The following is a 57235-nucleotide window of genomic DNA, read 5'->3' on the forward strand; positions in this document are numbered from 1 at the left end:
GGACGGCACCACGGCGAACCGCCAGGGCACCTACGTCGAGGCGGACTACCAGCGCGACACGGCATACATCGAGGACCGGATCACCCGCGACAGCGAGACGTGGCCGGTGGAGGCGGGGCGCTACCGCCTCGTCGTCGCGCGGGCCTGCCCGTGGGCCAACCGCGCCATCATCGTGCGACGCCTCCTCGGTCTCGAGGACGCGATCTCGATGGGGATCTGCGGGCCGACGCACGACGCCGACTCGTGGACCTTTGATCTCGACCCCGGCGGCGTGGACCCGGTGCTGCGTATCCCGCGCATCAAGGACGCCTACCTGCGCCGGTTCCCGGACTACCCCAAGGGCATCACCGTGCCGGCGATGGTCGACGTGCCCAGCGGGGGAGTCGTGACCAACAACTTCCCGCAGATCACGATCGACTTCTCGACGGAGTGGTCGGAGTTCCACCGCGACGGGGCGCCACAGCTCTATCCGGAGCACCTGCGCGCCGACATCGACGAGGTCAACAAGCGCGTCTACACCGAGGTCAACAACGGCGTCTACCGCTGCGGGTTCGCCGGGACGCAGAAGGCGTACGACGCGGCATACGAACGGCTCTTCACCGCACTCGACTGGCTCGAGGAGCGGCTGGCGACCCAGCGCTACCTCGTCGGCGACACGATCACCGAGGCCGACGTCCGGCTCTTCACGACCCTGGCGCGGTTCGACGCGGTCTACCACGGCCACTTCAAGTGCAACCGCACCAAGCTCACGGAGATGCCGGTGCTGTGGGCCTACGCGCGCGATCTCTTCCAGACGCCCGGGTTCGGCGACACGACCGACTTCACCCACATCAAGAGCCACTACTACGAAGTGCACCGGGACGTGAACCCGACGGGCGTCGTGCCGCAGGGCCCGGACCTGTCGGGTTGGGCGACGGCGCACGGGCGCGAGTCCCTGGGTGGACGCCCGTTCGGCGACGGCACGCCTCCCGGCCCGCCACCCGAGGGTGAGCGCGTGCCGACGGCGCACAACCCGCACGTCGGCGCGGACGGACTCATCCAGGTCTGAGCCTCAGGGCCCACCAACAACTGCGCCGGTCGCGCGACCGGCGCACCGATTGGTGACCGGCGTCCGCATGCGAGCGCCGGTCACGAACTTCTGCGCCGGTCGCGCGACCGGCGCAGACGTGGTCAGTCCTTCGACGTCTCGCCCGGGAGCGCGAGCATCTGGTCGAGCGCCCGGCGCGCGTCGGCCGCCACCTGCTCGTCCACACGGATCGGGTTGACGACGCGACCCTCGACGAGCGACTCGAGCGCCCACACGAGATGCGGGAGGTCGATGCGGTTCATCGTCGAGCAGTAGCAGACGTTCTTCTCGAGGAACGCGATCCGCTGCTTCGGGAACTCCTGGGCGAGGCGCTGCACGAGGTTGAGCTCGGTGCCGACGGCCCACGCGGTCCCGTCCGGTGCAGCAGCGATCGTCTTGATGATCTTCTCGGTCGAGCCGACCTCGTCGGCGAGCTCGACGACCTCGTGCCGGCACTCGGGGTGGACGATGACCTTGACGTCGGGGATCTCGGCCCGCGCCGCCTCGACGGCCTCGACCGAGAAGCGACCGTGGACCGAGCAGTGGCCGCGCCACAGGATCATGCGGGCTGCCTGCAGCTCCTCGACCGTCAGGCCGCCCATGGGACGGTGCGGATCCCACACGACGCAGTCCTCGAGCGACCCGCCGAGGTCGCGGGCCCACGTGTTGCGACCGAGGTGCTGGTCGGGCAGGAAGAGCACCTTGCCCTTGCCGTCGACGCCGCCCTTCTCGTCCAGGGCCCACGTGAGCGCGGTCTTCGCGTTGGAGGACGTGCAGACCGTCCCGCCGTGACGACCGGTGAAGGCCTTGATCGCTGCCGACGAGTTCATGTAGGTCACGGGGACGACCTGGTCAGCCACGCCGGCCTCGACGAGCTGCTCCCAGCAGTCCTCGACCTGGGCGATCGCGGCCATGTCGGCCATCGAGCAGCCGGCGGCGAGGTCGGGCAGGATCACGGTCTGCTCGTCGCTCGTGAGGATGTCGGCGGACTCGGCCATGAAGTGCACGCCGCAGAAGACGATCCACGGGGCGTCGGGTCGAGCAGCCGCCTCCTTGGCGAGCTTGAACGAGTCACCCGTGACGTCGGCGAACTCGATGACCTCGTTGCGCTGGTAGTGGTGACCCAGAACGAAGACCTTGTCACCGAGAGCCGCCTTGGCCGCGCGGGCACGCGCCACCAGGTCAGGGTCCGACGGTGCGGGAAGGTCGCCGGGGCACTCGACGCCGCGCTCGGTGCGCAGGTCGCGGCCCTGACCGAGGACGAGGAGGGGGAGTGGGGCAGCAGGCGTGGTCGTCACGAACCGATCGTATGCCGGTGGGTCCCGCTCGTGGTCCGCGCCCCGAAGCCGGCGGGCGGGTGGTTTCGGGGATCAGCTTTGCTCCCAAACCTGTTGCGGGGTCGTTCTGCCCTCTACGGTGGCCGTGGTTCGTCTCGCACGAACCGAGAGACCACCTGCAATGGGGCAGGTGGCCATCCCCGAAAGGCACAACCGTGAAGAAACAGGACCTTACCCGCGCCCTGTGGCTCCGTCTCGGAGCAGCGGCTGGTGGAACTGCCCTCGTGCTGGCGGCCTCGGCGCCGGCTGGAGCAGATCCCGCCAACAACACCTCCGCCAAGCTGCGCAAGGCCGTCACCACGGCCGGCGTCATGGAACATCTGGAAAACCTTCAGGGCATCGCCGACGCCCACGACGGCACCCGGGCATCGGGCACGCCGGGCTACGCCGCATCACGCGACTACGTCGTGGACCGCCTCGAGGCGGCGGGCTACTCGCCGACCGTCCAAGCGTTCGAGTTCCCCTTCTACCGCGAGCTGTCCGAAGCGACGATGGCCCAGGTCTCGCCCACCGCGAAGACCTACGCCAACGGCACCGAGTTCGCGTCGATGACGTACTCGGGCTCGGGTCAGGTGACGGCCGCGGTCACGAACGTCAGCCTCACCATCCCGCAGACCAACCCTGCCGGGGCCACGGTCTCCGGCTGCTCCGCGGCGGAGTTCGCCGGCTTCCCGGCCGGCAACATCGCCCTCATCCAGCGCGGCACGTGCACCTTCGGCGAGAAGGCCGTCAATGCCCAGGCCGCCGGCGCCTCGGCCGTCGTGATCATGAACGAGGGCCAGCCCGGTCGGACCGATGTCATCGCGGGCACGCTCGGCGCTCCGGACGTCACGATCCCCGTCCTCGGTACGAGCTACGAGGTCGGCGCCGAGATCGCCTCGACGCCCGGGATCGTCCTTCGGATCGGCACCGAGACCGAGTCGGCCATCCGCACGACGTGGAACGTCTTCGCCGAGACGGCCAAGGGCAACCCGGACAACGTCGTCATGGCCGGCGCGCACCTCGACAGCGTCGTCGAGGGCCCGGGCATCAACGACAACGGCAGCGGCAGCGCAGCCATCCTCGAGGTCGCCGAGCAGTTCGCCAAGGTCGCGCCCAAGAACAAGGTGCGCTTCGCGTGGTGGGGCGCCGAGGAGCTCGGCCTCCTGGGCTCCGAGCACTACGTCGCCGACCTCGTCGCCAACGACCCGGAGGGTCTGGCCGACATCGGCCTGTACCTGAACTTCGACATGGTCGGTTCTCCGAACTACGTCCGGTTCGTCTACGACGGCGACAACTCGCGCTTCCCCGTCGGCCCGAGCGCCGCCGAGGGACCCGCCGGTTCCGGCGCGATCGAGGACCTCTTCCACGACTACTTCGCCTCGGCGAACCTCACGTCGGAGGAGACGCCGTTCTCGGGACGCAGTGACTACGGGCCGTTCATCGAGCAGGGCATCCCTGCCGGTGGCCTCTTCACCGGTGCCGAGGGCGTCAAGACGGCCCAGCAGGCAGCAGTCTTCGGCGGTCAGGCCGGCGTCGCGTACGACGTCTGCTATCACCAGGCCTGCGACACGCTCGCCAACGTCAACGAGTCCGCGATCGACGAGAACTCCGACGCCATCGCACACGCCGTGGTGACCTACGCGATGAGCACGGCGGACGTCAACGGTGGCAAGGGTCGTCCGGCCTCACCTCCCGGGCAGCACGTCGACGGCACGCCGGTCGGCGCCGGCACCGAGGGCGGTGGCGGTCTGCACGACCACGACCACGGTCACGGCGACCTGTCCTGACGATGGTCCACCCGTCCTGATCGCCAGGACCGGTTCCGGTCACAGATCCGGTTCTGATCACAGGTCCGGGACCGTGGATCGACACAATTGAACAGCACGGCAGAGGGCCGGCCACCACGTGTGGCCGGCCCTTCGCCGTGCCAACGGACGCGCTAGCGTTCCTGCGTGCACGTCGTCCTCGCCCCAGACTGTTTCACCGGAACCCTCACGGCCACCCAGGCCGCGGAGGCGATGGCAGCCGGCTGGCACGACACGGCGCCGCACGACACCCTGACCCTCCTGCCGCTGTCGGACGGCGGGCCCGGCTTCCTCGACGTGCTCGCCGGAGCACTGAGCGGCGAGACGGTGGCCCTCACCGTGAGCGACCCCCTGGGGCGGGAGGTGCCCGCAGCGATCCTCGTCGTCGACGTGGAGGGCGAGCGGACGGCATACGTCGAATCGGCTCAGGCCGCAGGCCTGCACCTCCTCGCGCCCGAGGAGCGGAACCCGGCGGTCACGAGCACGTGGGGCGTCGGGCAACTGCTCGCGGCCGCGCTGGAGCACTCGCCGCAGCGCATCGTCGTCGGGCTCGGTGGGAGTGGGACCAACGACGGCGGCGCAGGACTGCTGGCGGCGCTCGGGGCGGGCCCGGCAGAGCACCTCGCGCGGGGAGGGAGCGCCCTGGCCAAGGCCCCCGACGACGCGCTCAGCGGCCTGCTTGCGGCCCGCGAACAGTTCGCAGGGGTCGACCTGGTCGTGGCCACGGACGTCGAGAATCCGCTCCTCGGCTTCAAGGGGGCCAGCGCCGTCTTCGGACCGCAGAAGGGCGCCACCCCGGAACTCGCGCAGGAGCTCGAGGGGGCGCTCGGCCGCTTCACCGAGATCGTCGCCCGCACCCTCCCGGTGCCGTTGGACCTCCTGAGTGGCGGTCCGCGGCGGCTCGATCGTGAGCCCGGAGCCGGGGCGGCCGGTGGACTCGGCTACGCCCTCTTCCTCCTCGGTGGGCGACGCGTCAGCGGGGTCGAGCTGGTGCTCGACGCGGTCGGGTTCCACGACGTCGTGCGCCGATCGGACCTCGTCGTGACGGGGGAGGGCACCTTCGACTGGCAGAGCCTCGACGGCAAGGTCGCCGCCGGTGTCGCGATGGCTGCCCTCGAGGCGGGTCTGCCGAGCATCGTCCTCGCCGGGCAGGTCATGGTGGGCCGGCGCGAAACGATGGGGCTCGGGATCAGCGGCACCTACGCCGTCGCCGAGGCACCCGCCGAGGTCGACGCCGCCCTGCTCGATCCCGTAGGGACCCTGCGAGCGCGGGCGGCCCGCGTCGCCCGCACGTGGTCCCCTGCTCGGTGAATCCGACGAGGGGACGTATCCTGAAGAGGTCTCGGGAACAGAACGCGGCTGCCAGCAGTTGCGCCTGATGCACCACCACAGACCATCCCGAGCCCCGACGCAGCACAGGAGTCACCTCATGACCGAGCTCGACACGACCCCGCAGACGAGCCCCGCGGCCACCGTTGAAGATGCGCCCGCGCACGGCGTTCTCCTCACGGACCTCGCCGCTGGCAAGGTCCGCTCGCTCCTCGAGCAGGAGGGCCGCGACGACCTCCGCCTCCGCGTGGGCGTCCAGCCCGGCGGCTGCTCCGGCCTGATCTACCAGCTCTACTTCGACGAGCGCAGCCTCGACGGTGACCTCGTCCGCGACTTCGACGGTGTCGAAGTTGTCGTCGACCGCATGAGCAGCCCCTACCTCGAGGGCGCCACGATCGACTTCTCCGACACCATCGAGAAGCAGGGCTTCACCATCGACAACCCCAACGCGGGCAGCTCCTGCGCCTGCGGCGACTCGTTCAGCTGACCGAGCCACGCGGCATACGAAAGGGCCCCTCACCACGGCGGTGAGGGGCCCTTTCGCATGTGGCTCTCGGTATGCCGTCCGATCGCGCAGGCGGGTCGCTTGCCTCAGCGGTACTCGGGGTTGGGGTGGTCGAAGTTCGCACCCTGGTCCCACTTGGTGCGTTCGTTGCCACCGGCGGGGAACCCGCCTGCCTTGCGCAGCATCCAGGCCAGGTGCATGAGGTTCCACGTCATGAAGGTCGTGTTGCGCTGGGTGAACTCGTTCTGCGGCCCGCCGCTGTTCGGGTCGAGGTAGGACGGGCCCGGACCCGCCTCACCGATCCACCCGGCGTCGGCGTTGGGCGGAATGGAGCAGCCGAGGTGCTGGAGGCTGTAGAGGATGTTGGAGGCGCAGTGCTTGATGCCGTCCTCGTTGCCGGTGATGATCGTGCCGCCGACCTTGCCGTAGTAGATGTACTGCCCGCGGCCGTTCTTCATAGCGCTCATGGCGTACAGCCGCTCGATGACCTGTTTGGTGACGCTGGAGTTGTCGCCGAGCCAGATGGGGCCGGCGATGACGAGGATGTCGCTGGCCCGGACCCGCTCGAAGATCTCGGGCCAGGCGTCGCTCTCCCAGCCGTGCTCGGTCATGTCCGGATAGACGCCGGTGGCGATGTCGTGGTCGATCGGTCGGAGGACCTCGACCTCCACGCCGTGCTTCTCCATGATCGCGGTGCTCACGTCGATGAGGCCCTGCGTGTGGCTCGTCTCGGGTGAGCGTTTGAGCGTGCAGTTGAAGAACATGGCCCGCAGGCCGGTGTAGTCCGCGTCCTGCCACTGAGGTGTGTCCATGTCAGGCACTCTGCTCCGTCAGTCGGCGACCGACAAGGGCTGACGGCTGCGCAGGCGACGCCAGGGCTGGGCGACCAGCAGGAACGTCAGGAGCGGCCCGACGATGAGCTGCCACGGCGCCGTCACGCCGGCCTCGAGGGTGCCCGGGGATGACTGCGCCGTGAAGGTCGTGCCCCACCACGGGAACGGGTGCACCGACACGGGGGAGGCGACCCCGGCGGCCTCGGCGGTCTGGATGACCGTGAGGGAGGTGAGCGCCATCCACAGGGCGAGGATGAGGAAGACGGCTCCGGCCCAGATGCTGCCCTGGGACCAGCGGGGGCGGGACGGGTCCGTCTCGGTCGCGGCATACGCGAGCTCCTTGGGGGAGCCGATGCCGAAAAGCGCTCGGGTGGCGCCGATGTCGGCCGTGGCCTCGCTGAGGTTGGCGCGCAGTTCCCGGCGCAGGTCGCGCCGTCGTGGGCCGTTGACGCCGCGCATCTCGAGCCAGAAGTCGTAGCGGAGGATGGCGGTTTCGGTGCGGATTCGGTCGATGAGGCTCATGCGGTTTCCCCTGCCTGCTGAGGTGTGGTGGCGACGGAGACCGACCGGACGAGGTCGCTCCACGCCTGCCGACGGTGAGTGAGCTCGGCGTGGCCGGCCGAGGTGATGCCGTAGTACTTCCGGGCCGGGCCGGAGTCGCTGCGGACGAGGTGGGATGCGAGGAGCCCGGCGCCCTCGAGGCGGGTGAGGGCGGGATAGACGGTCCCCTCGGCGAGGTCGTCGAACCCCGCGGCGCGCAGCTCGGTGACGAGTCCGTAGCCGTAGTTCTCGGTGGTCGACAGCATGCTCAGGAGGAGGAGGCCGAGGACTCCCTTGAGCATTTGCGGGTCGTGGGTGGGCATGAGGCCACCTTCCTCGCCACTACTCAACAATGTCAAGTACCTGACGAAAGATAGTCGGGTATGCCGTCCGCTTGCCGGGTGTTGTGTCCTCCCGTCGGGAGCCGAGCGGGTAGGTTGCCGACCGTGCGTATCGCTGTGACGGGATCCATCGCCTCTGACCACCTCATGACCTTCCGGGGTCGCTTCGCGGACTCGCTCGTCGTCGAGCAGCTCGACAAGATCTCGGTGAGCTTCCTCGCCGACACCCTGGAGATTCGCCGAGGGGGAGTGGCGGGCAACATCTGCTTCGGCATGGCGGCACTGGGCCAGCGACCCCTGCTCGTCGGCGCGGCCGGTGAGGACTTCGCCGACTACCGCAGTTGGCTGACGCGGCACGGCGTGGACTGCGACCACGTCCTCATCTCGACGACCAAGCACACCGCGCGGTTCGTGTGCACGACCGACGACGACATGGCTCAGATGGCGACGTTCTATGCGGGCGCCATGAGCGAGGCGCGCCTCATCGAGCTCGGCCCGATCGACTCGCAGGAGCACCTCGACCTCGTCCTCATCGGTGCCAACGACCCGGCCGCCATGCTGCGGCACACCGAGGAGTGCCGCAGCCGTGGGCTGACCTTCGTGGCCGACCCGTCGCAGCAGCTCGCCTTCGCCGACGGGCCGTTCATCCGCCAGCTCATCGAGGGGGCGGACTACCTCTTCACCAACGAGTACGAAGCGCACCTCACCGAGCAGAAGACCGGCTGGAGCGCCAGGGACATCGAGGCCCAGGTGACCACCCGCGTCATCACCAAGGGCAAGGACGGCGCCGTGATCTTCACGCGGGGCGAGGACCCCATCGAGGTCCCCATCGCCGGTGAGGCGCACCGGGCCGACCCGACCGGCGTCGGTGACGCGTTCCGTGCCGGCTTCCTCACGGGCCTGTCCGCCGGGCTGTCCCACCGCCGGTCCGCCGAGATCGGCTCCCTCCTCGCGACCTACGTCCTCGAGACCGTCGGCACGCAGGAATACACGCTCGGCAAGGCCGCCTTCCTCGACCGCCTCGCGCAGTCGTACGGCGATGAGTCCGCCGCCGACGTCGAGCCGCACATCACCTGCGCGAAGCCCTGACCCCTCGCACGGACCGGCCGTGAGCGTCCCGTTCCCTCCCGTCGAACCGCCGCCCACCGATTGGGCCCTGGGTCATCTGCGACCGAGCGATGACGAGGACCTCGTGGCAGCCGGGGCCGACCTCGAACCGGGCACCGTGCTCGCGGCCTACCGCGCCGGGCTCTTCCCCATGGGGCTCGGGGACCACGGGGCTCGCCCGATCGGGTGGTGGTCTCCCGAGCCGCGTGGCGTGCTCGTGCCTGCCGACTTCCGCGAGCGTCGATCGCTCAAGAAGGCGCGGGCCCGCTTCGAGATCCGCGTCGACACGGCGTTCGTCGACGTCATGAGGCGCTGCGCGGATCCCGAGCGCGAGGGGCGCTGGATCACCGCCGAAGTCATCGCGGCCTACACCGAACTGCACCGCCTCGGCTGGGCGCACTCCGTGGAGACCTGGCTCGACGACGAACTCGTCGGTGGCCTCTACGGCATCGCGGTGGGTGGACTCTTCGCCGGCGAGTCGATGTTCCACTCGGCCCGGGATGCCTCCAAGGTCGCCCTCGCGGCGCTCGTCGACATCGTCTCGGCCGACGGCGACGGTCGCCGGCTCATCGACGTCCAGTGGGCGACCGAGCACCTGGGGCGGCTCGGGGTCGTGGAGTGGCCGCGGGAGCGCTACCTCGCTGCGCTCGGCGAGGCGTTGCAGGCGCCGCAGGTGCGTTTCGGAGACTGATCGTCAGCCGAGAACGACGGTGTATGCCGTGTGCTCGCCGTCCCGCTCCAGCGTCACCGAGTGCCCGCGCATCCGGGCCCAGGCCGGAATGTCGGACTCGGCCGCAGGATCATCTGCCAGGACGAGCAGCGTTGTGCCAGAGGGAAGTTCGCGGGCCAGACGAGCGAGACGGATCACCGGCAGGGGGCACTTGAGGCCGCGCGCGTCGAGGTCGGGGCTCACAGGTCATCGGCTCCGAGACGGGCTCGGATCTCACGCACCACGGTGCCGAGCTCGCGGCACAGTGTCTCGACGTCACGCTCGCGCTCCGGGGAGACGCTGGCCAAGGGGAGGGTCACCCGCACATTGCCGTGGGTGAGGGCGCCCATGGCGGCCAGGACGTGACTCGGCTCGAGGCGGCTGGAGGTGCAGGCTGATCCGGACGCGACGAGCACACCGCGCCGATCGAGGGCGTCGACCAGGCTCTCACCGTCGACATAGAGCGCGCTGAAGGTCACGACGTGGGGGAGTCGGTCCGTCGGATCGCCGACCACGTCGACGTCCGGCACCGCCGACGCGGCCGCCCGGATGCGGTCGACCAACTCGCGTGCCGCGGCGGCCTCGACCTCGCGGGCATGCTCGGCCTGTTGCCAGGCCTCCGCCGCCGCCAGGGCGAGCGGAACCCACGGATCTGCCGGCTCCCGGCCGTGCTCGGGCTCCCAGCGCGGCCCCGGCGGATCGAACCGCGTGCCCGTGCGCACGACGAGGACGCCCAGTGGCGGCCCCGCGACCGTGGCGGCGTCGCCGACGAGGACGTCATGGGCCGAAGGTGTGTCCACCCGCCCCAGGGACGACGTGCCGTCGACCAGCAGCGGAAGGCGCGCTGACCGGCATACGTCAAGGATCTGCTCGAGGGGCTGGGTGGTGCCGACCTCTCCATTGGCCTGCTGGATCGCGACGGCGGCCGTAGGGCCGCCCGACTGCAGGGCGGATCGAAGGGCAGCCAGATCGACCCGGCCGAGCCCGTCCACGGGCAGCGGCGTGCGCCCGGGATCCGCCTCATGGGCCTCGTGGAGCAGCACGGCCCGGTCGACGGCGGACGTGAGGAGGCCACGGCCCGCGCGGCGCCGCCCGTGGAGCAGACCGGCGACCCCGATCCGGAGCGCGTGTTCGGCACTCGGGTGGAAGCTCACCTCGTCCGGACGAGCCCCCAGCGAGGCGGCCAGACTCTCGCGCGCGCGATCGAGGAGGTGCCGGGCCCGCCGACCCTCCCGATGGAGCCGGCGAGGGTCGGCCCACCCCGCATCGAGCGCCGCGAGAAGCGTCTCGCGCGCGGCGGGATGAAGCGGGCTGCGGGTGGCGTCCAGCACGCCATGACCGTAACGCCCCCCGTCCCTTCGAAGTTCCACACCATGCACTAGTGTTTGACCGTGTTCGAGCAGACGACGCAGGAGGGTGCCACGGTGCCTCAGACCGGCCACTTCAACAGCCGCTCGCGCGGCCGCAGACTGGCCACATGGGCCATCGTCGCGGTCGGGGCGATGCTGGCGCTCAGCGGGTGCGAACTCGGTGAGTTCAAGGACGGGTTCCTGCCGCACGGCGTGACCGAGAACTCCGAGCGCGTGCGCGTCCTGTGGATCGGCGGGTGGATCTCCCTCCTCGCCGTCGGTGCCCTCGTGTGGGGCCTCATGGCGTGGTGTGTCGTCGCCTACCGCCGCCGTCGTGACGACAACGAGCTGCCGGTTCAGTTGCGCTACAACGTGCCGCTCGAGATCCTCTACACGATCATCCCGATCTTCATGATCGCGGTCTTCTTCTACTACACGGCGCGTGACCAGTCGGCGCTCATGGACACGAGCAAGGAGCCGGACGTCACCGTCAACGTCGTCGGCAAGCAGTGGAGCTGGGACTTCAACTACGTCGAGGACAACGCCCACGAGGTCGGCACCCAGGCGATCATGACCGGGAAGCCCGGCGCCGAGGAGACCATCCCGACGATGTACCTCCCCGTCAACGAGCGGGTCGAGTTCGTCCTCACGTCGCGTGACGTCATCCACTCGTTCTGGGTGCCGCAGTTCCTCCAGAAGCTCGACATGCTCCCGGGCAAGGTCAACAAGTTCCAGGTCGTGCCGACCCAGGAAGGCACCTTCAAGGGCAAGTGCGCCGAGTTGTGCGGGGCCTACCACTCCCAGATGCTGTTCAACGTCAAGGTCGTCTCGCGTGCGGACTACGACGCGCACATCGCCGACCTGAAGTCGCGTGGCCAGAGCGGTCTCCTCGGAACCGACCTGAACCGCGAAAACCTTGTGCCGGGCGAGCAGGCGAAGCTGCCCGAGGAACTGAGGAACTGAATTCATGAGCGCGGCAACCGAATCCCAGACCATGCTCCGCGAGCGGCACGCCGCTCGCCCGCACCCGCGGCTCGCCCCGGGCTCGACGGTGATCAAGTGGATCACCACCACTGACCACAAGGTCATCGGCAACCTCTACTTCATCACCTCGTTCGCCTGGTTCCTCATGGGCGGCATCATGGCGCTGATCATCCGCGCCGAGCTGCTCCAGCCGGGCATGCAGGTCGTCGACAATCCCGAGCAGTTCAACCAGCTGTTCACCATGCACGGCACGATCATGCTGTTGCTCTTCGCGACACCGCTGTTCGCCGGCTTCGCCAACGCGCTCATGCCACTGCAGATCGGCGCGCCCGACGTGTCCTTCCCGCGGCTCAACATGTTCGCGTACTGGCTCTACCTCTTCGGCGGCCTCATCGCAGCGGGTGGCTTCCTGACGCCCGGTGGCGCGGCAGCCTTCGGTTGGTTCGCCTACACGCCGCTGTCGGACGCCTCCTACAGCCCCGGCATGGGCGGCAACCTGTGGGTCTTCGGCCTCGCGCTGAGCGGCTTCGGCACCATCCTCGGGTCGGTCAACTTCATCACGACCATCCTGACGATGCGTGCGCCCGGCATGACGATGTTCCGGATGCCGATCTTCGTCTGGACCGTCCTCGTCACCTCGATCCTCGTGCTGCTCATCTTCCCGGCCCTGGCCGCGGCGCTCTTCGCGCTCGGTGCCGACCGACGGTTCGGCGCGCACATCTTCGACCCGGACAGCGGCGGCGTGATGCTCTGGCAACACGTGTTCTGGTTCTTCGGACACCCAGAGGTCTACGTCATCGCCCTGCCCTTCTTCGGCATCATCTCCGAGATCGTGCCGGTGTTCTCGCGCAAGCCGATCTTCGGCTACAAGACCCTCGTCTACGCCACGATCGCCATCGCTGCCCTGTCCGTCTCGGTCTGGGCCCACCACATGTACGGCACGGGCCAGGTGCTGCTGCCGTTCTTCGCGATCATGACAATGCTCATCGCGGTCCCGACGGGCGTGAAGTTCTTCAACTGGATCGGCACGATGTGGGGCGGCAAGCTCTCCTTCGAGACGCCGATGCTCTGGTCGATCGGCTTCCTCGTGACCTTCCTCTTCGGCGGTCTCACCGGCGTCATCCTCGCCAGCCCGGCCCTCGACTTCCACCTGACCGACAGCTACTTCGTGGTCGCGCACTTCCACTACGTCGTGTTCGGCACCGTGGTCTTCGCCATGTTCGGTGGCTTCTACTTCTGGTGGCCCAAGCTCACCGGTCGGATGCTCGACGAGACTCTCGGCAAGGTCCACTTCTGGATGCTGTTCATCGGCTTCCACACGACCTTCCTCGTGCAGCACCTCCTCGGCATCTGGGGTATGCCGCGTCGTTACGCGGACTACCTGCCCGAGGACGGCTTCACCCTCGGCAACCAGATCTCGTCCGTCGGCGCGTTCATCCTCGGTGCGTCGATGCTGCCGTTCTTCTACAACGTGTGGAAGACGTGGCGCTACGCACCCCTCGTGGAGACCGACGACCCGTGGGGCTACGGCGCCTCGCTGGAGTGGGCGACGTCCTGCCCGCCGCCGCGCCACAACTTCAACTCCATCCCGCGGATCCGTTCGGAGCGCCCGGCGTTCGACCTCAACCACCCCGAGGCGGCACCGGCTGGCTACCAGCGCACCGGTTTGCTCAAGGTCATGGGTCCGGCCGACCTCGGAGACCAGGCGATGTCCTCGACCACCACGACGCAGCACAAGGAGTCCTGACCCATGCTGGCAATGGAACGGATCAGTTGGCTCTTCGGTGGCTTCGCTGCCCTCATGGCGGTCATCTACGGCCTGTGGACCGACCCCACCGAGCCGGTCGGTGTCACCGGCCTGACCCTCGGTGCCCTGCTCGGCTTCATGATCGCGGGCTACCTCAACCTCACCCGTCGCAAGCTCGAGGGCGTGCCGCCCGAGGATGACCCGTTGGGCGAGATCAGCGACATCGCCGGCGACTACGGCTTCTTCAGCCCGCACAGCTGGTGGCCCTTCTGGCTGGCCCTCACCTCGGCCATCATCTTCCTCGGCCTCGCCGTGGGTTGGTGGCTCGTGGCCCTGGGCGCGTTCTTCGTGATCCCCGCGCTCATCGGCTGGGTCTTCGAATACTGGAAGGGCCCCCACGCCCTCTGATTCGGACACGTTCGCAGGCAGACGGCCGCGTCGGACCCTCTGGGGTCGACGCGGCCGTCGCCGTGTGGTGAGACTGTTCCATGAGCACCGGCCCGATCGAGGAGACCACGAACCAGTCGACCGAGGTCGCGGACGGCGTGACCGTCTGCGCACTGTCGCTCGTCGAAGGGCTGGGGACTGCTGAGCGGGCCGCGTGCCTCACCGACTTCTCCGACCCGGCGTGGACGGAGTGGAGCTACCTTCCCGGCGATCGGCCCGGGCTCGCCCTGGAGCATGCCGACCGGATGCAGGTCGACGCGGTGATCGCGCTCGTCGATGCCTCGCTCTCGAAACTTGGTGCGAAACTGGTCCGGGGTGCGATCGACGTGGAGCGGGCCCGGCGCTTGTCGGTGACCGGGGTACTCCCCACCAGCGACCGCTACTGGGTCCGTGTGCTCGAAGATCCGGGGAAGAGCGTCTGGGCGTGGCGGCTCAACGGGCACCACGTCGGTCTGCACGTCACGGTGGACGGGTCAGACCTCACTTTCACCCCGCTCTTCATCGGCTCCGAACCCGCTCGCATCTCCAGCGGGCCGTTGGCCGGGACACGACTCCTCGGTCCGGAGGAGGACCTGGCACGTGACCTGCTCGCGGGCCTCGATGACGCCCAGCGGCAGCAGGCGGTGGCCACCGGGATCGCGCCGGCCGACATCCTGACCGGGATGGACCCGGTCGTCGACCCGTCGGTACTGCCCAGAGGGATTCGCCGGGGCGACCTGGAGTCGCACCAGCGGCCACTTCTCGACGCGCTCGTCCAGCGATACCTCGATCGTCTCCCGGCGGCATACGCCAGAAGGTGGTGGACCGAGGCGGTGGGGAAGGATTCAGCGGATCTGGAGTTCAGCTGGGCCGGCAGCCTCGAGGTCGGGAGCCCGCACTACTACTGCGTCCGGAGTTCGACACTCCTCATCGAGTACGACAACACCCAGGACGATGCCAACCACGCGCACTCGGTGCTCCGCCACCTGCGCGACGACTTTGGGGGAGATGTCCTGCGGGCGCACAGCCGGGCCCACCACCGGACGGCGGGCGACTAGCCCCAACCGAGTTCGTGCAGGGCGGCGTCATCGATGCCGAAGTGGTGGGCGATCTCGTGGACGACGGTGATGGCGATCTCGTCGCGAAGGTCGTCCAGGTCGTCGCACATGCGGGTGAGGGGGCCGCGGAAGAGGGTGATCCGATCAGGAAGGTTGCCCAGGCCCCAACCGGCGTCACGCTCGGTGAGGGGAACGCCGTCATAGACCCCGAGCAGGTCCGGGTCATCCGCCGGCGGCTCGTCCTCGACGAGGAAGACGACGTTGTCTAGCATGGCCATGAGGTCCTCGGGCACCTCGTCCAGGGACTCCTCGACGATGGTCTCGAAGAGGGCGGGGTCAATGGCGTCCACGGGGACACCCTGTCATGTCGGGTGGACACGCGCAGGAGGCGCTCCGTGAGGGCGCTCCGGGCGGGAGAATGGCCGCATGCGTGTGACTGTCAGGGTGCGCCCGGGGGCGTCCAGGATCGCCGTGGGCGGTCGGTACGGTGACGCAGAGCCTCCGACCCTCATCGTGGCCGTGACGGCACGGGCCGTGGACGGAGCAGCCACGGAGGCGGTGCTGCGGGCCGTCGCAGACGCCTTCGGTGTGCACCGGCGGCATGTGGCCCTCATCAACGGAGCGACCTCGAGGACGAAAGTCCTCGAGGTCGCTCTCGATGAGTCGGCAGGCCAGGAGCGGCTCGCCGAACTGCTCAGTCCCTGACCGGGCTCCCACTGCTGAGGCCGGTGGAGTCGGTGTCGGCTCCCTGCTCGATGGCGTCATGGTCCGATGCCTCGAGCGCCTCTGCGTGGTGACCGTCGTGGTGCGCCGCCGCCAGCTCGGCCGGGGTGACCGGGTTGACCGCGTCCTTGAAGAACCAGTGCGACAGCTTCGCGCGCAGACGGTCCTTGCGTGCCGCGGGACGTGCGACACCGTTCTCGTCGTACTCGGGCGTGAGCTGCAGGGGTGCGACAGGCTCGTGCTGGACGAGGATCCAGCGCTCCCGGTCGGTCAGGGCGTCGTGGCGCTCGTGGAACGAGCCGTCGGCGCCACGGATGATGCGACCCGACTCGCGCGAGTGCAGCGCGAGCTCACGGTCGTGACGCTGCAGGCTGAGGCAGATGCGCTTCGTGACCCAGAACGCGATCGGGGGCAGGACGAACAGGCCGATTCGGAATGCCCAAGTGATGTCGTTGATGGACATGCCGAGCTTGATGGCGATGATGTCGTTGCCCGCGGCGAACATGAACACCGAGTACGCGACGATCGCAGCCATGCCGATGCCGGTGCGGGTCGGGTTGTTGCGCGGTCGGTCGAGCAGGTGGTGCTCACGCTCGTCGCCCGTGATCCACCGCTCGACGAACGGGTAGACACCCAGAACGGTGTAGACGAGCGGGAGCAGAACCAGGGCGCCCAGCGCGATGTTCAGCGAGAGGGTGAACCCGAGGAAGGAGAACTCCAGCCACCCCGGGAGGAGGCGGAGCGCACCGTCGGCGAAGCCCATGTACCAGTCGGGCTGGGAACCCGCTGTGACGGGGGAGGGGTCGTACGGGCCGTAGGCCCAGATCGGGTTGATGGTGAACAACGCCGAGATCAGGGCGATGACACCGAACACGATGAAGAAGAACCCACCAGCCTTGGCCGCGTAGACCGGCATGACGCGGTAACCGACGACGTTGTCGTTGGTCTTGCCCGGGCCGGGGAACTGCGTGTGCTTGTGGACCGCGACCAGCGTGATGTGCGCGATGAACAGACCCACGAGGATGGCCGGGATGAGCAGGACGTGCGCCGAGTACAGGCGCGGGATGATCATCTCGCCCGGGAAGGGGCCGCCGAAGATCGCGTACGCGAGGTAGGAGCCGATGACAGGCGCAGTCTGGACGAAGCCCTCCATGGCGCGGATACCCGTGCCGGAGAGGAGGTCGTCGGGGAGGGAGTAGCCAGCGAAGCCCTCGACGATCGCCAGGAGCGCCAGGATCGTGCCGAGCACCCAGTTGAGCTCACGCGGCTTCCGGAAGGCGCCCGTGAAGAAGACACGGAACATGTGCACCGTCAGGCCGACGATGAACATCAGGGCGGCCCAGTGGTGGATCTGGCGGATGATCAGTCCGCCCTTGACGTCGAACGAGATGTTGAGCGTCGAGGCGTAGGCCTCCGACATCATCTGGCCCCGCAACGGCACGTAGGAGCCGTCGTAGATCGTGTGCCCGGCGCTCGGGATGAACCACAGGGTCAGGAGTGCACCCGTGAGCAGGCAGATGATGAGCGAGTACATCGCGATCTCACCGAGCATGAACGACCAGTGGTCGGGGAAGACCTTGCGAAGCAGGTAGTTGACCGGTTTGGCCGCGGACGTGCGGTCGTCGATCCAGCCGGCGAAGCCACCAGCCTTGCGCGCGGCAGCGCTCGGCGCCGCGTGAGCGGGCTTGTCGCCGTCGCGCAGTTGGTCCGCCGGACGGCCGGTCGGAAGGGTCTCGGTGCTCATGCGGATCCACGCTCCCAGAAGCTCGGTCCAACGGCTTCCTTGAACGGGCCCTTGGAGATGAGGTAACCCTCGTCGTCAACGGTGATCGGCAGCTGCGGCAGCGGGCGCTTGGCCGGGCCGAAGATCACCTTGCAGTCCTGCGTCACGTCGAAGGTGGACTGGTGGCAGGGGCACAGCAGGTGGTGCGTCTGCTGCTCGTAGAGGCCGACCGGGCAACCCACGTGCGTGCAGATCTTGGAGTAGGCGACGATGCCCTGGTGGCCCCAGTCCTTCTCCTTCTGGGACTTGATGTCATCGGGGTCGAGGCGCATGAGCAGCACGGCTGCCTTGGCCTTCTCCTCGAGGATGTGGTGCTCGAGGTCGAGCAGCCCCTCCGGCATGACGTGGAAGACCGAACCGATGGTGACGTCGCTCGCCTTGATGGGCGTGTTCTGCGGGTCACGCATGAGGCGCATCGGCTTGTTGGGGTAGCTGCCGTCCTCTTCCTTGTGGCCATTCCAGAAGCTCACCGACAGGTCGTCCTCAGGCAGCGGCCCGAGACCACCGATGAGGGGGAGGACGACGGGCACGGCGAAGAGACCGAGGGCACCACCGAGGGTGTACTTGATGAGTGGGCGGCGGGTCAGGTGAGCGCTCTCGGCACCGTCACCGAGGATCTCGACGAACTTCGACCGGTCCTCGTCGGCCGAGCGCATCGGGTGGCGCATCTCGACCTCCTCCTCGTCCGGCATGAGGGTCTTGGCCCACTGGACCGCACCCAGACCGATACCGAGGAGCGTGGCGGCCATCGACAGTCCGAGCGCGGTGTGCAGCGCATTGGTCTGCCCGATGCCGGGGATGAAGACGGTCGAGTGCTTGTCGATCGCGAAGTACGCCACGACGAACGCGAGCGTGCCGACGATGGAGAGCAGGAAGAGTCCGCCGACGATGCGCTCGGCGCGCTTGGCCGCAACCTCGTCGAGGTCGGTGCCACGGTGGATGTGGGGCCCGAAGCCGGGGTTCTCGAAACGCTCGGGGATGCCGCCGTCCCCAACGACGTGCCCCTGGTCGAGGCGAACGGCACCGGAGCCGAACTCACCCGTGGGGGTGACCTCGCCTCCGGTGGTGGGGCTGTCCTGCTCGTTCATCGGTCGTTCGATCCTGTCGACGGTGAGTGGGAAGCGGTCGTGTGCATGTCAGGCCGACTTCTGGCCGAGCCACACGGCTGCGGCGACCAGAATGCCCAGTCCGAAGAACCAGGCGAACCAGCCCTCGGTCACGGGGCCGAGGGCGCCCAGGGCGTGTCCACCCTGCTGCGGCGAGTCCTCGACCGACTTGAGGAAGGCGATGATGTCGCGCTTGCCCTCGGCGTTGATGTTGTTGTCGTTGAAGACCGGCATGGACTGCGGCCCGGTCTCCATGGCCTCGTAGATGTGCTTGGACTCGACACCCATGAGGGACGGGGCGTACTTGCCGCGGGTCAGGGCACCGCCCGATCCGGCGAAGTTGTGGCACATGGCGCAGTTCACGCGGAAGAGTTCGCCGCCCTTGGCGGGGTCGCCCTTGCTGGCGTCGACGTCCTCCTCGGCGGGAACCGCCGGGCCCGGGGCCAGGGACGCGATGTAGGCGCCGACCTGGTCGATCTCCTCCTGGCTGAACTGGACGTCACCACGCGCCGCCTGGATGCCGGGCTGGCGCATCGGCATACGGCCGGTACCCATCTGGAAGTCGACGGCTGCCGCACCGACACCGGCCAGTGCGGGACCGGCCACCTTGTCGCCGTTGCCGGTCGCCCGGCCCTCGGCGTTGACGCCGTGGCACGAGGCGCAGTTGGCCTGGAAGAGCTGCTTGCCGGCGGTGACGTCCTCGGCGGTGCTGGCCTCGGCCTGCGCCGGCTGCGGCGCGAGGGCAGAGTATGCGAAGCCGGTCACGAGGAGGCCGAGCATGAGCAGGATGGCGATCGCTGCCGGGTGGCGGCGGCGGGCGGCCAGTGCGTTCACGGCGTAAGTCCTGTCGGGGTCTCGGGGATGGAGGGTCCGGGGGAGGTCAGGGTGAGCACGTCACTTGAGGAGGTAGATCATCGCGAACAGCGCGATCCACACGACGTCGACGAAGTGCCAGTAGTAGGAGGTGACGACGGCGCCGGTCTCCTGGAGGTGCGTGTATCGGCGCGTGGTGAAGGTACGACCGATGATGAGCAGGAAGGCGATGAGGCCACCGGTGACGTGCATGCCGTGGAAGCCGGTCGCGAGGTAGAAGATCGACGAGTAGGAGTCGGTGCTCAGGGTCACGCCCTCCTGAACGAGCTGGGCGTATTCGTAGACCTGGCCGGCGATGAAGATCGAGCCGAAGACGTAGGTGAGGACGTACCACTCACGCATGCCCCACTCCCTGAACTTCAGGAGCGAGCCGGTGCGGGCGACCTGACCGGCCTCGGCCTTCCAGACGCCGAGCTGGCACCACACGGAGGAGATCACGAGGACGATCGTGTTGGCGAAGGCGAAGGGCACATTGAGTTCGGCTGTTCGTTCGGCCCACTGATCGGGGAGCACCCCTCGGAGCGAGAAGTAGAACGCGAAGAGCGCTGCGAAGAACATCAGCTCACTCGCGAGCCAGACCATCGTCCCGACCGCAACCATGTTGGGACGGGTCGCCGGACCGTAGTCCGGGATGCTGGGAACCGGACCGGACACTCGAGTCGTTGCTTCTGCAGTCGCCACGAGCGCCATTATGTCGTCATTCGTCTGTGAATGTCGCACCGACCCCCACCTTGGTGGTGTCGGTCCGGACAAACCCGCGTGGCTAGGATGCAGGCATGACCTCAGCGCACGCGGTTGACCCCGTCACGACGGGCCCGACGACCCCCGGACGCCCTGCAGTCCACCAGGTGTCGGTCCTCCTCTACAGCGACGACATCACCACGCGCGACGCGGTGCGCGCCGCCGCCGGGCGCCGTCCGGCGCGCGACGTCGAGGTCACCCGCTGGCTCGAGTGCGCGACCGCGTTCGCGGTGACCGAGGCGCTGGACGCCGGTGGGTGGGACGTCGTCGTGCTCGACGGCGAGGCGGCCAAGAACGGTGGCCTCGGCCTGTGCCGTGAGCTCAAGAACGAGATCTACAACTGCCCGCCGGTGCTGGTCCTGACCGGCCGCCCCCAGGACGGGTGGCTCGCCGCCTGGTCGCTGGCGGACGAGGCAGTGCCGCACCCGCTCGACCCCATCAAGGTCGCCGAGGCGATCGCCGGGCTCGCGCGCACGCGCTCTGCGGCTTCCTGACCGGCCCGCCGTGGTGTCCGGGGCCGGCCCGACGTGGCCTGATCTGCTGACCCGGCTCCTCGCCCGCGAGGATCTCTCGCTGGACGAGTCGCGCTGGGCCATGACGCGCATCATGGGCGGGGAGGCGTCCTCAGCTCAGGTCGCCGGCTTCCTCATGGCGCTGCGCTCCAAGGTCGAGTCCGTGGCCGAGGTGCGCGGTCTGGCCGATGTCATGCTCGAACATGCGCACCGGATCGAGATTCCCGGCGAGAGCATCGACATCTCGGGCACCGGTGGTGACCGATTCGGCACCGTGAACATCTCGACGATGTCGTCGGTGGTCATCGCCTCGACGGGCCTGCGCGTCGTCAAGCACGGGAACCGGGCGGCCTCGTCGAAGTCGGGGTCGGCGGACGTCCTCGAATCTCTCGGGGTCAACCTCAGCCTCACCCCTGACCAGGTGCGCCGGGTCGGGCTCGATGCGGGTATCACCTTCTGCTTCGCCCAGACCTTCCACCCGTCGATGCGCCACGCCGGCCCGGCTCGTGCGGAACTGGGGGTCGGGACGGCGTTCAACCTGCTCGGACCGCTCACCAACCCGGCACAGCCGACGTATGCCGCGGTCGGCGTCGCGGACGTTCGTTTCCTTCCCATCATTGCCGGGGTGTTCGCCGACAGGGGTCAGGTTGCGGCAGTCTTCCGCGGGGAGGAAGGCCTGGACGAGATGTCCATTGCCGGGCCGACCCGGGTGCTGTGGGTTCGCGAAGGCAAGGTCACCGAGACGATGGTGCACCCGAGCGACGTCGGTCTCGAGGTCTCGACGATCGACAGCATCAAGGGTGGGCTGGCCGACGAGAACGCGGAGGTTGCCCGTCGCGTGTTCGCGGGTGATCGTGGTCCGGCTCGGGACGCCGTTCTGCTCAATGCCGGTACCGCGCTCGCCGTCGCGTCCGGCGCGGACCACAGCACGGCCGCCGAGATCCACGACGCGATCGGGGACGGCGTGCAGCGTGCGGCTGCCGCGATCGATTCCGGCGAGGCGGCCGCCCAGCTGGAGCGCTGGATCGCGAGCAGCCGCGCCGTTGCCGACTGACGACACCGCGACGGGGCTGGTGATGTCCTGAGCCCGAGGCTCCAGGCGTCCGGGGTTTACTCGAGCCCGAGGCTGAACGCGGCCTCGAGGTCGTGCTTGGAGTACGTCTGGAAGGCGATGTGCGTGGCTGTGCCGGTCACGCCCTGGACCTTGTTGAGCCGGTCGGCGATGACGTTGGCCAGTTCGTCGTGCTGTCGGACGCGCACCATGGCGATGAGATCGGCGTCGCCTGCGACGGAGTAGACCTCGCTCACACCCTCGAGTTCGGCCACTTCCTGGGCGACTTCGGGGATGCGGTTGACCTCGGCAGTGATGAGAACGATGGCGGTGATCACGATCGGCAGCCTAGTCGGGTGAGCGGACCCACTGCCTCACGCGGGTTCCTCTCACCTCGCCTGATCGCGGCGATCAGGCGACGTGAGAGGAAGCCACTTCGGGCGGGAAAGTCTCGTCAGGCGGTGCGGAAGCCCGCCGACTGGCGCCGTGAGGCCTCGACCGGCTCGAGGGCGTGCCGGACGCCGGTGGCTCCGCCGACGGGGCAGGTCCATTGGCCCTCGATGTCGACGACCCGCACACCGGGCGCGTCGAGCCACCGCAGGATGCGCTCGCTCTCCTCGGGGGTCGCGGCCGTCGATGGAGGCAGGGGAGCAGCCACCACTTCGGCGCTGGCCCGCAGCGCGTCGATGTAGGGCATCGGGTCCGCGCCGCGGGGGGCCAGAGTGCTGCCGGCGAGGCGGCCATGGCGGATGCACATGATCTCCCAGCCGCCGGTTTCGCCCCGTCGCGCCGCGACGAGTTCGGCAGTGCGGGACAGCGGGTCGAGGCGTTGGGCACGCGAAGCGCCGCGCACGAGGCTGAGCATGCGGTCGCGCACGACTCCGGCGTCCTCGTAGCGCTCCTGATCAGCGAGCCGGTCCATGCGTTCACGCCACGTCGAGACGGCAGCTGACGCGTCACCGGCGAGCAGTGCCACTGCCTCGGCGACGACAGCCGCGTAGTCCTCGACGCTCTGCGCTCCGGTGCACGGCGCACCGCACCGGCCCATGTCGGCCAGAGCGCACGCGGATCGCGGTGTGGTCGTCGACAACCGTTCGAGGCATTGGCGCAGGGGCACGATCTCGTGGACCGCGGCCACGGCATCGCCCGCCGTGCCCCGGGAGGCGAACGGGCCGATGTAGCGCGTGTCGTCGTCGGCGACCTGACGCACGATCGACAGTCGAGGGAAGGGCTCGACCGTGAGCTTGACCCACCAGGCGCGCTCGGGGTTGCGGGACCTCCGGTTGTAGCGCGGCTTGTGCTCGGCGATGAGGCGCAGCTCGCGCACCTCTGCCTCGAGTGGGGTGGCGCAGACGATCGGAGTGACCGACTCGGCGAGCCGCACCATCTCGGCCATGCGTCGACGCTGCTCGGAGGCCGTGAAGTAGCTGCGCACCCGGGTGCGGATCGACACCGAGGTGCCGACGTAGAGCACGCGGCCCTGACCGTCCTTGAAGAGGTAGACCCCCGGCGCCTCCGGCAGGCCGTCGGCCAGGTGGCGCTTGCGTCGGGTCGCGGGGGACACCTTCGACGAATAGGCCCTGAGCTCCTCGAGTGAGTGCACGCCGAGCGAGCCCACCCGCGCGATCAGGCCGTGGAGCACATCCACGGTGGCCCGGGCGTCGTGGAGGGCTCGGTGGTCAGGGGTGGTGGTCGCGCCGAAAAGCCTTGCGAGAGAACCCAATCGGTGGTTGGGAGCTTCGTCCCGCCCGACGAGTTGGCGAGCGAGGTGCACGGTGTCGACGACGGGGAAGCGTGGCCAGTCGCGATCGGCGCGGGCGCACGCCGCCTTGAGGAACGAGATGTCGAAGCCGGCATTGTGCGCCACCAGCACGGAACCGGCCGCGAACTCGAGGAAGGACACGAGCGCCGATTCGACGACCGGCGCGTCACGGACCATCGAGTCGGTGATGCCCGTCAGTGCCTGGATGAAGGCGGGGATCGGCTCCCCGGGATTGACGAAGGTCTGGAACTCGCCCAGCACCTCGCCACCGCACACCTTGACGGCACCGATCTCCGTGATGCCGCATTCGCTCGGGCTCCCGCCCGTCGTCTCGAGGTCCACCACGACGAACGTCACGCCGGACAGTGGGGTGCCCAGGTCGTCGAGGGTGCCCTGGACCATCTGCATGACTGAGAGGCTAGGTCGAGGGTCCGACACTCCGCGGGAGGCAGGACCGGTTCGGGATGGCTGTCGGTGGCGACTTCTAGCGTGGGCGGCGCCCACCACGAAAGGGGTGACGACATGAACCACGACCTGACTCACACCAGCCTGACCATCCTCTGTGCGCGCTGCCCGGTGCGCGACCTCCAGTGCGGCGACTGCATGGTGACCGCGCTGGTCGACCCCGGCTCCATGGGGCTGGGTGCCGACCTCCACCTCGACGCCGACGAACGCGCGGCTGTCACGGCCTGCGTGCGGGCCGGACTCATCACGGCCGAGGCGGCTGCGACCGTGCGGGCCGAGCGGGTGCCGTTCGACCTAGGACATGCGGTGGGCTGACGTCCGCCTGACACCATGGGTCCCGTGACCCTGACCCACCTCCCGAAGCGGGTTCCGATCGCGCGGATCGTCCTCGCGGTTGGCCTCGTCGCCAGCCCGGTCACGGCCTGCGACCGGGCCAAGCCCACGGTGGCATCGTCCGCCTCGGTGAGTGCACCGACCGCGCCCGAGGTCGCGACCCCTGCACCGGCACTCACGACGACAGCGTCCGCCGTCCCGCCTCAGGCCGGTTCGTCGAGGCCGACGGCCCCGGCGGGATCCACCACCGTCACGGGACGCGCGAGCACGGTCACCGGCACGGTCGACAGGGCGACGCTGACGGCATACGCACAGATGGCCGACTCAGCGGTCGCGGAGGTGAGTGAACGCTGGAAGCGCACGTGGCCGCGCCGAGTGGTGATCATCGCGCCCCGCGATGCGGCGCAGTTCCGCGAGCAGGTGGGGCGCGCCGATGACCTCGGCCAGGTCGCGGCGATCACGGACGGTCCGATCGGCCCGCATGGTCGAGCCACCGGAGATCGGATCGTCCTCAATCCGGACGCGTTCGCACGGCTCACCGCAGAGGGGCGACAGTTCGTGCTCACCCACGAGACCACCCACGTCGCCGTCCGCAGTTCGCTGGCCGGCGCCGCGCCGTTGTGGCTCGTCGAGGGCTACGCCGACCACGTCGGCTATTCCGGATCCGACCGGAGCCGGACCGACCTTGCGGCATCCCTGCTCGAGCGCGTGCGCTCCGGGAAGGGCCCGACCCGTCTGCCGACGCAGGGCGACTTCGACCCGGCGCAGGGCGAGATCGCACCGACCTACCTCGGGGCCTGGCTCGCCGTCGACCTCATCGCGAGCAGGTATGGCGAGGGCACGCTGCGACGCTTCTACGAGGCGTCGACGGTGACGGACTCCTCGGCGGCGGCCGACACCGCAACCGACCGCGCCTTCGTCGACGTCCTCGGGACAACGCGGGCGGCGTTCACGAAGTCGTGGCTCGCCGAACTGGATCGGCTCGCCGGATAGTTCGGGTTCGGCCGCTGACGACCGAACGGCCCGGGCACCGCAGTGGTGCCCGGGCCGTCCTCGTCCAGCCGACCGGAACGGATCAGCCGTTGACCTTGACCGTCATCTTGCCGGTCTGGTTGCTCTGCACGACGCGGATCTTCACGCCGACACCCGCAACCTTGACGCTGCCCTGAGGATTGGCCGGGTCGTAGTAGCGGTTCGGGTCGCTGTCGTCGAACACCGGAACCGGTGCCTGAGCCGGCAGGTCGAACGTCGTCATCACGTCCCCGACCTCGCGGTGCAGCGAGATGGGATCGGTGGCCTGGACGCCGAACGTCGAGTCGAACGTCTGGATCCGGTTGCGAGTCAGGGCACCGTCACTCCAGCGTGTGGCCATGGGCCGCGCGTCCACGGGGAGGATGCGCCCTGTGCCGGGGTGCGTTCGCGTGTTGTTGTTCGAGACCGCAGTGTTCCAATAGCTCACGAGGAGCCCGTCCTGGTAGGGGAAGTGCTCGACCCAGTTGGGCTTCGTCACACCCCAGCCGAAGTTGTACGGCCCCGGCTTGAGCGTCGCGTCGTAGCCGGTGTACTGCCGGTTCTCTGCGATGTAGTAGCGGTCGCGTCCGTTGGCATCCTTGGGGAGGGTGACGACGAGTGCCTGCTGCTTCTTCGTGGCGTGCGCCGATGGGCCGAGCATGACCGCGACATCGACCGCGTCGTGCGGCACGGTCACGTAGTCGAGCCACCCGAGTTGGAGCTTCTCCCACGCGCCCATGTGGTTCGGCGTCGTGCCGATCGAGTCCTGTCCGTGGCCGAGCCACGAGCCCGAGCTCATGAGTGTCCAGAAGCCGGTCCCGTTCTCGCCACCGCTCGTGTCGTAGAGGTCGGGAAGCCCGAGGTCGTGGCCGAACTCGTGGGCAAAGACGCCGAGTCCGCCGTTCTCCGGCTCGGTCGTGTAGTCACGGATCCACAGGCCGGTGTTGCCGATCTGAACTCCGCCGTTGCGGTTCCACTCGGGTCCGCCGCCGGAGCGCTGCCCCACGGACCAGCGGTGCGACCAGATCGTCCACTCGGGCGCGCCGGCCTCCTCGCCCTCTCCGGCGTGAACCGCCTGGAAGTGGTCGATGTAGCCGTCCGGCTCGGTGAAGACGCCGTCCTTGTCGTAGTCGAAGCGGTCCCACTGGTCGAACTCACGCAGGTATGCCGTGATGTCCGCGTCGGTCTTGCCGCTCGCCTTCTGGTGCTCGTACCAAGCGGTGGCACCGTCCTGGATGAACCGGGTCATGTCGGTCTGGCTCTCGGTCTGGCCGTAGCTCGCCGAGTTGTAGGGAACGGTGACCCACTCGGAGGTGTCGCCCTTGACGGTGTAGCGTCCGCTCGACATCTCCTTGTAGACGCTCGACATGGACTCGCCGTCGCCGAAGAACATGTCCTGGAAGTGGTCGCGGTTGAAGTCATCGACCCAGTACGTGGTGTTGTCCACCGCCCGGTCCGGCTCGGGGATCTCGTTGTGCTGCGGGCCCGTCGGAGCTGTCGGGAATCGGCTGTCGACCTGGTCGCCGAACTCGATGAGGAACGTCAGGATGCTGTCCGTGGACTGCAGGCCGTACTGCGCCCACTGACCGGGAGAGATCTGGACGGATTTGCCGCTGCCCTTGGTGACGGGCTTGGCCTCACCCTGCAGGACCTGTGAGACGGCCTCCTCGACTGCCGCCCGCCGGGCGTCGTTCTGTTCGTCGGGTCGGTCGTCGATCCGCTGAGGCGCCGTGTCACTCCGATCGGGAGTGGCCGTGGCGGATTGTCCCGGAGCGAGCGCCGCGGCCGCTGCAACGGCTACGCCCACGAGGATTCGCGATCTGCTGTGTCGCACGTGAAACCTCCTTGGCCCCACCGTCGAGGATGGGGCCTCTCAGTGAGATCGCGCCCCTGTGAAGTGTTGGGGCGCTGGCCGCCGGGCGACGGTTGGAGGGGAGTCCAGGGTGGCAGTGTGACTTCCGCCATAGTTCTTTTCTGTCGAGCAGCGTTACGGGACAACCGTATTCACGACGCGTCGGAGTGAACACGCCGCGCAGGCCTCGAGGGCTCAGGGCTCGGCGCGTTGGTGACGCCGGGCCGGAACGGCGAGTGAGATGGCGACGAGCGCGGCGCTCAGCCAGTACTGGTTGTAGAACGCCTGCTTGTTGACGAGGTTGGCGGCGAGGAGGACGAAGGCGAACCAGCGCAGCAGTTCGTCGAGGCCGGGTTGACGGCGGTGGATGAGCCACGCAGCCGTCCCCAGTGCGCCGACGACGACGATGCCGGTCACCCAGAACGGCAGAGTGATGCCGTGCTCGTTGAGGAAGTACAGGTACCACGTGTTGGCGAACCGGATCGGGTGGAAGCCGACGAGCAGCGTGACGGTGTCGTGGACGAAGTCCTTCGGCGACGCGAGAAACCAGGGCGCGATGAGCACCCCGGTCAGCGCGCCGGTGGCGATCGCACGCTTCACCCCGAACGGCCGCCACAGCAGGAGCAGGGGCAGGAGCAGTGCCAGGTGCTGCTTGCTCGCGCAGGCGAGTGCGAGCGGCACGATCGCCCACCACGCGTGACCGCGCCGCACGAGGACGGCCCACCACACGATGCCCGTCGCGAGCAGCGGCTCGGTCCACGCCTGGTCGATCTGAGTGAGGGTTCCGGGCGCGACGACGAGGGCCGTGACCGGGATGGCCGCACGCAGCGCCGAGGCGCACATACTCGACTCATCGTCGCCGCGACGGGGACGCGCGAGGGCCCAGATGCCGGCGAAGAGCACCACGGACCAGAACGCCAGCGCCCACCGGACGTCCCCACCGATCCACCGACCCGGCGCGAGCAGCACGGTCGTCCACGGCAGGTAGGTGAACGCGTCCTGGATGCCGGGGGAGTCGGTCCAGTTCATGTCGTAGAAGTTCTCGCCGCGCGCGAGCGCATCGCTGGCCTGCTGGAGCGTCACCCAGACGTCGATCTTGGGAGCGGGGTCGCCGATCGTCGCGATGGTTGCGGTGACGACGTGGCCGAGAACCGCCAGCAGGTATGCCGTCCGCGCCCGTGCCGCTGTCGGCTGCACCAGGAGTGCCGCGCCACCGAGACCGACCACACTCAGCGTCACCAGGGAGGCCGTGAGCGAACCTCCTCGGAGGTAGCTGAACAGCGGAACCAGCCACGTGATGACGACGGACGCCACGAGCACCGTTGGTGCGAGCAGCGGTGGGACAGAACGAATTTCGCTGCGTCGCCACAACCACACACCCAGTCCGGTTGCAGCAACGCTGAGCGTGATGACGATCGGGAAGCGGAAGCGCACGACGCTCCACTGAAGGACGCCAAGGTAGGCGAGCCAGAGCACGGCAAGCGCCCACGCGGCATACCTGTCGGCGAAGCCTGCGGACGTCGCGGGTCGTGGGGAAGTCTCCCCACGACCCGCGACATCGTGCGCGTCAGCCGCCGTACTCAATGCGGCGGCCTCCTCATCCGTTCCGCTGCGCCGGGACTCCTTCGTCGCCCCAACGCTCCACCACTTCTTCGTCAGCCGCCGTACTCAATGCGGCGGCCTCCTCATCCGTTCCGCTGCGCCGGGACTCCTTCGTCGCCCCAACGCTCCACCACTTCTTCGTCAGCCGCCGTACTCAATGCGGCGGCCTCCTCATCCGTTCCGCTGCGCCGGGACTCCTTCGTCGCCCCAACGCTCCACCACTTCTTCGTCAGCCGCCGTACTCAATGCGGCGGCCTCCTCATCCGTTCCGCTGCGCCGGGACTCCTTCGTCGCCCCAACGCTCCACCACTTCTTCGTCAGCCGCCGTACTGCGCGTCGACCTCGTCCGCGAAGTCGCGCATGACGATGTTGCGCTTGAGCTTCAGCGACGGGGTCAGGTGGCCGGTCTCCTCGGTGAAGTCCGACTCGAGCACGGCGAACTTGCGGATCGACTCGGCCTTGGAGACAGCCGTGTTCGCCTCGTCGACGGCCTTCTGCAGCTCGGCCAGAACGGTCTCGTCCGTGCGCGCCTTGGCGGGCGTGATGCCCTCGAGGCCGTGGTTCGCGGCCCACATCGGCAGCATCTCCTCGTCGAGCGTCAGCAGCGCCGCAATGAATGGCTTCTGGTCACCGACGACGATGCACTGCGACACCAGGGGGTGCGCACGCAGCCGGTCCTCGAGCACGGCCGGAGCGACGTTCTTGCCGCCCGCCGTCACGAGGATCTCCTTCTTGCGACCCGTGATCCGCAGGTAGCCGTCCTCGTCGAGTTCACCGATGTCGCCGGTGTGGAACCAGCCGTCACGGATCGACTCGGCCGTCGCCTCGGGGTTGTTGCGGTAGTTCGCGAACACCTGCACGCCCTTGAGCAGAATCTCGCCGTCCTCGGCGATGCGGATGCTCGAACCGGGAAGCGGCGGACCGACCGTGCCGACCTTGAGGCGCTCGGGCAGGTTGACCGAGATCGGCGCCGTCGTCTCGGTGAGTCCGTAGCCCTCGAGGATCGTCACACCGATGCCGCGGAAGAAGTGGCCGAGGCGGGTACCGAGCGGCGCACCCCCCGAGACGGCGTACTGCACCTTGCCGCCCATGGCGTCGCGCAGCTTGCCGTAGACGAGCTTGTCGAAGACGGCGTGCTTGGCCTTGAGTCCGAAGCCGACCGAACCAGCCTGCTGCGCCTCGGACCACGCGATGGCGGTGTCCGCAGCCTTGGCGAAGATGTTGCCCTTGCCACCGGCGACGGCCTTGGCCTCGGCGGAGTTGTAGACCTTCTCGAACACGCGCGGAACGGCCAGGATAAACGTCGGCTGGTAGCTCGCGAAGTCGTCGAGGAGCGTCTTGATGTCGGCCGAGTGGGCCATCTTGGCGCCTGCCTGGACGCACAGCACCTCGATGAAGCGGGCGAAGACGTGGGCGAGGGGGAGGAAGAGGAGCGTCGAGGCGCCAGGAGCACCGACGACGTCCTTGAGCTTCTCGACGGTGTTCTCGGCGAGGTCGAGGAAATTGCCGTGGGTCAGCTCCACGCCCTTGGGGCGTCCCGTGGTGCCGGAGGTGTAGATGATCGTCGCGACGGACCCGCGGTCGATCGCGGCGCGCGCCGTCGTCAGGACGGAGTCGTCGGAGCTGGCGCCGTTCGCGGCGAGGGTGTCGAGGTCACCGTTGTCGATCGTCCAGGTGTGGGCCAGGGCGGGGAGGTTGCCGGCGACGCTCGCGACCGCGCTTGCGTGCTTCTCGGACTCGACGACCACGCCCATCGCGCCCGAGTCCTTGAGGATCCACTCGACCTGGTCGGGGGAGGAGGTTTCGTAGATCGGCACGGGGATGGCGCCGGCGGCCCACAGGGCGAAGTCGGTGAGCGTCCACTCGTAGCGGGTGCGGCTCATGATGGCGACGGCCGAGCCGGGCGTGATTCCCGCGGCGACGAAGCCCTTGGCCAACGCGTCGACACCATCGGCGAACTCCTTGGCGGAGACGTCGCTCCACCCCGCGCCGGACCGCATGCCGAAGAGGATTCGTTGAGGATTCTCGTTGCGGTGCCGCACCGGCAGGTCAGCCAGGCTTCCCTCCGTGGTCGCGGGGGTGAGGGCGGGAGTGGACTTCTCTTGCAACGTGTTCTCCTTCGACCGGACGCGACGGCATCGGCGTTCCCGATTGACCAGCGGATGGGCGGTGGACGTGACATCCGCCGTCCTCCGATCCTAGAGGTAGGGGCCCGCCCGGTAGCCTGCGCCCATGACAGAAAGCACGTCGTCCAGCATCCATATCTCCGCCGACCCGGGCGCCGTGCTCGACGTCATCGCGGACTTCGAGGCCTATCCGCAGTGGGCCGAGCAGGTCAAGAGCGTCTCGATCCTCAGTGAGGATGGCGACGGGTGGGCCGATCAGGTCGAGTTCGTCCTCGATGCCGGCGCGGTCAAGGACACCTACGTCCTGGAGTACGACTGGGACGGCATCGCCGAGGATGGCTCCGGTGCCGTCACCTGGCAGCTGGTGCGGGCCGGCGTGCTCAAGGCGCTGGACGGGACCTACACGCTCACGGGCGATGCGGACGGCACTCAGGTCGACTACGCGCTCGCCGTCGACGTGAAGATCCCGATGATCGGCATGCTCAAGCGCAAGGCCGAGAAGCTCATCATCGACACGGCGCTCAAGGAGCTCAAGAAGCGCGTTGAGTCCCTCGGCTGAACCGCGCGTCGTCCTCGTCACGGGCAAGGGCGGTGTCGGCAAGACGACGACCGCCGCGGCCCTGGCGGTCGAGGCGGCCCGAGGGGGACGCCGGACCCTCGTGATGTCCACCGACGTCGCGCACAGCCTTGGCGACGCCCTCGGCGTGGAACTGCGGACATCCTCGTCGTGGGAACAGACGATGGCCGTGGAGGACCGTCTCCACGCGCAGGCGGTGGGGGCGCGCACGAGTGTTGCCGCCGACTGGGGGACGTTGCGTGACTACCTGCTCACCGTCCTCGACTCGATCGGCGTCGACCCGGTCGTGGCCGAGGAGTTCACCGCTCTCCCCGGTGCGGACGAGATCAGTGCCCTCCTGACGCTCGGACACCACGCCACGAGCGGCGACTGGGACGTCATCGTCGTCGACTGTGCCCCCACGGCCGAGACCCTGCGACTTCTGGCCCTGCCCGAAGTCCTCGGCTGGCACCTCGATCGGCTCATGCCGGTGCAGCGGCGTCTCCTCACGGCCATGCGACCGGCGGCCGCGGCGGCTGCCGGGTTGCCACTGCCGGGCCCGGAGGTCGTCGACGTCATCACGATGTGGCGCGAGCACATGGCCGAGGTCCGCACGATGCTCACCTCGGAGCACGCGAGCGTGCGGATCGTCCTCACTCCCGAGAACGTCGTGATCGCCGAGGCCCGACGAATCCTCACCTCGCTGTCACTGCACGGGTATGCCGTCGACGCCGTGGTCGTCAATCGCGTCATCCCGGTGGACGAGGACCCGTGGCGCGCGGCGTGGAACGCCGCCCAGGCCAGTGGTCTGCGCACCATCACGGAGTCCTTCCACGGCATCCCGGTCCTCACGGCGCCCTATCTGGCGGGAGAGCCCACTGGGCCGGACGCCCTGGCGGACCTCGCGGCCCAGACGGACAGTCTGGACGGGGAGGCGCCCGCACTGGACGCGCCCGTGCCACCACGGGGCCTCCACGTCGAGGCCGATGGGGACGACTTCGTCCTCGTGTTGCCCCTTCCGCTGGCACGGTCGGGGGATGTCGACCTCGCCCGCCGCGCCGACGACCTCGTCGTCGACGTCAGCGGTGTGCGCAGGGTCATCGCGTTGCCGTCGGTGCTGCGACGGTGCATCGTCAAGAATGCAGGGGTGCGCTCCGGTGAACTGCGAGTGCGATTCGTCCGTGATGAGGAGGTGTGGCCCCGTGGACGCTGACACGCGACTCGATGCCGCGGTGGGATCTGTGGCCGAGGAGGCGGCGAAGTTGCTCGAGGCTCTGGGGCGCTCAGCCGCCCCACGAGGTGAGCGACGCGCCGACGACTCGGATGCGTCGGACACGCCGACGGGTGAGCACGTCCACGTCGCGGTGGGTGACGCCGAGTCGTGCACCTGGTGTCCGGTCTGCCGCTCGGTCACGGCCCTGCGTGGCGTCAGCCCCGAGACCATGGAGCGACTCGCTGACCTGGCCGCCGCTGCGGCGACGTTGTTCGCGGACCTGGCGAGCCGGCATACGCCGACGTCGGAAACCCGACCACGCGCGACGCCGGGCGACCGCACTCCACGTACCGAACCGATCGCCGTCGTCGACGAGGAGGACGTCCCGTGAGTCTGGCCATCGGCATCGACATCGGGGGCACCAAGGTCGCCGGCGGTGTCGTCGACGAGAGCGGCTCGATCCTCGCGCGGGCGCGCCGGGACACACCGCACCGGTCCAAGCGTCCGCAGGTGGTCGAGGACACGATCGTCGACGTCGTGGAGGAGTTGCGGGCCGCACACCCCGGCGTCGGCTCCGTGGGTATCGGGGCGGCCGGGTTCGTCGCCGCCGACCGAGCCACCGTCGCCTTCGCCCCGCACCTCTCGTGGCGCGATGAACCCCTGCGCGACAACCTGAGCAAGCGCATCGACGCGCCGATCCTCGTCGACAACGACGCCAACGCCGCGTGCTGGGCCGAATGGAGATTCGGTGCGGCACAGGGCGATCCGGACGTCGTCATGGTCAATCTCGGGACCGGGATCGGGGGCGCCATCCTCATCGAGGGCGAGATCTTTCGCGGGCGATACGGGATCGCGGGCGAGTTCGGCCACATGCAGGTCGTCCCGGAGGGGCAGCGGTGCGAGTGCGGCAATCGGGGCTGCTGGGAGCAGTACGCGTCGGGCAACGCCCTCGTGCGAGAGGCCCGCGCCATGATCCTCGCGAACTCACCCGTGGCGACCGACCTCGCGGCCCGCGTCGATGGGCGTGCCGACGAGCTGACCGGACCCATCGTCACCGAGGCCGCCCGCGACGGTGATCCCACCTCGACCGAACTCCTCGCCGAGATCGGCCACTGGCTTGGCATCGGCATCGCCAACCTCGCGGCGGCCCTCGACCCCGGGACCTTCGTCATCGGCGGGGGAGTGTCTGCCGCCGGCGAGCTCCTCCTCGGGCCGGCTCGCGACACGTTCCGGCGTCGGCTCACCGGGCGCGGCTATCGCCCCGAGGCCCGCATCGTCGCCGCACGGTTGGGCAACGAGGCCGGGCTGATCGGTGCTGCCGACCTCGCCCGCAACGCTGCGCAGGGCTGACCACGGGGCGGGCATGACCACGATCCGGATCGCGAGCTACAACACCCGTGACTTCCTGGAGGACCCGTATGCCGCGGCGCGGGTCGTGCGCGCCATCGACCCCGACGTGCTCTGCCTCCAGGAGGTGCCACGTCGCCTGTTCTCGCCACAGAGGGTCGCGAACTTCGCGCGCGACTGCGGAATGTTCTGGTCCGGCAGGCACCGGGGGAGCGGCGGGACGACGATCTTCACCTCATTGCGGGTCGACGTCGTCGAGTCCCGGCACCACCGACTCCGGGTTGCCCGCCTCCAACGCACTCGGGGTTTTGCCCTGGCCCGCGTGGCGGCCCCCGGTCGGGAGCCGATCGCTGTGGCGAGTGTCCACCTCAGCCTCGACGCGCACGAGCGGGCCGAGCACGCTCGCGTCATCCTCAAGTCGATCAACGTCGGCGGCGAAGTTGTCCTCGCCGGTGATCTCAACGAGGGCGACTCCGGTGAGGCCTGGAAGGCGTTCGCCGGCGTGATGCGCCTCGTGTCACCGACGACTCCGACCTACCCGGCGAGTCGGCCACGCCGGGTCCTCGACGTCATCTTTGCCTCACCGGGTCTGCGGCCGTTGCCGCACGTCGACGTGGCGATTCCCGAGGCCGACCTCGTTGCGGGGAGCGACCATCGCCCGACCTGGGTCGACATCGCCCTCGACGAACCGACCGCGACGCAGGAGCGCGCCGAGGCGGCTGCCGAACGGGCGAGCGCGGCCGTCACCGAGGAGATGGTCAGCGAGGCCGAAGCCGAGTCTGACGTCGAAGCCGAGACTGGCGCCGAGGCCCGAACCACTCCCTAGAACACGAGGCAGAGCGCTCGGGTCAGACGCGAGCGCCGTCGTCGTCCTCGAGGTTGCGGTGCTTGGGCTGGCGCATGACGAGCAGCCCGAAGCCGCCGAGAAAGAGGACGATCGACCCGAGGATCCACCACCCGCGATAGAACGGGCCGGTCACCGCGATCCAGACCATGAGCAGCGGGCCACCGACGAGTCCCACGATCGCACCCCAGTAGCCCAGATCCTCGCCGGGTGGCAACTGCACCGGGCCGGGCTCGAAGTGGTCGTCCTCGTCGTCGATGCTCGGACCGGCACGCCACGCGCCCGGCGCGCCCGCCTCGTCGGGCGTCGTACCCGCGCCGAGAGCTGTCGGCTCGGTGACGGCTGGGGGCCCGGCGTGAGGAGCGGTGACGTCGCTGAGGTCCGACTGCGCGTCGGCGTCGGCGTCGCCGTCGCCGTCGCCGTCAGCAGCATCCGTGGCGGCGTCAGGCTCGGGCGCCGTGGGCTCGGAACGGGACAACGCGGTATACGCCGTCGTGATGTCCTGGACGGTCTGCGGTTTGGGCAACCGGTCCGCGTCGTCGTCCCAGTGGGCGACGATCGCGTCGAACTCGGCGTCGATGTCACGCTCGCTCATGGGGCTGCCTCACGGAGATGGGACGTACGGAGAAATGGTGCCACGCTCCGGCGCACGACGCGCCGGGACATGTGCGCCAACGTCGACCACTGCGTGAATAGTCCACCGAGGGCAGGGAACCTGTGCACTAGAGTCGAACTCGTCTCGACGGAAAGGACGACGGTGTTCTACTGGGTGCTCAAAACGGTGGTCCTGGGCCCACTGCTCAAGCTCCTCTTCCGTCCATGGGTGGAGGGTGAGGAAAACATCCCCGAGACCGGCGGGGCGATCTTCGCGAGCAACCACCTCTCGTTCTCCGACTCGATCTTCCTTCCGCTCGTCGTGCCGCGCCGGATGACGTTTCTGGCCAAGGCCGACTACTTCACCGGCGCCGGGCTCAAGGGCCGTCTCACGGCAGCGTTCTTCCGCGGTGTCGGTCAGGTGCCCGTCGACCGTTCCGGAGGCAAGGCGAGCGAGGCCGCCCTCAACTCCGGCCTCAAGATCCTCAACCGTGGTGAGCTGCTCGGGCTCTATCCCGAGGGCACGCGCTCGCCGGACGGTCGCCTCTACAAGGGCAAGACCGGTGTGGCGCGCATGGCCCTCGAGGCGGGCGTCCCCGTCATCCCCGTTGCCATGATCGACACCGACAAGGCCCAGCCGACGGGCAAGGTGATCCCCAAGGTCATGCGGGTCGGCGTCAAGATCGGCAAGCCGTTGGACTTCTCGCGCTACCAGGGCATGGAGGACGACCGGTTCGTCCTGCGCTCGATCACCGACGAGGTGATGTACGCGCTGATGGAGCTCTCCGGTCAGGAGTACGTCGACATGTATGCCGGGTCGATGAAGGACCGGATGACGCGCGCCAAGCGGATCCTCCAGCGCGAGCAGGCCGAGGCCGCCAAGCCCGGACGCGCCGTGGACGAACTCGAGCGGGAGCTCGAGGGCCTCGACAGCGGGCACGGGCAGTCCGGCGAGTCCGGCGGCTCGGGTCGCTCGCGCACCGACGAACAACGTGCCGGCTGAGGTCGTGAACCGCCGGGGGGCCCTCTTTGGCGTGACCGCGCGATCGGTGCGGACCGGGCGCGCCGAACCGGTCATCGTCGAGGCCTTCTCGCGCGGCCTCGACTGGTTCCGTCCCGCAGCCGCCCTGTATGCCGGCACCGTCGTGTGGCGACGCCACGACGCGATGCTGCGGCCCTGGGTGGCGTTCACCGTCATCGCGGTGCTCATGGCGTTCAGCCTCGCGCTGCTGGTCTTCCGGCGGCGGACCACGGGCCTGCTCGTCGCGGAGGTCGCGCTCGCGGTCGGAGGGATCTTCGCGACCCTCCTCGCCGACCATCCCGAGGACGTCGCGGCCGGACAGTTCACCCTGCCGACCATCTGGGCAGCGGGCTGCGTTGCTGGGGCGGCGGTGCTGCACGGGCGACTGGGCGGGTTCGTCGTGGCTGCCGTCATCGCGACTGCGGACATCCTCGAGGTGGGGTCACCGACGCCCACGACGTGGCACAACATCCTCCTGCTCTTCCTCCTCGGCGTCCTCATCGGACTCGCCATCGACCTAGCGCGCGGCAGCCTCCAGCGCTACGAGCAGGTCCTCGCCGAACGCGAACGGCTGCGCGAGCGTGAACGGCTGGCGCGCGTGGTCCACGACGGCGTGCTCCAGACGCTGGCCTTCATCCACCGGCGCGGTGAGGAGATGGGAGGCGACGGGGCGGAACTCGGTCGGCTCGCGGCCGAGCAGGAGCGGACCCTGCGCCGCCTCGTCTCGCAGGACGTCGTGAACCCGCGCCCCGAGTCCACTGTTGCGGGTGCTGCTCCAGTCGCGCTCGGCGACCTCCGCGCCGTCCTCGGGTCCCATGAGGGCGAACGGGTCAGCGTCTCGCTGCCGGGCGGTCCCGTCCTCGTCGACGGCGAGCGCGCGTCCGAGATCGATGCCGCCGTCGTGGCCGCCCTGGACAACGTCGACCGTCACGCCGGCCCGGAGGCCCGCGCTTGGGTGCTGCTCGAGGACAGCGGTGAGACCGTGACCGTGACCGTGCGCGACAACGGCGTGGGCGACGAGCCCGAGCACCTGCACTCGGCGGCCCAGCGCGGCCGCCTCGGCGTCAGCCAGTCCATCATCGGACGCGTCCGCGACCTCGGCGGGTCGGCCGAGATCGTCACTCGACCCGGCGGTGGTTGCCGGGTCGTCATCTCCGTTCCCCGCGAGGAGTCGGCATGACCGACAGTGCACGCCCGACGACAGTGGTCGTGGCCGATGACCACCCCCTGTGGTTGGGCGCCCTGGAGCGGGACCTCGCCGAGGCCGGACTCGAAGTCGTCGCGACGGCAGCCGACGGCCCGTCGACCGTCCGGCGCACGCGGGCCACCCAGCCCGACGTCCTCGTCCTCGACCTCAACCTGCCGGGGATGCGCGGCGACGAGGTGTGCCGTGCCCTCGGCGACCTCGAGACGAGGGTGCTCATCCTGTCCGCCAGCGGTGAGCAACTCGACGTCCTCGCCGCCATCAAGGCGGGCGCGACCGGCTACCTCGTGAAGTCCGCCTCGAGCCAGGAGATCGTCGAAGCGGTCGCGGCGACGGCCCGGGGCGAGGCGGTGTTCACACCCGGTCTGGCCGGCCTGGTGCTGGGGGAGTTCCGGCGCATGGCGGCGGGGGACACCGGGCAGGAGGCTGCCCAGGCCCCGGCGGGCCGGCCCATCCCCGAACTGACCGACCGCGAGACCGAGGTGTTGCGCCTCGTCGCGACCGGCATGTCCTACAAGGAGATCGCCGCCGAGCTCGTCCTCTCGCACCGGACCGTCCAGAACCACGTCCAGAACACTCTGGGGAAGCTGCACCTGCACAACCGCGTCGAACTCGTCCGGTTCGCCCTCGCCCGGGGGCTGGAGGACGGACCGACCGGCCGGGACTGACCGGCATACGGGCGCCGCAGGCCACGAGTCGAGACGCGCCTATCCTTGACAGGTGAGCACGACGACCGACGCGGACCTGAGCATCCACATCGAGGCGACCCCCGATCTACCCGCTGCCCAGCAGCCGGTGTGGCCGGACGCAGTCGCCCTCGACTCTGCCGTCGCCGAGCTCGCCGCCTATCCGCCGCTGGTCTTCGCGGGTGAGTGCGACGTCCTGCGCGAACGGATGGCTGCCGCGAGCCGCGGTGAGGCCTTCGTCCTCCAGGGCGGTGACTGCGCCGAGACGTTCGCGGGAGCGACGGCCGACAACATCAAGAACCGGATCAAGACGATCCTGCAGATGGCCGCCGTCCTGACCTACGGCGCCTCCGTCCCGGTGGTCAAGGTGGGGCGCATGGCGGGGCAGTTCGCCAAGCCGCGCAGCAGCAACACCGAGACCCGTGAGGGCGTGACCCTGCCGGCCTACCGCGGCGACATGGTCAACGATTTCGAGTTCACCGAGTCGGCGCGCACGCCGGACCCGCAGCGACTCGTGCGGGCCTACCACGCGAGCAGCGCGACCCTGAACCTCGTGCGTGCATTCACGACCGGTGGGTTCGCCGACCTGCGCCACGTCCACGACTGGAACAAGGGCTTCGTCGCCAACGCCGCGAACCAGCGCTACGAGAAGCTCGCCCGTGACATCGACAAGGCGATGAAGTTCATGGCCGCGTGCGGCGCCGACTTCGAGGCCATGCGCACGACGGAGTTCTTCGCCGCCCACGAGGCTCTGCTCCTCGACTACGAACGTCCGCTGACGCGTGTCGACTCGCGCACCGGCGATCTGTACGACACGTCCGGGCACTTCATCTGGATCGGCGAGCGCACACGCGACCTCGGCGGTGCCCACCTCGACTTCGTCAGCCGCATCCACAACCCGATCGGCGTCAAGGTGTCGGCCAAGGCTCAGGTCGACGACCTGCTGCGGATGATCGACCTCGTCGACCCGGATCGCACGCCCGGCCGACTGACCTTCATCACCCGCATGGGCGCCGGTCAGATCCGTGAGGCGCTGCCGTCGATCGTCGAGAAGGTCACGGCGAGCGGGGCCGCGGTGACGTGGATCTGCGACCCGATGCACGGCAACACGTTCGAGTCCGCGTCGGGCTACAAGACGCGCGACTTCGACGACGTCGTCGAGGAGGTCCGCGGGTTCTTCGAGGTCCACCAGGGCCTCGGCACGGTGCCTGGTGGCATCCACGTGGAACTCACCGGCAACGACGTGACCGAGTGCCTCGGCGGCTCCGAGAAGATCCTCGACGCGGACCTGTCGCAGCGCTACGAATCGGTGTGCGACCCGCGCCTCAACCACCAGCAGAGTCTGGAGTTGGCGTTCCTCGTCGCCGAGATGCTCAGCCGCGACTGAGGCTGTCACCCGTGACCAACGACCATTCCGGTATGCCGTCCGGCTGGGTTGCGGACCTGCTGTCCGACACGTTGACCAAGCCGACCGCGGCCATGCGGGCTGCGATGGTCGAGGCCCCGGTCGGCGACGACGTCTTCGGTGAGGACCCGACGGTCGCCGAGCTGGAGTCCCGGGTCGCCGGTCTGCTCGGTCACGAGGCGGGGCTCTTCGCGCCGACGGGTTCGATGGCCAACCAGTTGGGCATGCGCCTGCACGTCGAGGCCGGCCAGGAGGTCATCGCCGACTCCTTGGCGCACGTCCTTCGGGCCGAACTCGGTGCGGCGGCAGTGCTGTCCGGCATCTCGTCGCGGTCGTGGGCGGCCGAACGCGGACGTCTCGAGGCCGATGGCCCGCTGGGCCTGATGAGCGTCGGCGCCGGTCCCTACCAGGTCGGCACGGCCCTGATCGTCGTCGAGAACACCCACAACTTCGGTGGCGGAACGATCCAGCCACTGGAGACCATCCGTGAGGTTCGCGCCGCCAGCCGTGAGGGGGGCGTCGCCATGCACCTCGACGGTGCGCGGCTCTGGAATGCGCACGTGGCGACGGGCATCCCGCTGGCGGACTACGGCCGCGAGTTCGACACTGTGAGTGTCTGCCTGTCCAAGGGGCTGGGTGCCCCCGTGGGTTCCGTGCTCGTCGGCTCGAAGGAGCTCATGGCTCGGGCACGCATCTGGCGCAAGCGGTTCGGTGGCGGAATGCGGCAGGTCGGCATCCTGGCCGCCGCCGGTCTGCACGCCCTCGACCACCACGTCGAGCGCCTGGACGAGGACCACGCCCGCGCGGCCCGGTTCGCAGCCGCGGTCGGCGAGGTGGCTCCGTGGGTCGTCTCTCCCGAAGCCGTCGAGACCAACATCGTGATGCTCGACCTGGGTGAAACCCGTTGGGCACCAGCGGAACTCGTCGACGCGGCAGCGCAACGCGGCATACGCGTCTATGCGGCTGGACCGCGCGCGGTCCGCCTTGTCTGGCACCTTGACGTCGACGACGCGGCGACCGACGCCGCGACCGAGGTCTTCACCAACCTTCTTTCTCGCAACTGATTTCTCGCTGGGCGAGTGGCTCGCTGCCCTCGCAACTCACCCAGCAGGCAATCAGATGCGGGGGTCAGACGTCGTGATGGAGGATCTCGGCGGGCGGGTCCTCCAGGGCGGACACGGTGTCGTCGTGGTCGGTGCCGCGCAGCTCCACGAGATACATGGCGGTGAGCACGAGCCCGCCGCCGAGGAGCAGGCGCCACGTCAGCGACTCTCCGCCGAGCACGACCGCGAACAGGGCCGCGAAGACGGGCTCCATCGCCATGACGATCGCGGCACGCGTGGCCGTGAGGTGGGCCTGGGCCCAGGTCTGCGCGATGAGGGCACCGGCCCCGGCGAACACGGCCATGTAGAGGAGCGAGGCCCACTGCCCGCCGGTCGCGGGCAGGGCCACGCCGCCTGGAAGGGCAGGAAGGAGGCACACCACGGCAATGACGGCAGCCTGCACGGTCGAGAGCCCGAGTGCCGTGCCCGGCGTCGACCACCGACCCAGGGCGAGAATGTGCAGCGCATAGACCGCGGCCGAGCCGAGCGTGAGCGCCTCACCGAACCCCATCGCGAGACCCTGCAGCGAGAGCACCCCGATGCCGACCATGGCGATCGTCGCGGCGACCCAGGCGGCGCGCGGCACGTGGTCCCGCAGCAACAGCGCGCCGAGGACCGGGGTCAGGACGATGTAGGTCCCCGTGAGGAAGCCGGACACCGACGCAGCCGTGGTCTCGAGTCCGACGGTCTGCAGGAGCTGCGCCACGGCATACAGGACTCCAAGGGCGGCGCCGAGCGTCAGTTCGCGCCGGGTGAGGGCGAGCGTCTGACGACGGAAGACGGCAAACATGAGGACCGCCGCGATCCCGAAGCGCACCGCGAGGAAGTCGGCCGAGGGGACGTGCTCGACGAGGTCGCGGATGAGGAAGAACGTCGAACCCCAGACCGCCGTGACGGCAAGCAGGAGAAACACGGCGAGACGAGCGTGGCCGCTCGCCGCCTGCGGGGGAGCCGTGGCCACGTCAGACCGTCGTCACGACGATCTCGCTCCCCTTGGGCTGCTGAGAACCTTCCGGCGGGTTGAGCCCCTGCACCGTCCCGAAGTTGATACCGGGGATGGCCTGACGCTCGGTGACCTTGAAGCCGAGGCCCTCGAGGATTCCCTTGACCTCGGTGAACTGCTTGCCGATGAGTCCACCGGGGATGCCGACGAGTACTGGCCCCTTGGACACGACGACCGAGACCTTGTCGCCCTTGAAGAGGTCGCCACTGGCCGGGTCCTGACGGATGATCGAGCCGGCCGGGATCGTGTCGTGGTTCTCCTGGGGTCCGGACTCCTCGACGACGAGACCCTCCTTCTCCAGCGCCGCCTTGGCCTCGGCCAGGGGCTTGCCCGTGAAGTCGGTGACCTTGATGGGCTGGGGACCCTTGCTCACGGTGAGCGCGACGGCCGCGCCGGGCTTGAGTTGCGTGCCGGCCTTGGGGTCGGTGGAGATGACCTGATCCTTGGGCACGGTCTCGCTGAAGGTCTCGGTGACCTTGCCGAGGACGAGATTGGCCGCCTGGATCTGGTTCGTGGCCTCGGTGAGCGCGACTCCGGCCAGGGTTGGCACGCCGTAGCGCTCCGGGCCCTTGCTCACCGTCACGGTGACGGAGGTGCCGCGTCGGACCTCTTCGTTGGCCTTGGGCGTGGTCGCGATGACCTGGCCCTTGGCCACCGTCTCACTGAACTCCTCGCGGGGGTTGGCCTTGAGGTGTGCGGTCTCGAGCGCCGACTGGGCCGCCGCGATGGGCTGACCGACGACGGCCGGCACGATCGTCGGCGCACCCGGCCCGGCGATGAAGAACCATGCCGTGGCCGACGCGATCGCGGCCGAGACGACGACGAGGATCCAGGGCCACACGGCGCGTCGACCACTGGCCTGAGCGGCGCGCCGGGTGGTGACGCCTGCCGTGGCTGGAGGTGCCCCGCGCACCTGGTCGCGCAGCGACGTCCCGGGCTGGGACGCGCCCACGGGGGCCGGAACGTGGGCGGGGGAAACGTGGGCGGGGGGAACCGGAGCGGCGGCAGCGGTGCGATCCACCGGGAGCGCGGTGGTGCGCGTGGTGGTGGCCGCCGCGGTTGCGGCCGCGGCATCCGTCGGACGGTCATCGAGCTCGTCGGCGCTGAGTTCGGTGCGGGCCGTGCGCAGCAGATCGGCGAAGGCGCCGGCGTCGTCCGGGCGGTCATCGGGATCCAGAGCGGTGGCGGTGGCGACGGCCTCGTCGAGCACCGCGGGTGCGTTGGGGTCGCGGCTGCTCAGGCGGGGGGCACCCGCGTGCACGTGCTGGTAGGCGACGTTGATCGGGGTGTCCCCGTCGAAGGCCTTCGCGCCGGTCAGCATCTCGAAGAGGACGAGGCCAGCGGCGTAGACGTCGCTGCGGGCGTCGGCGATGCCGCGTTCGACCTGCTCGGGGGAGAGGTAGGCGACCGTTCCGAGGAGGAGGCCCGACGACGACGTCACCGTCTGGGAGGTCACCGCTCGGGCCAGGCCGAAGTCGGCGACCTTGACCGCGCCGTCCTCACGCAGGATGACGTTCTCGGGCTTGATGTCCCGGTGGATGATCCCCGCCTGGTGTGCCGCCGACAGGGCGTCGAGCACCGGCACCATGATGTCGAGGGCTGCGCGTGGTGTCAGCGCACCCTCGGCCTTGATGACCTCGCGGAGCGTCTGGCCGTGGACGTACTCCATCGCGAGGAACATGCGCCCGTCGTCCTCGCCCTGGTCGTACACGGCGACGACACCGGGGTGCGACAGCCGCGCCGCGGACCGGGCCTCACGATGGAATCGCGACCGGAATGTCGGGTCCTGGGCCAGGTGCGGACGCATGACCTTGAGGGCCACGTCGCGGTCGAGCCGGGTGTCGAGAGCGAGATAGACCGTCGCCATTCCACCCTCGGCAAGGCGCTCGATGACGCGGTAGCGACTGTCGAGGATCTCGCCGACGAGATTGTCGGTGGGGGCGGTGGACACCAGTTGAGTGTACGGACTGCGCACGCGCGGTCCGTGAACCCCGGTCTCCGACGCTCCTGGTGTCACATACGACCCTTGAGCGCCTTGACGTTCGCGACGTAGCTCTTGGTGTCGGTGAACATGCCGCGCGACCTCACCGAGGCCAGGCCCTGGTAGTAGCCGGCGATGGCGATGTCCTCCGACCCGGAGGCCCGCGTGAGCGCCCGCAGCATGACGACGCCGGCCGTGACGTTGTCCTGCGCGTTGAGCAGATCGAGCTTGCGACCGATGAGCATCGAGGCCCACTCGCCGCCTGACGGGATGACCTGCATGATCCCCACGGCGTTCGCCACGGAGACCTGCCTCTGGTTCCACCCGGACTCCTGCATCGAGATGGCGAGGGCGAGCTTCGGGTCGACCCCGTGTCGGCGGGCGGTCGAGATGATCATCGCCTTGGTCTGGGCGCGGGTCGGGACGGCGCGCTTGCTGAGGATCTCGCGGTTGCGTGCAGCGTTCTGGACGATCCGGTCGGGGTAGGTGCGGCCGGCGAACGTGTTCGGCAGGGCCGGCTTCGGTGCCGTCTTCGGCGCCGCCGCGCCTGGGATGGTGAGGCGCTGGCCCGAATAGATCGTCGTGCCGCGCAGGCCGTTGGCCTTGACCAGGGCGGCGACGGTGCGGCCGTGCTTCGCGGCGATCCCGATCAGCGTGTCGCCACTTCGGACCGTGTATGCCGTCCCGCTCGTCTTCGCGGGTGCCGCGGCCTTTCCGGCCTTCGCGGGCGTGGCGGCGGCGGGCGTGGAGGCAGTGGCCGAGAGACGCAGGCGCTGGCCGGGGAAGATGAACGAGCCGGGGGAGATGCCGTTGGCCTTGGCGAGCGCGGGAACCGTGGTGCCGAATCGGGCGGCGAGGTCGTAGAGGGTGTCGCCGTTGGCCACGGTGTGCACGGCGGCCGGACGGGGCGTGGCACGGGGCGTCGCCTTGGCCGTCGACGTGCCGTGACCGGGGACGAGGATCGTTGCACCGGCCCAGAGTCGGCGCGCGTCGTCGATGCCATTCCTGGCCGCGAGCGCCTGCGGCGTCGTCCGGAACGTGGCGGCGAGCCCGATGAGGGTGTCGCCCGGCTTCACCGTGTAACTCGTCCAGCCGTGGGGGGCCGGGCTGGCGTGGGTCGACACCGTCGTGGGAATCACGGCTGTCGGGGGCACCGTCGCGGGAGGCAGTGCGATGACCATGAGTGCCGTCCTTTCCGTTGCGACGGCTGGAAACACGCCGTCGTGTTGTATGTGTGGCTCCTGTGGCAGGCGTTGACAGAGTAGCGGGTGTGACTAGTCAGGCGTGGGATCTTCATGTGGCACGCTGGCCTCGTGAAAGATCAGGACACCGATCTCGAGGCCCTCGTCGGCCAGTGGCTGACCGTTCCCGACCTCGCCGAACGCCTCGGAGTGCCGCTGTCGGCCGTGCGTCGGCTCATCGACGATCGGGAGTTGCTGTCGGCCCGCGTCGGTGAGCGCAAGGTGGTCGGCGTCCCCGAGAAGTTCCTCGACGAGGAGGGCGTGCTGCCCGCGCTCAAGGGGACCTTCACCGTGCTCGGCGACGGCGGCATGAACGACGCCGAGATCCTCACATGGTTGTTCACCCCGGATCCCACGCTGCCCGTCGAGGGTGCGCCGATCGACTCATTGCGCGGTGGGTTCAAGACCGAGGTGCGGCGCCGCGCCATGGAACTCGCCTTCTAGCCCTTCTTCGTATGCCGTTCGGCTGAGACTGGGGTCGCCCGCGCAACGTCGAGGCGCCGCAGTCCCATCCGCCGTCCGCGCGCTGAGCGCGCTCCCGGCTCCCGCCAGGCCCAGCCGGCGGCGCCTCGACGTTGCGCTGGCTCCCGGTGACCGTTCACCCTTCCGGCGGGCCAGCACCACGCGGCTCGGGGCCGGTCAGGCGGTGCGGGCGGTGGAGATCTCGACGAGCTGGTCGAGGATGACTGCGGCGTCGGGGGCGACGGTCGTGGCCGCGGCAAGTGAGGCGCGGGCGTGGGTCGCGAGGTCGGTGATCTCCTGCTCGACGGCGTCGACGGCGCCGGAATCGGTGATGACCGAGCGGAGGGTGTCGACGTCGGCGGGGGACAGGTCCGGGTTGCCGAGGTGGGTGGCGAGGAGGTCGCGTCCGCGGTCGTCGGTGCCGGTCAGGGTGTGGGCGATGAGGACGGTGCGCTTGCCCTCGCGCAGGTCGTCGCCCGCCGGCTTGCCCGTCGCCTCCGGGTCGCCGAAGACACCGAGGAGGTCGTCCCGGAGCTGGAAGGCGTGCCCGAGGTCGAGGCCGTAGGTGGAGAGGTGTGCCAGGTCGGGCTCGGCCAGGCCACCAGCGGCGGCGCCGATGAGGAGCGGGTGCTCGACGGTGTACTTGGCGCTCTTGTAGCGGATGACCCGTTGCGCGCGCTCGACCCGCTCGGCCGCAGGCAGGTCGTCCCACGGGCGCACCGAGTCGACGACATCGAGGAACTGCCCGGCCATGAGCTGGGTCCGCATGCGGTCGAAGACGACCCGACCTCGGGCGAGGTCCTCGGTCGCGAGACCACTCGTCGCGACGAGTTCGTCGGTCCAGGTGAGGCAGAGGTTGCCCGCGAGGATCGCGCCCGCCGTGCCGAACCGGGCGTCGTCCCCGCCCCAGCCACGCTCGGAGTGGACGGCTGCGAGCGCTCGGTGAGCGGCCGGCATACCCCGTCGGGTGTCCGAGTCGTCCATCACGTCGTCATGAATGAGCGCCGCGGCCTGGAAGAACTCCATCGCCGTGGCGAGGCGCACGAGGGCGTCGGAGTCCGGACGACCGGCCGCGCGGTGGCCCCAGTAGAGGAAGGCGGCACGCAACCGCTTGCCGCCGGCGAGGAGCGCGCGGATGCGGTCGAGCAGGTCGCCGATATCCGGGCCGAGCTCCTCGAGGACGCCCGCCTGGTGGCGCAACTCGTCGTCGATGCAGGTCTGGACCCGCGTGCGCAGATCGGCCACATCCAACGGGCTGGTCACGAACGCTCCTCGAGTCTCACGGGGTGTGGGCACCGAGCCTACGGCCTTGCGGCTCGACTAATCTCACGGGTATGGCACCCCGATCGATCCCCGGACTGCTCGCGAGCGAGCGGCCCTCGGTGAGTTTCGAGTTCTTCCCGCCCAAGGACGACGCGTCCGAGGCGGCCCTCTGGGATGCCATCCGTCGCCTCGAGCGGGTTCGGCCCGACTTCGTGTCCGTGACCTACGGCGCCGGAGGGTCGACCCAGGACCGCACGGTCCGGGTCACCGAACGCATCGCGCGCGAGACGACTCTCACCCCGCTGGCCCACCTCACCTGCGTCGGGGCGTCCGTCGAGGACATCCGCCGCGTCGTGGGGCAGTACGCCGCGGCCGGCGTCCGCAACATCCTCGCGCTCCGTGGGGACCCGCCGGGCAACCCCGGCGGCGAGTGGGTCGCCCACCCCGAGGGGCTCAACCACGCGACGGACCTCGTCCACCTCATCCGGCAGTTGGGTGACTTCACGATCGGGGTTGCGGCCTTCCCGGACGTGCACCCGGCGTCGCCCGACCTCGACCACGACGTCGACGTGATGGTGCGCAAGGCGGACGCGGGCGCGAGCTTCGCCGTGACCCAGATGGTCTTCGACGCCGACACCTACCTGCGCCTGCGTGACCGGGTCGCCGCCCACCGCGATCTGCCGATCACGCCCGGGCTCATGCCGGTGACGAACCTCAAGCAGATCACCCGCATGTCCGAGCTCATGGGCACACCGTTGCCACGGGCGGTCGTCGACCGGCTCGAGGCCGTCGCTGGTGACCCGGACGCGGTCCGTTCCGTCGGTGTCGAGATCGCGACCGAGCTCGCGCAGCGCATGCTCGCCGAGGGGGCTCCCGGGCTGCACTTCATCACGATGAACCGGTCGACGGCCACACTCGAGGTCCACGACAACCTCGGGCTCTCGACCGGCGCTCGCTGACGATCTGAGTACCCCGGATGTCGGGAATCTGAGTATTCGTACTGATCCGGCACCACCCGAACTGCCGCGAGAGTAGTCATGCGGCCGCGTGGCCGGGTCGGTGAGTGTGGAGGGGCGCTCGTCATCCCGGCGACGCGGCCGCTTCGTGGTGTCGGGAGGAGCGCAGCCGGGCGCTCAGTCGACCTCGATGGCCTTGCCGCCGGTGATGCGGAGCAGTTCGTCGTAGGTCGTCCGGAAGACGGAGTGGCTGTGTCCGGCCGCCGCCCACACGTGGTCGAAGCTGCCGAGCGTCACGTCGACGACGGTCCGCAGGGGAGCGGGGTGCCCGACCGGAGCGACGCCGCCGATGGCGAATCCGGTCCACTCGCGAACCTGCTCCGGCGTGGCCTTCTCGAGCCGGGCGAGGTCGAGCAGTCCGGCGACGCGGTCCTGGTCGACGCGGTGACCACCGGAGGCGAGTGCGAGGAGGGGCTCGGTGGAGCCGTCGTGGCGGCGCCCGGCGAAGACGAGTGAGTTGGCGATCTCGGCGGGGGTGATGCCCAGGGCTTCGGCCGCGGCTCGGGCCGTGCGCACCGCGTCGGGGAGATAGCGGACAACGGGCCGGACATGGTGCGCCGCAAGCGTGCTCAGCACGGTAGCCACTGACGGATGCTCGCTGAGATCGCGCTCGGTGACGGTGTCTCCCGGCTCGGCCATGGCGTCAGCGTAGGGGGTTGACGACGCGGCGTCCGGGAGTTGTACAGTTGCAGGTGTTCGAACAGGTGTTCGAGAGCATGGGGTCCCATCCCGGCACCTGCGTTCGCAACGTCGATTCCATCCTGCCTGAGGAGGCCATGTCGTGGTGCGCCGATACGAAGAACCGGTCGAGGTGAGGGTCGAGGCAGCGGCGTCGACCACCGCGGGGACGTTCTCTCCGGGGACGCTCGCCGAGGGGGCGGTTGCCGTGCGGCCCCGCCCGCGGGCGTTCGTCTGGCGCGGTCGCATCCTCGTCGTCCGTGAGGTCCTCGACGACTGGAGCGAGCGGCGTTCGTGGTGGCGCGATCTGAATGACCTCGGCGAACGACCCGAGCGGCACGTCTGGCGGGTCGAGGCGGGGAGCGCCGCGGGCACCGGGGTGTTCGACCTCGCCTCCGACGCCGCCGACGGTTGCAGCGACCCGTGGGTCCTGCTCCGGGCCCAGGACTGATCACCGTGGCTGCCGCTCCTGCCCTCGCCCTCCTCGAACAGTCCCGTCAGTGCCTTGCCGAGGCGTATGCCGCCGAGCTGGCTGCCGCTCGCTGGCTCACCTCCCAGGATGCCGCGATGCGGGCTGCTGCCGCTCTCGTGGCCGGTCATGCCCGCGGTGCCAGGAGTCGTCGCCAGGACCTCTGGCCGCTCCTGGCCGCGCGGGCGCCCGAACTCGGGGAATGGGCCGACTACTTCGCGCTCGCGGCCGTCCAGCGTGAACGGATCGAGAGGCATGCGGTCCCGGTCTCGGTCCGTGAGGCCGACGACCTGCTGCGCGCCGCGGAGACCTTCGCTGGGCTCGTCTCGACCCATCTCGGTATGCCGTCCGCCCACGGCGCCGTGCACCGTCTCGCCGCCGCCCGCGGCACCGCATGACCGCGACTTCTTGCCCGTGTGGGCAGTTCGTCGCTGCGCTCCTCACTGCCCACACGGGCAAGAAGTCGGAAGGTGGATGGGTATGAGCACCGAGTTCGTGCACCTGCACGTCGCGTCGGGGTTCTCCATGCGATACGGCGCCTCGACGCCGCAGGACCTCGTCGAACGGGCCGCTGCGCACGGGCAGCCGGCGCTCGCGCTCACCGACCGGGACGGGCTCTACGGCGCGGTGCGGTTCGCGACGGCGTGTGGCCGGGCAGGCATCGCACCGATCCTCGGGGTGGATCTCGCCGTCGGGGAGCAGTCCGCGCCGGGGCGGCAGGTTGGACAGGCGCAGTTCGGGCAGGTGCAGTTCGGGCAGGTGCAGTTCGGGCGGGCCCAGGCTGGTGCGCGACCGGCGGGCAAGCCGGCACGGACCCCGGTGCGTGGTGGCGCGATCATCGATCCCCGCCTCCCGAGGGTCACGGTGCTCGCGCGTGGCGCCGGTGCCGGCGTCGGTCGTGGACTCGGATGGGCGGCGCTGTGCCGGCTCGTCACCGAGACCCACCTGCGTGGTGAGCGGGGGACGCCGGTGACCCTGCCCGAGCTCGTCGGCCGCTGGTCCCGCGGCGGCACCCCCGACTTCTTGCCCCATTGGGACCGTTCCAGCGAAGGTGCGGGGTCCGCGAACCGTCCCAATGGGGCAAGAAGTCGATCTGGGGCCGAGGGGGCAGGGCACGAAGTCGGAGATCGGAGTGGAGGACCGGGGCGGTTGCGGGTGCTGCTCGGGCCGGACTCCGACGTGGGCCGGGCGTTGCTCGCTCGCCGCCCCACCGAGGCCCGGGCCCGTCTCGAGCGCTGGCGGTCGCTGCTGCCCCCGGACTCGCTCGCCATCGAGGTCGTCGGCAACGGTGGGCCGGAAGGGACGCCCGGGTCCAGGGTCCACGCCCGCCACCTCCTCGGCCTCGCCGACGAGGCGCGGATCCCCGCCGTCCTCACCGCGGCCGTCCGGCACGCCGACCGTGACGGGGTGCGCACCGTCGACATCCTCGACGCCGCTCGTCGGCTCGTCGTCCTGGACTCCCGCCACCTTGACCGGGTCACCGACGCCGGACACCTCGCGAGCAGTGAGGAGATGTGGTTGCGTGCCCTCGAGATCACCGGTGACAACGTCCGCGCCGCACAACTCCTCGCCACCACCCGGGCCATCGCCGACGAGTGCGTCCAGGACGCCCGCACCGACCTCGGCATCGGCGCCGTCCACCTGCCCGAGCCCGGCATCCTCGGCATCGACGCCGGGGTCGACCCGCAGCAGGTGCTCACCGAGCGCTGTCGAGCCGCGGTCGACGGACGGTTCCCCGCGCTGGGAGGCGCACGCCGGCATACGGTGCTCTCCCGTCTCGACGACGAGCTGCGCGTCATCGCCGACCTCGGCTACCCGACGTACTTCCTCACCGTCGCGGAGGTGACCGACCTCATCAAAGCGAGGGGAGTGCGGGTCGCGGCGCGCGGCTCGGGGGCCGGGTCGCTCGTCAACTACCTGCTCGGGATCAGCGGCGTCGATCCGATCCGGCACGACCTGCTCATGGAGCGGTTCTGCTCACCACTGCGGGCCGAACTGCCCGACATCGACATCGACGTGGAGTCCGCGCGGCGCACCGAGATCTACGAGGCGATCCTCGACCGGTTCGGCGGGGAGCGAGTGACGTGCGTGTCGATGATGGACACCTACAAGGTGCGCCACGCGGTCCGTGACGTCGGTGCAGCCCTCGGGATGCCACCCATCGAGATCGACGAGATCGCCAAGGCGTTCCCGCACATCCGGGCCCGCGATGCCCGCAGCGCGATCGCCGACCTGCCCGAACTGCGTTCTCGTGGACTGGATTCGGCGCGCCTCGACACCTTCTTCGAACTCGTGGAACGCCTCGACGGACTGCCCCGCCACATTGCCCTGCACCCGTGCGGTGTCGTCCTGTCCAACGCGGGGCTGCTCGATCGCACCCCCGTCGAGGCGAGCTGGCTCGGCTTCCCGATGAGCCACTTCGACAAGGACGACGTCGAGACGCTCGGGCTGCTCAAGCTCGATGTCCTCGGCATCCGCATGCAGTCGGCGATGGCCCACGCCGTCGCCGAGGTGAAGCGGGTGGACGGGGTCGACGTGGACCTCGACGACGAGACGCAGGTGCCTCTCGAGGACGAGGCCACCTTCCGCCTCATCCGCACGTCCCACACCCTCGGCTGCTTCCAGATCGAGAGTCCGGGTCAGCGTGAACTCATCGGCAAGTTCGGACCCGAGCGCTTCAACGACCTCATCATCGACATCTCGCTCTTCCGGCCCGGTCCGGTGAAGTCCGACATGATCACGCCCTTCCTCGAGAGTCGGCACGGTTGGTCGAAGCGGCGGTTGCTCCACCCGACGCTCGAGTCGGCGCTGGCCGAGACCGAGGGGGTCGTCGTCTTCCACGAGCAGGTGCTGCGGATCGTCGCCGAGACGACCGGGGTGACCCTCGCCCAGGCCGACGAGGTACGGCGCACGATGGGCACGCCGAAGGGACAAGAGGACATCGAGGCGTGGTGGCGGCCGGCTGCTGCCGCACGCGGCTATGCCCCCGAGGACGTCGACCGCATCTGGGAGGTGCTCAAGTCGTTCGCGTCGTTCGGGTTCTGCAAGGCGCACGCGGCGGCGTTCGCGCTGCCGACCTACCACTCGGCGTGGCTCAAGACCCACCACCCGGCGGCGTTCCTCGCGGGCGTGCTCACCCATGACCCGGGCATGTATCCCAAAAGGCTCATCCTCGACGACGCCCGTTCGCTCGGGATCGCCGTGCTCGGGCTCGACGTCAACGCCTCGGGCGACACCTATCGGATCGAGCGGCTCGAGGACGGCTCGCGGGACGGCTTCACCTTCGTGCACGTGCACCCCGACCTGCCCGACGCCAGCGGCTACGGCATTCGCCTGTCCCTCATCGACGTCAAGGGAATCAGTGGCGCCGAGGTTGCGAGCATCGTTGCGGCACAGCCCTTTTCGAGTCTCGGGGACTTCTGGTCACGAGCGACCGTATGCCGTCCGGTCGTCGAGCGTCTCGTCCTCGCCGGAGCGTTCGATTCCATGCACGGCATCGGCGTCTCCGGCTCCGGGCTCGGGCGGCGCGGTCGCATCACCCGCCGCGACCTGCTGCTCCACGTCGGCGAGCTGGACCGGTGGGAGAAGGTGACCCGGGACGGGCGGGGGAGTCGAGCGGGACGTGCGGGGCGCAGCGTCGGGGGCGGACGGCATACGCCACCGCCGTCCCTGCGGGGCAGTGAGGTGCGTGAACGCGCAGCGGCCCAGTCGCAGGCGGCGCGACCGGTCGTGGCCGCAGCCGACCAGGCGGTGCAACTCACCCTCGACCTCGGTGACCGCCCCGAGCTGACGCCGGGTGCGGGCCTGCCCGAGATGACCGGCACCGAACGGGTCCGGGCCGAGCTCGACGTCCTCGGGCTCGACGCGTCGGCGCACGTCGTCGAGTTCTATGGGCCGATGCTCGACGCCCTCGGTGTGGTGCGCAGCCGTGACCTGCTCAGGGCGCGGTCACGCAGCGAGGTGTGGGTTGCCGGGGTCAAGGTCGCGACCCAGACGCCGCCCATCCGGTCGGGGCGTCGCGTGGTCTTCCTCACCCTCGACGATGCCACCGGGCCCGTTGACGCGACCTTCTTCGAGGACGTCCAGGGGCCTTATGCCGCAACGGTTTTCCACTCCTGGCTCCTCCTGGTGCGCGGCGTCGTGCGGCGGACGGGACCGCGTGGCATCTCGGTGCGTGCGACGGGTGCATGGGAACTTGCCGGGCTGTGGGAGGCGTGGCGCGACGGCGGGCATGCTGCGGTCGTCCGGGCCCTGGAGGCGGCGGACGCGGAAGCCGTGGCCCGGGCCGAAGCGGGGGAGCGTGAGGCCGACGCGACCGGTCGGCGTCGGGTGCTCGTCCACGCATCAGGGTTCAAGCAGTCGCCGTATGCGGACATCAAGCCGGCAGGTGCTCCGGCGAACGACGGGCACCTCGTCGCGTCGATCGCGGTGCCGGACCACGGCACTCCGTCGCGCAAGCTGTGGCACTCCAGCCCCGGTAGTTCGGGGCACTGAGGAAGCGGTCAGGAATCGAGAAGCAGTGCGGCGCACGCGAACCTACGGTGAGGACATGACCACGAAGACAGCAGCCAAGAAGACCACGACCACCAAGGGCACGACCGCGAAGAACACGACCACCGACAAGGACACCAAGAGCGGGTTCAACGCCGACGAGCGCGCCGCGATGAAGGAGCGCGCCAAGGAACTGCGTGCCGAGGCCAAGGGTGCGAAGAACCGCGAGAAGGGCCTGGCCGACCTCGAGTCCAAGATCGCCGAGATGCCGGACGATGACCGAGCCCTCGCCGAGACGATCCACCGCATCGTCACCGAGAACGCGCCCGACCTCCTGCCGAAGACCTGGTACGGCATGCCGGCCTACGCAGACGCGAACGGCAAGACCATCTGTTTCTTCAAGGCGGCATCGAAGTTCGGTGCGCGCTACGCCGAGCTCGGCTTCAACGAGGACGCGATGCTCGACGACGGCACGATGTGGCCGACGGCCTACGCGATCAGCGCGCTGAGCCCGGCCCAGGAGAAGGCCATCGCGACGCTCGTCACCCGCGCCGTCTCCTGACGATCCTGCTCAGACGTCGGCGACGGGTCGCCCGACCACCATCGACTCGAGTTGCTCGGGTGGGAAGGTCTGGGCTGTCGGCGAATCCGCCTGTGCGCCAAGGGCATCGAGCACCGCGGTGAAGAACAGTCGGGCGCCGACCGCGAGCGCCACGTTCGTCACGTCGGTGTCGGACAGGCCCAGTGTGCGGAGTCGGTCGACGTCGCCCTGGTCGATCGACGCCGGGTCGGTCGCCACCTTCGTGGCGAATTCATGGACCGCGCGGTCGACCTCGTCGAGGCCCGAACCGTCCGGGTGCTCGCACAGGCTCGCGAGGGTCTCGTCGTCTCCGACGACGTCGCGCAGGAAGGACGAGTGGGCCACGGTGCACACCGTGGAGCGCCGGGCCCTGGCAGCCGCGATCGTCGCGATCTCGAAGCGTCGTCGGTCCATCGACCCGCGGATCGTCTGGTTGAGCGCACCCCAGGCCAGGGCGGCGTCGGGGCGGTGCGACAGGGCGCCCGCGTAGTCGGGCAGGAATCCCCACATGGCCTGCTGGCCGTCGTACCAGGTGCGCAGCGTCTCGTCGGCCGCCGAAGGGTCGACCCGTTCGATGAACATCCTGCTAGTGTCCGCCTCCCGAACCGTCCACGTCCTGAGGTCGGCCGAACTGAGCGCCCGCGGGTGGGCTCGGCGGCGCGACTGCTGTCCCACCTGCCAACTAGGCTGGTGGAACGCCGCACCGCGCGCGGCCGCTCGCCCGCACGACACGGGCACCCGACCGAGACAGGCAACGACACAGAGGTGAACCCGTGACCCAGGACGCGACGACCGGACGCCGCACCGGGGTCTCCACCTCACCCCGGACCGCAGCGATGTGGGCCGCCGTCGACGACGTCGTCCGCGAGCGCGCTGACCAGCTCGGACGGTCGCTGCGCGTCATCGACCTGGGTGGCGGGACCGGTGGGCTCGCGGTGCCGCTCGCCGTGGCGGGGCACGACGTCACCGTCGTCGACCCGAGCCCGGACGCACTCGCGTCCCTGCGCCGGCGTGCGGCCGAGGCCCAGGCCTCCGCACGCGTGAGCGCCGTCCAGGGTGACGCCGACACCCTGGCCTCACTCGTGGGTCGCGATCGCCCCGACCTGGTCCTGTGTCACGGCACGCTCGAGTACGTCGATGACCCGGCGGCCACCCTGAGCCGGATTGCCGAGGTGCTCGCGGCGGGAGGCATCCTCAGTCTCGTCGTGCCTCAGCGTTCCGCGGCGGTTCTCGCCCGGGCCCTGGCCGGTCAGTTCGCCCAGGCGAGGGCTGCGCTCGACCGGGCCGACGGTCGCTGGGGTGACGGCGACCCCGTGCCGCGCCGCTTCGACCGCTCCGGTGTCGTTCGCCTCGTGGAAGCCGCAGGTCTCACCGTGAAGGGGGCACACGGCATACGCCTCTTCAGTGATCTCGTGCCGTCCGCGCTCGTCGACTCGGACGCGGACCGGGCCGCCCTCCTCGACCTCGAGCGGGCCGTGGCCGAGCACCCGGAGTTCTCCGTGCTCACCCATCTGGGCACCTCGCTGCACGTCATCGCCACTCGCCCCTGAGCCCATGAGTCGCCGCCAGTTCAGCCTCCCCGGGCGCACGTCGAGCGACCCCCCGGACGACACGGGCTGCACGATCCTGCACGTCGACATGGACGCGTTCTATGCCTCGGCGACGCTGCTGTCGCACCCCGAACTCGTGGGCACTCCGGTCATCATCGGTGGCGGCAACCGGGGCGTCGTGCTGTCCGCGACCTACGAGGCGCGGCGATACGGCGTCGCCTCGGCCATGCCCATGACGCGGGCGCGCCGGTTGTGCCCGCAGGCAACCGTTCTCGCGCCGGATCACCGCCTGTATGCCGCGATCTCGGCTGCCGTGATGGAAACCTTCCGCTCGGTGACCCCCGAGATCGAACCACTCTCGCTCGACGAGGCGTTCCTCGACGTGTCCGGGGCGATCCGCCGGCTCGGGTCACCCGCGACGATCGGGGCGCAGATCCGCGACACGATCCATGACGAGCAGGGCATCACCTGCTCGGTCGGGGTGTCGTCGACGAAGTTCGTCGCCAAGATCGCCTCCGGTCTGGCCAAACCCGACGGGATGGTCGTCGTGCCACGGGACGAGGTCATCCCGTTCGTCCAGCAACTGCCCGTGGCCGCCCTGTGGGGCGTGGGGGACAAGACCGAGGAGCAACTCACCCGACTCGGGCTGCGGACGGTCGCCGACATCGCGCACACGCCGCTACCGACCCTCATCCGAGGGCTGGGGGAGGCCACCGGCACCCATCTGCACGAGCTCGCCTGGGGGCGGGACCCGCGGCCGGTCCACCGCGAACACCGTGAGAAGAGCATTGGTGCGGACGAGACGTTCGAGTACGACATCGATGACCCGCGTGAGATCCACCGGCACCTGCTCAAGCTGAGCGACCGCGTGGGTGCGCGGCTCCGTGCCGCTCGGCTTACCGGACGCACAGTGTCGATCAAGGTGCGCTTCTCCGACTTCACGACGATCACCCGGGCCCGCACGCTGCGCGAGCCGACCGACACGAGCCGTGAGATCTATGAGACGGCGACGGGGTTGTTCGACGCACTGGGGTTGCAGCGAGCCAGGATTCGCCTGGTCGGGGTCCGGCTGGAGAAGCTCGTCGCGGTCGAGGAGGCGCCCATCCAGGGCATGCTCGGCGAGCCCGATCACGGGTGGCGCGAGGCCGATCGGGCCATCGACCGGGCGAGTGCACGGTTTGGTGCCGGGTCGGTGCGTCCGGCAAGCCTGATAGCTCGGGGCTCAACTTCCCCCAGCGACGATCGCGACCTATCCTGAAGAGACCAGCACCGCAGCTGGCGAAGCAACGAAACAGCGGCGCCGTGCGTTGTCATGGGTAGAAGATGTAGGTCACGTCGCACACACGCCGCACCCCAGGAGGACGCCGTGCCGCTGTCAGAGCACGAGCAGCGAATGCTCGAGCAGTTGGAGCAGGCCCTGGTCGCCGAGGACCCCAAGTTCGCCTCGAACATGGAGGGAGCCCGCCGTGG

57 protein-coding genes (2 of these 57 only partly in view) are annotated in these 57235 nt (G+C 69.5%); 34 read left to right on the plus strand and 23 right to left on the minus strand.

Annotated features, from left to right (window positions below; translation table 11 throughout):
• Positions 1 to 1048 carry the 3' portion of a glutathione S-transferase family protein gene (locus N803_RS03750; protein WP_035902824.1) on the plus strand. The gene continues 8 nt to the left of window position 1, outside the view, so the window shows 1048 of its 1056 coding nt (coding positions 9–1056); the start codon falls outside the window, past its left edge; the stop codon is at positions 1046 to 1048.
• 122 nt (positions 1049 to 1170) lie between these two features.
• Here the strand turns inward: N803_RS03750 and nadA are convergent, their stop codons facing one another.
• The gene (nadA, locus tag N803_RS03755) at positions 1171 to 2364 is read right to left on the minus strand and encodes a quinolinate synthase NadA (protein ID WP_035902825.1); all 1194 of its coding nucleotides are present in this window, start codon (positions 2362 to 2364) and stop codon (positions 1171 to 1173) included.
• 194 nt (positions 2365 to 2558) lie between these two features.
• Between nadA and N803_RS03760 the strand changes: the two genes are divergently transcribed.
• From N803_RS03760 to N803_RS03770, 3 genes are all read left to right on the plus strand, one after another.
• Positions 2559 to 4172: a M28 family metallopeptidase gene (locus N803_RS03760; protein WP_052111733.1), complete on the plus strand. Its 1614-nt coding sequence runs from the start codon at positions 2559 to 2561 to the stop codon at positions 4170 to 4172.
• A gap of 165 nt (positions 4173 to 4337) precedes the next feature.
• A complete protein-coding gene (locus N803_RS03765) occupies positions 4338 to 5501 on the plus strand; it encodes a glycerate kinase family protein (protein ID WP_035902828.1) in 1164 nt (387 codons plus the stop codon).
• A gap of 118 nt (positions 5502 to 5619) precedes the next feature.
• Complete coding sequence (locus tag N803_RS03770; protein WP_035902829.1) at positions 5620 to 6006, plus strand: HesB/IscA family protein; 387 nt, start codon at positions 5620 to 5622, stop codon at positions 6004 to 6006.
• Between the two features lie 104 nt (positions 6007 to 6110).
• Here the strand turns inward: N803_RS03770 and N803_RS03775 are convergent, their stop codons facing one another.
• The 3 genes from N803_RS03775 to N803_RS03785 are packed head-to-tail and all read right to left on the minus strand — an operon-like array spanning position 6111 to position 7720.
• On the minus strand, positions 6111 to 6836 hold the full coding sequence (locus N803_RS03775) for a flavodoxin family protein (protein WP_035902830.1): 726 nt from the start codon (positions 6834 to 6836) through the stop codon (positions 6111 to 6113).
• Positions 6837 to 6854: 18 nt separating this feature from the next.
• Positions 6855 to 7379, minus strand: a complete 525-nt coding sequence (locus N803_RS03780; protein WP_035902832.1) for a hypothetical protein — start codon at positions 7377 to 7379, stop codon at positions 6855 to 6857.
• Positions 7376 to 7720 (minus strand): PadR family transcriptional regulator, encoded by a 345-nt coding sequence (locus N803_RS03785; protein ID WP_035902833.1) that lies wholly within the window; start codon positions 7718 to 7720, stop codon positions 7376 to 7378. The genes N803_RS03780 and N803_RS03785 overlap by 4 nt, the downstream gene beginning before the upstream one ends.
• Positions 7721 to 7843: 123 nt before the next feature.
• Here N803_RS03785 and N803_RS03790 point away from each other — a divergent pair, with 123 nt between their 5' ends.
• Together N803_RS03790 and aat are read left to right on the plus strand one after the other, a co-directional pair.
• Positions 7844 to 8827, plus strand: coding sequence for a carbohydrate kinase family protein (locus tag N803_RS03790; protein ID WP_035902834.1), 984 nt, complete (start codon positions 7844 to 7846; stop codon positions 8825 to 8827).
• A 19-nt stretch (positions 8828 to 8846) separates the two neighbouring features.
• Positions 8847 to 9536 carry a leucyl/phenylalanyl-tRNA--protein transferase gene (gene aat / locus N803_RS03795; RefSeq protein ID WP_035902835.1) on the plus strand — a complete coding sequence of 230 codons (690 nt, stop codon included), beginning with the start codon at positions 8847 to 8849 and terminating at the stop codon, positions 9534 to 9536.
• Between the two features lie 3 nt (positions 9537 to 9539).
• Here aat and N803_RS03800 read toward each other — a convergent pair whose 3' ends face one another.
• Both N803_RS03800 and N803_RS03805 read right to left on the minus strand, forming a co-directional pair.
• The gene (locus N803_RS03800) at positions 9540 to 9758 is read right to left on the minus strand and encodes a sulfurtransferase TusA family protein (protein WP_035902836.1); all 219 of its coding nucleotides are present in this window, start codon (positions 9756 to 9758) and stop codon (positions 9540 to 9542) included.
• Complete coding sequence (locus tag N803_RS03805; RefSeq protein WP_035902837.1) at positions 9755 to 10885, minus strand: cysteine desulfurase family protein; 1131 nt, start codon at positions 10883 to 10885, stop codon at positions 9755 to 9757. Before N803_RS03805 ends, N803_RS03800 begins: the two co-directional genes overlap by 4 nt.
• Before the next feature lie 60 nt (positions 10886 to 10945).
• Here N803_RS03805 and ctaC point away from each other — a divergent pair, with 60 nt between their 5' ends.
• The 4 genes from ctaC (at position 10946) to N803_RS03825 (ending at position 15118) form a co-directional block, all read left to right on the plus strand.
• Positions 10946 to 11866: an aa3-type cytochrome oxidase subunit II gene (ctaC, locus tag N803_RS03810; RefSeq protein ID WP_052111736.1), complete on the plus strand. Its 921-nt coding sequence runs from the start codon at positions 10946 to 10948 to the stop codon at positions 11864 to 11866.
• 31 nt (positions 11867 to 11897) lie between these two features.
• Entirely contained in the window at positions 11898 to 13634 is a 1737-nt protein-coding gene (gene ctaD, locus N803_RS03815) for an aa3-type cytochrome oxidase subunit I (RefSeq protein WP_035903294.1), read from the plus strand.
• A 3-nt stretch (positions 13635 to 13637) separates the two neighbouring features.
• A complete protein-coding gene (locus N803_RS03820) occupies positions 13638 to 14042 on the plus strand; it encodes a cytochrome c oxidase subunit 4 (protein ID WP_035902838.1) in 405 nt (134 codons plus the stop codon).
• Between the two features lie 80 nt (positions 14043 to 14122).
• Positions 14123 to 15118, plus strand: a complete 996-nt coding sequence (locus tag N803_RS03825) for a DUF3500 domain-containing protein (RefSeq protein ID WP_084763988.1) — start codon at positions 14123 to 14125, stop codon at positions 15116 to 15118.
• Here the strand turns inward: N803_RS03825 and N803_RS03830 are convergent.
• A complete protein-coding gene (locus tag N803_RS03830) occupies positions 15115 to 15468 on the minus strand; it encodes a metallopeptidase family protein (RefSeq protein ID WP_035902840.1) in 354 nt (117 codons plus the stop codon). The genes N803_RS03825 and N803_RS03830 overlap by 4 nt on opposite strands.
• Positions 15469 to 15544: 76 nt before the next feature.
• On the opposite strand from N803_RS03830, the gene N803_RS03835 reads away from it, so the two are divergent.
• Complete coding sequence (locus tag N803_RS03835; protein ID WP_035902841.1) at positions 15545 to 15823, plus strand: DUF167 domain-containing protein; 279 nt, start codon at positions 15545 to 15547, stop codon at positions 15821 to 15823.
• Here the strand turns inward: N803_RS03835 and qcrB are convergent.
• From qcrB to ctaE, 4 genes are read right to left on the minus strand one after another with little or no spacing between them, the layout of a single operon-like run.
• Positions 15813 to 17585, minus strand: a complete 1773-nt coding sequence (gene qcrB / locus N803_RS03840) for a cytochrome bc1 complex cytochrome b subunit (RefSeq protein ID WP_035902842.1) — start codon at positions 17583 to 17585, stop codon at positions 15813 to 15815. The two genes, N803_RS03835 and qcrB, sit on opposite strands and share 11 nt — an antisense overlap.
• Positions 17582 to 18712: a cytochrome bc1 complex Rieske iron-sulfur subunit gene (qcrA, locus tag N803_RS03845; RefSeq protein ID WP_035902843.1), complete on the minus strand. Its 1131-nt coding sequence runs from the start codon at positions 18710 to 18712 to the stop codon at positions 17582 to 17584. The genes qcrB and qcrA overlap by 4 nt, the downstream gene beginning before the upstream one ends.
• Positions 18713 to 18760: 48 nt before the next feature.
• Positions 18761 to 19564, minus strand: a complete 804-nt coding sequence (gene qcrC, locus N803_RS03850; protein ID WP_035902845.1) for a cytochrome bc1 complex diheme cytochrome c subunit — start codon at positions 19562 to 19564, stop codon at positions 18761 to 18763.
• 60 nt (positions 19565 to 19624) lie between these two features.
• Complete coding sequence (gene ctaE, locus N803_RS03855; protein WP_052111738.1) at positions 19625 to 20293, minus strand: aa3-type cytochrome oxidase subunit III; 669 nt, start codon at positions 20291 to 20293, stop codon at positions 19625 to 19627.
• Between the two features lie 86 nt (positions 20294 to 20379).
• Here ctaE and N803_RS03860 point away from each other — a divergent pair, with 86 nt between their 5' ends.
• Together N803_RS03860 and trpD are read left to right on the plus strand one after the other, a co-directional pair.
• Positions 20380 to 20838: a response regulator transcription factor gene (locus tag N803_RS03860; RefSeq protein ID WP_211253451.1), complete on the plus strand. Its 459-nt coding sequence runs from the start codon at positions 20380 to 20382 to the stop codon at positions 20836 to 20838.
• Between the two features lie 10 nt (positions 20839 to 20848).
• Complete coding sequence (gene trpD / locus N803_RS03865; RefSeq protein WP_084763989.1) at positions 20849 to 21910, plus strand: anthranilate phosphoribosyltransferase; 1062 nt, start codon at positions 20849 to 20851, stop codon at positions 21908 to 21910.
• A gap of 56 nt (positions 21911 to 21966) precedes the next feature.
• On the opposite strand, the gene N803_RS03870 is transcribed toward trpD, so the two are convergent.
• Both N803_RS03870 and N803_RS03875 read right to left on the minus strand, forming a co-directional pair.
• Positions 21967 to 22245 (minus strand): Lrp/AsnC family transcriptional regulator, encoded by a 279-nt coding sequence (locus N803_RS03870; RefSeq protein ID WP_035902847.1) that lies wholly within the window; start codon positions 22243 to 22245, stop codon positions 21967 to 21969.
• Between the two features lie 116 nt (positions 22246 to 22361).
• The gene (locus N803_RS03875; RefSeq protein WP_035902849.1) at positions 22362 to 24077 is read right to left on the minus strand and encodes a DEDD exonuclease domain-containing protein; all 1716 of its coding nucleotides are present in this window, start codon (positions 24075 to 24077) and stop codon (positions 22362 to 22364) included.
• A 114-nt stretch (positions 24078 to 24191) separates the two neighbouring features.
• On the opposite strand from N803_RS03875, the gene N803_RS03880 reads away from it, so the two are divergent.
• Together N803_RS03880 and N803_RS03885 are read left to right on the plus strand one after the other, a co-directional pair.
• The gene (locus N803_RS03880) at positions 24192 to 24449 is read left to right on the plus strand and encodes a hypothetical protein (protein ID WP_052111740.1); all 258 of its coding nucleotides are present in this window, start codon (positions 24192 to 24194) and stop codon (positions 24447 to 24449) included.
• A 24-nt stretch (positions 24450 to 24473) separates the two neighbouring features.
• Complete coding sequence (locus tag N803_RS03885) at positions 24474 to 25460, plus strand: hypothetical protein (protein ID WP_156969650.1); 987 nt, start codon at positions 24474 to 24476, stop codon at positions 25458 to 25460.
• 82 nt (positions 25461 to 25542) lie between these two features.
• On the opposite strand, the gene N803_RS03890 is transcribed toward N803_RS03885, so the two are convergent.
• From N803_RS03890 to N803_RS03900, 3 genes are all read right to left on the minus strand, one after another.
• Positions 25543 to 27312: an immune inhibitor A domain-containing protein gene (locus N803_RS03890; protein ID WP_035902850.1), complete on the minus strand. Its 1770-nt coding sequence runs from the start codon at positions 27310 to 27312 to the stop codon at positions 25543 to 25545.
• 213 nt (positions 27313 to 27525) lie between these two features.
• Positions 27526 to 28914, minus strand: coding sequence for a hypothetical protein (locus N803_RS03895; protein ID WP_211253452.1), 1389 nt, complete (start codon positions 28912 to 28914; stop codon positions 27526 to 27528).
• Positions 28915 to 29249: 335 nt separating this feature from the next.
• Positions 29250 to 31040, minus strand: a complete 1791-nt coding sequence (locus tag N803_RS03900; protein ID WP_035902851.1) for an AMP-dependent synthetase/ligase — start codon at positions 31038 to 31040, stop codon at positions 29250 to 29252.
• A 124-nt stretch (positions 31041 to 31164) separates the two neighbouring features.
• On the opposite strand from N803_RS03900, the gene N803_RS03905 reads away from it, so the two are divergent.
• From N803_RS03905 to N803_RS03925, 5 genes are read left to right on the plus strand one after another with little or no spacing between them, the layout of a single operon-like run.
• On the plus strand, positions 31165 to 31617 hold the full coding sequence (locus N803_RS03905) for an SRPBCC family protein (RefSeq protein ID WP_035902852.1): 453 nt from the start codon (positions 31165 to 31167) through the stop codon (positions 31615 to 31617).
• Entirely contained in the window at positions 31601 to 32827 is a 1227-nt protein-coding gene (locus N803_RS03910; protein ID WP_035902853.1) for an ArsA family ATPase, read from the plus strand. The genes N803_RS03905 and N803_RS03910 overlap by 17 nt, the downstream gene beginning before the upstream one ends.
• On the plus strand, positions 32817 to 33218 hold the full coding sequence (locus N803_RS03915; protein WP_052111748.1) for a hypothetical protein: 402 nt from the start codon (positions 32817 to 32819) through the stop codon (positions 33216 to 33218). Before N803_RS03910 ends, N803_RS03915 begins: the two co-directional genes overlap by 11 nt.
• Complete coding sequence (locus N803_RS03920) at positions 33215 to 34177, plus strand: ROK family glucokinase (protein WP_035902855.1); 963 nt, start codon at positions 33215 to 33217, stop codon at positions 34175 to 34177. The genes N803_RS03915 and N803_RS03920 overlap by 4 nt, the downstream gene beginning before the upstream one ends.
• Positions 34178 to 34190: 13 nt before the next feature.
• Positions 34191 to 35000 carry an endonuclease/exonuclease/phosphatase family protein gene (locus N803_RS03925; protein ID WP_084764073.1) on the plus strand — a complete coding sequence of 270 codons (810 nt, stop codon included), beginning with the start codon at positions 34191 to 34193 and terminating at the stop codon, positions 34998 to 35000.
• A gap of 22 nt (positions 35001 to 35022) precedes the next feature.
• Here N803_RS03925 and N803_RS03930 read toward each other — a convergent pair whose 3' ends face one another.
• Complete coding sequence (locus N803_RS03930) at positions 35023 to 35613, minus strand: hypothetical protein (RefSeq protein ID WP_035902856.1); 591 nt, start codon at positions 35611 to 35613, stop codon at positions 35023 to 35025.
• A gap of 162 nt (positions 35614 to 35775) precedes the next feature.
• Between N803_RS03930 and N803_RS03935 the strand changes: the two genes are divergently transcribed.
• The 5 genes from N803_RS03935 to N803_RS03955 are packed head-to-tail and all read left to right on the plus strand — an operon-like array spanning position 35776 to position 40992.
• Positions 35776 to 36615, plus strand: a complete 840-nt coding sequence (locus tag N803_RS03935) for a lysophospholipid acyltransferase family protein (protein WP_035902857.1) — start codon at positions 35776 to 35778, stop codon at positions 36613 to 36615.
• 31 nt (positions 36616 to 36646) lie between these two features.
• On the plus strand, positions 36647 to 37813 hold the full coding sequence (macS, locus tag N803_RS03940; protein ID WP_169743037.1) for a MacS family sensor histidine kinase: 1167 nt from the start codon (positions 36647 to 36649) through the stop codon (positions 37811 to 37813).
• On the plus strand, positions 37810 to 38505 hold the full coding sequence (locus N803_RS03945) for a response regulator (protein WP_035902858.1): 696 nt from the start codon (positions 37810 to 37812) through the stop codon (positions 38503 to 38505). The genes macS and N803_RS03945 overlap by 4 nt, the downstream gene beginning before the upstream one ends.
• 52 nt (positions 38506 to 38557) lie before the next feature.
• Positions 38558 to 39910 carry a class II 3-deoxy-7-phosphoheptulonate synthase gene (locus N803_RS03950; protein WP_035902859.1) on the plus strand — a complete coding sequence of 451 codons (1353 nt, stop codon included), beginning with the start codon at positions 38558 to 38560 and terminating at the stop codon, positions 39908 to 39910.
• Between the two features lie 11 nt (positions 39911 to 39921).
• Positions 39922 to 40992, plus strand: a complete 1071-nt coding sequence (locus N803_RS03955; protein ID WP_245616997.1) for a threonine aldolase family protein — start codon at positions 39922 to 39924, stop codon at positions 40990 to 40992.
• Between the two features lie 64 nt (positions 40993 to 41056).
• On the opposite strand, the gene N803_RS03960 is transcribed toward N803_RS03955, so the two are convergent.
• The 3 genes from N803_RS03960 to N803_RS03970 form a co-directional block, all read right to left on the minus strand.
• Positions 41057 to 41992 (minus strand): DMT family transporter, encoded by a 936-nt coding sequence (locus N803_RS03960; protein WP_035902861.1) that lies wholly within the window; start codon positions 41990 to 41992, stop codon positions 41057 to 41059.
• Between the two features lies 1 nt (position 41993).
• Positions 41994 to 43985: a Stk1 family PASTA domain-containing Ser/Thr kinase gene (pknB, locus tag N803_RS03965; protein ID WP_035902863.1), complete on the minus strand. Its 1992-nt coding sequence runs from the start codon at positions 43983 to 43985 to the stop codon at positions 41994 to 41996.
• Between the two features lie 62 nt (positions 43986 to 44047).
• Positions 44048 to 45196: a LysM peptidoglycan-binding domain-containing protein gene (locus tag N803_RS03970; protein ID WP_052111752.1), complete on the minus strand. Its 1149-nt coding sequence runs from the start codon at positions 45194 to 45196 to the stop codon at positions 44048 to 44050.
• 114 nt (positions 45197 to 45310) lie between these two features.
• On the opposite strand from N803_RS03970, the gene N803_RS03975 reads away from it, so the two are divergent.
• Entirely contained in the window at positions 45311 to 45700 is a 390-nt protein-coding gene (locus N803_RS03975) for an Rv2175c family DNA-binding protein (protein WP_035902864.1), read from the plus strand.
• A 195-nt stretch (positions 45701 to 45895) separates the two neighbouring features.
• Here the strand turns inward: N803_RS03975 and N803_RS03980 are convergent, their stop codons facing one another.
• The gene (locus N803_RS03980) at positions 45896 to 46981 is read right to left on the minus strand and encodes a polyprenyl synthetase family protein (RefSeq protein ID WP_035902865.1); all 1086 of its coding nucleotides are present in this window, start codon (positions 46979 to 46981) and stop codon (positions 45896 to 45898) included.
• Positions 46982 to 47052: 71 nt separating this feature from the next.
• Here N803_RS03980 and metF point away from each other — a divergent pair, with 71 nt between their 5' ends.
• Positions 47053 to 47940 (plus strand): methylenetetrahydrofolate reductase [NAD(P)H], encoded by an 888-nt coding sequence (gene metF, locus N803_RS03985; RefSeq protein WP_035902867.1) that lies wholly within the window; start codon positions 47053 to 47055, stop codon positions 47938 to 47940.
• 174 nt (positions 47941 to 48114) lie between these two features.
• On the opposite strand, the gene N803_RS03990 is transcribed toward metF, so the two are convergent.
• A complete protein-coding gene (locus N803_RS03990; RefSeq protein ID WP_035902870.1) occupies positions 48115 to 48636 on the minus strand; it encodes a YbaK/EbsC family protein in 522 nt (173 codons plus the stop codon).
• 142 nt (positions 48637 to 48778) lie between these two features.
• On the opposite strand from N803_RS03990, the gene N803_RS03995 reads away from it, so the two are divergent.
• The 4 genes from N803_RS03995 (at position 48779) to N803_RS04010 (ending at position 54197) form a co-directional block, all read left to right on the plus strand.
• Positions 48779 to 49126 carry a DUF6504 family protein gene (locus N803_RS03995; protein WP_052111753.1) on the plus strand — a complete coding sequence of 116 codons (348 nt, stop codon included), beginning with the start codon at positions 48779 to 48781 and terminating at the stop codon, positions 49124 to 49126.
• 5 nt (positions 49127 to 49131) lie between these two features.
• Positions 49132 to 49542 carry an SAV_6107 family HEPN domain-containing protein gene (locus N803_RS04000; RefSeq protein WP_052111755.1) on the plus strand — a complete coding sequence of 137 codons (411 nt, stop codon included), beginning with the start codon at positions 49132 to 49134 and terminating at the stop codon, positions 49540 to 49542.
• Between the two features lie 82 nt (positions 49543 to 49624).
• A complete protein-coding gene (locus N803_RS04005; RefSeq protein WP_035902873.1) occupies positions 49625 to 53638 on the plus strand; it encodes a DNA polymerase III subunit alpha in 4014 nt (1337 codons plus the stop codon).
• Between the two features lie 55 nt (positions 53639 to 53693).
• A complete protein-coding gene (locus N803_RS04010; protein ID WP_035903310.1) occupies positions 53694 to 54197 on the plus strand; it encodes an iron chaperone in 504 nt (167 codons plus the stop codon).
• Between the two features lie 9 nt (positions 54198 to 54206).
• On the opposite strand, the gene N803_RS04015 is transcribed toward N803_RS04010, so the two are convergent.
• Positions 54207 to 54797, minus strand: coding sequence for a carboxymuconolactone decarboxylase family protein (locus tag N803_RS04015; RefSeq protein WP_035902875.1), 591 nt, complete (start codon positions 54795 to 54797; stop codon positions 54207 to 54209).
• Positions 54798 to 54988: 191 nt separating this feature from the next.
• On the opposite strand from N803_RS04015, the gene N803_RS04020 reads away from it, so the two are divergent.
• The 3 genes from N803_RS04020 to N803_RS04030 all read left to right on the plus strand — a co-directional run.
• Positions 54989 to 55765, plus strand: coding sequence for a methyltransferase domain-containing protein (locus N803_RS04020; RefSeq protein ID WP_035902877.1), 777 nt, complete (start codon positions 54989 to 54991; stop codon positions 55763 to 55765).
• 4 nt (positions 55766 to 55769) lie between these two features.
• Positions 55770 to 57023, plus strand: coding sequence for a DNA polymerase IV (gene dinB / locus N803_RS04025; RefSeq protein WP_035902879.1), 1254 nt, complete (start codon positions 55770 to 55772; stop codon positions 57021 to 57023).
• A gap of 108 nt (positions 57024 to 57131) precedes the next feature.
• On the plus strand, positions 57132 to 57235 hold the start of the coding sequence (locus N803_RS04030; protein WP_035902880.1) for a DUF3040 domain-containing protein. The gene runs 292 nt beyond the window's last position; 104 of the gene's 396 nt are visible here — the first part of the coding sequence; its start codon is at positions 57132 to 57134; the stop codon falls past the right edge of the window.

It is taken from the genome of Knoellia subterranea KCTC 19937 (assembly GCF_000768685.1).
Taxonomy (GTDB): Bacteria; Actinomycetota; Actinomycetes; order Actinomycetales; family Dermatophilaceae; genus Knoellia; species Knoellia subterranea.

Bases quoted from the DNA above. Each gene is read 5' to 3' on its own strand.
- ctaE (WP_052111738.1), bottom strand. From the start codon at position 20,293: ATGGCGCTCGTGGCGACTGCAGAAGCAACGACTCGAGTGTCCGGTCCG.
- N803_RS03925 (WP_084764073.1), top strand. From the start codon at position 34,191: ATGACCACGATCCGGATCGCGAGCTACAACACCCGTGACTTCCTGGAG.
- N803_RS03785 (WP_035902833.1), bottom strand. From the start codon at position 7,720: ATGCCCACCCACGACCCGCAAATGCTCAAGGGAGTCCTCGGCCTCCTC.
- N803_RS03770 (WP_035902829.1), top strand. From the start codon at position 5,620: ATGACCGAGCTCGACACGACCCCGCAGACGAGCCCCGCGGCCACCGTT.
- N803_RS03905 (WP_035902852.1), top strand. From the start codon at position 31,165: ATGACAGAAAGCACGTCGTCCAGCATCCATATCTCCGCCGACCCGGGC.
- ctaD (WP_035903294.1), top strand. From the start codon at position 11,898: ATGCTCCGCGAGCGGCACGCCGCTCGCCCGCACCCGCGGCTCGCCCCG.
- N803_RS03970 (WP_052111752.1), bottom strand. From the start codon at position 45,196: ATGGTCATCGCACTGCCTCCCGCGACGGTGCCCCCGACAGCCGTGATT.
- dinB (WP_035902879.1), top strand. From the start codon at position 55,770: ATGAGTCGCCGCCAGTTCAGCCTCCCCGGGCGCACGTCGAGCGACCCC.
- qcrB (WP_035902842.1), bottom strand. From the start codon at position 17,585: ATGAGCACCGAGACCCTTCCGACCGGCCGTCCGGCGGACCAACTGCGC.
- N803_RS03780 (WP_035902832.1), bottom strand. From the start codon at position 7,379: ATGAGCCTCATCGACCGAATCCGCACCGAAACCGCCATCCTCCGCTAC.
- N803_RS03775 (WP_035902830.1), bottom strand. From the start codon at position 6,836: ATGGACACACCTCAGTGGCAGGACGCGGACTACACCGGCCTGCGGGCC.
- metF (WP_035902867.1), top strand. From the start codon at position 47,053: ATGGCACCCCGATCGATCCCCGGACTGCTCGCGAGCGAGCGGCCCTCG.
- N803_RS03875 (WP_035902849.1), bottom strand. From the start codon at position 24,077: ATGCAGATGGTCCAGGGCACCCTCGACGACCTGGGCACCCCACTGTCC.
- N803_RS03975 (WP_035902864.1), top strand. From the start codon at position 45,311: ATGTGGCACGCTGGCCTCGTGAAAGATCAGGACACCGATCTCGAGGCC.
- N803_RS03835 (WP_035902841.1), top strand. From the start codon at position 15,545: ATGCGTGTGACTGTCAGGGTGCGCCCGGGGGCGTCCAGGATCGCCGTG.
- N803_RS03930 (WP_035902856.1), bottom strand. From the start codon at position 35,613: ATGAGCGAGCGTGACATCGACGCCGAGTTCGACGCGATCGTCGCCCAC.
- N803_RS03825 (WP_084763988.1), top strand. From the start codon at position 14,123: ATGAGCACCGGCCCGATCGAGGAGACCACGAACCAGTCGACCGAGGTC.
- qcrA (WP_035902843.1), bottom strand. From the start codon at position 18,712: ATGAACGAGCAGGACAGCCCCACCACCGGAGGCGAGGTCACCCCCACG.
- N803_RS03820 (WP_035902838.1), top strand. From the start codon at position 13,638: ATGCTGGCAATGGAACGGATCAGTTGGCTCTTCGGTGGCTTCGCTGCC.
- N803_RS03880 (WP_052111740.1), top strand. From the start codon at position 24,192: ATGAACCACGACCTGACTCACACCAGCCTGACCATCCTCTGTGCGCGC.
- N803_RS04005 (WP_035902873.1), top strand. From the start codon at position 49,625: ATGAGCACCGAGTTCGTGCACCTGCACGTCGCGTCGGGGTTCTCCATG.
- N803_RS03945 (WP_035902858.1), top strand. From the start codon at position 37,810: ATGACCGACAGTGCACGCCCGACGACAGTGGTCGTGGCCGATGACCAC.
- N803_RS04015 (WP_035902875.1), bottom strand. From the start codon at position 54,797: ATGTTCATCGAACGGGTCGACCCTTCGGCGGCCGACGAGACGCTGCGC.
- N803_RS04010 (WP_035903310.1), top strand. From the start codon at position 53,694: ATGACCACGAAGACAGCAGCCAAGAAGACCACGACCACCAAGGGCACG.
- N803_RS03860 (WP_211253451.1), top strand. From the start codon at position 20,380: ATGACCTCAGCGCACGCGGTTGACCCCGTCACGACGGGCCCGACGACC.
- N803_RS03990 (WP_035902870.1), bottom strand. From the start codon at position 48,636: ATGGCCGAGCCGGGAGACACCGTCACCGAGCGCGATCTCAGCGAGCAT.